A 55,887-nucleotide genomic window follows, 5' to 3' on the forward strand; every position below is an offset into this window, starting at 1 on the left:
GCCCCGGCCCCCGCGCCCGCGACGGCGGTGACCGCCACACCCGCGATGCCGCCACCGTCGACCGCGCCGCCGACGCTGACCGGCGCGGCGCTGACCGCGGGCATGGACGGCTACGCCTACCTGGTCGGCGGCCTGGGCGCGGATGCCCGCAGGGCGGCGACCGCCCGCACCCGGAAGAAGGCGCCGGAACCGGAGGGCGCCGACGCGCCGGCGGTCGCGGCCGCGCCCGAGGAACGGGCCGCGTCGCCGCGGCGCCGCCGGGCCAAACTCACCCAGCCGGGCCGCGGCTACGAATACATGGACCTCGAACCCGAGCCCGCCCCCTCGGCCAGCGGCGCGGGCGCCCTGGGCTTCGTCGGGACCGCCGCCAGGGACGGCTCCAGCGCGGCGGGGCTGGCGACGCTGCCGGCCGCGGGCGGCGGCGCGGGTGGGCCCAGCGTGCCGATGCTGCCCGGGACGTGGGAAGCCGGACCGGACTGACCTTGCCCAGCCTCAGCAGCCGCAGGCGTGGCCGCGCCAGGATCTCACGCCCTGCCACACCGCGATGCCTGCGATCCCAAGCCCGATCGCGGGGTCGATCCACCAACCGCCCGACCACGCCGCCGTGACCGCGAGGCCCACCAGCACCCCGGACGCCTGGGCGGCGCACAAATAGTTCTGGGTGCCCTCATCCTCGGTGGCCCCCGAGCCGAGTCGCGTGCCCAGCCGGTGGTTGGCCCACCCCAGCACCGGCATGAGCAACAGCGCGGCGGCCGTCAGCCCGATGCCGATCACCGAGGTTTCGGCGCGGTGCTCGCCGGCCAGGTCGCGGAGGGATTCGGCGGCGATGTAGGGGGCCGTCAGCCAAAACGACACCGCCACACCGCGCTGGGCGCGGCGCTCGGCCGTCTCGGAGAGGGTGCGGGAACCCGAAAAGCGCCACACCACCATCGCGCTGCCCAGCGCCTCGGCGCCGCCGCCCAGCGCCCATCCGGTGAGCGCGACGGATCCGACCGCCAGCCCCTGCCACAGCCCGACGACGCCCTCGGCGAGCACCACGGCCAGGCTGAGCCAGGCCAGCTGAAGCGCCAAGCGGGCGTTGCGCCGCCAGTCGACATCCCGGGTGACCGTCGTCGCGCACGGCGACGCGGCGATCGGCACCAGCGTTTCCATCCGGGTCATCGTAAGACAGGACCCTCCCGGGCCGGGACCCGCAACGGCCGAGAGACCGTATCGTTATTCTGTCTAACCAGCCTTGAACGGGACCACGGAAGGACCACGGAAGGACCACGGATGGCGCGCACCGACGACGACACCTGGGACCTGGCAACCAGCGTGGGAGCGACGGCCACGATGGTCGCGTCGGGGCGGGCCCGGGCCACCCGGGCGGGCCTGATCGACGATCCGTTCGCCGAGCCGCTGGTGCGCGCGGTGGGCGTGGACTTCTTCACCCGTTGGGCCGCCGGCGAACTCGATTCCCGGGACGTCGACGTGCCCGGCGCCGCGTGGGGCATGCAACGCATGACCGACATGCTCGCGGCGCGCACGCGCTACATCGACGCGTTCTTCGCCGAGGCCCAGCAGGCCGGCGTCGACCAGGTCGTCATCCTGGCCTCGGGCCTGGACGCGCGGGGCTACCGGCTGCGGTGGGCCGACGGCACCACGGTGTTCGAGATCGACCAGCCCGAGGTCATCGCGTTCAAGTCCACCACCATCGCCGAGCTCGGCGCCACGCCCACGGCCGAGCTGCGCAACGTGTCGGTCGACTTGCGCCACGACTGGCCGGCGGCGCTGCGGCGGGCCGGGTTCGACGCGAGCCGGCCGGCCGCGTGGGCCGCCGAGGGCCTGCTCGGCTTCCTGCCCGCCGACGCGCAGGACCGCCTGCTGGATCAGGTCACCGAGCTCAGCGCCGACGGCAGCAGGCTGGTGGCCGAGGTGTTTCACAACACTGGGGTCAGCGGGGACGCGCTGAACGCCGCGGGCGAAAGGTGGCGGGAGAACGGCCTCGACGTCGCGCTCGACGACCTGGGCTTCCCCGGCGAACGCAACGACGTGGCGGCCTACCTGGAAGAGCGCGGCTGGCATCCGGTGCGCACACCGCTCAATAAGTTGCTGGGCGACAACGGATTACCGCTGCAGTCCGGCGACCCTGACGCGCCCTTCGGACGGAACTACTACTGCACCGCGGTGCTGGGCAAGCCAGCTTAAGGAGGGGGCCAGAGTGCCAAACAGCAAGCCCGCCAAGCCACTTGACGGCTACCGGGTGCTCGACTTCACCCAGAACATCGCCGGGCCGCTGGCCGGGCAGGTGCTGGCCGACCTGGGCGCCGAGGTCATCAAGGTCGAGGCGCCCGGCGGCGAGGCCGCCCGGCAGATCACCGCGGTGCTGCCCGGGCGCCCGCCCCTGCCCACGCTGTTCTTGCCCCACAACCGCGGCAAGAAATCGGTCGCCGTGGACCTGACCGCCGACGAGAACAAGGAGCAGATACTGCGGCTCGCCGAGACCGCCGACGTTGTGCTGGAAGGGTTTCGGCCCGGGGTGATGGAGCGCATGGGGCTCGGCCCCGACGACCTGCGGGCCCGCAACCCCCGCCTCATCTACGCGCGGCTGTCGGCCTACGGCGGCAACGGGCCCCACGGCAGCAGGCCGGGCGTCGACCTGATGGTGGCCGCCGAGTCGGGCATGAGCACCGGGATGCCCACGCCGACCGGCAAGCCGCAGATCATCCCGTTCCAGCTCGTCGACGCGGCCAGCGGGCACGTGCTGGCCCAGGCGGTGCTGGCCGCGCTGCTGAACCGCGAGCGCCACGGGGTGGCCGACACGGTCCGGGTGGCCATGTACGACGTCGCGGTCAACCTGCAGGCCAGCCAGCTGACCATCCACCTGAACAAGCCGAGCGAGGCGCCCAAGCCCGACGCCGCGCCAAAACCCAAGAAGCGCAAAAGCGTCGGCTTCGCCACCCAACCGTCGGACGCGTTCAAGGCCGCCGACGGCTACCTGGTCATCAGCGCCTACGTGCCCAAGCACTGGGCGAAGCTGTGCCAGATCATCGGCCGCCCCGACCTGACGGACGACGAGCGCTTCGCCGACCAGCGCTCGCGCGCGCTGAACTACCACGAATTGACCGAGGAACTCGAGTCGGCGCTGGCCGCCAAGACCGCGGCCGAATGGGTCGAGCTGTTGCAGGAGGGCGGCCTGATGGCCTGCCTGGCCTACACCTGGAAACAGGTGGTCGGCACCGAGCTGTTCGCCGAGAACGAGCTCGCCCTGCAGGTCGGCGGCGGCGACGAGGCGATCACCGTCGTCCGGATGCCGGCGCGCTACTCGAGCTTCGACGCCGTGGCCGCCGGTCCCCCGCCCGCCCCCGGGCAGCACAACGACGAGTTCCTGGTCACGGAACCAGCTTGACCACCCGGTTGTTGCCGCGGTCGGCGACGTAGACGGTCCCGCCGCCCTTGGAATTGTCGCCGGAGGAGTCGACCGCCACCGCCAGCGGCGTGTTGAGACCGGTGAAGGGCAGCACCACCGGAACGTTCGACCCGGCGGGCAGCTTTTTGACCTGGCTGCTGTCGTGCTCGGTGATGAAGACGTCGCCCGCCGGGTTCACCGCGATGCCCCACGGCACCGAGACGCCTCCGAACGGCAGCTCGATCTGGGCGTTCGTCCCGACCTCCAGCTTCAGCACCCGGTTGTTGTCGGTGTCGGCGACGAAGACGTTGCCCGCGGGGTCCACCGCCACGCCGTCCGGGTTCTTCAGGCCGTTGAACGGCAGCACCGTCTGGGCGTTCGCGCCGGCGGCCAACTTCAGCACCCGGCCGTTGCCCCGGTCGGCGACATACACCGCGCCCTGGGCATCCACCGCCACGCCCTCGGGGTAGTTGAGGCCGTTGAACGGCAGCACCGTCTGGTTGTTCGAGCCCCTCGTCAACTTCACCACCCGGTTGTTGAAGTCGCTGACGTAGACCGTGCCGGCGTCGTCCACCGCCAGCCCCTGCGGCTGGTACAGCCCGTTGAACGGCAGCACCCGGGGGGCGCTCGTGCCGGCCGGCAACTCCACCACCCGCCCGTACATGCCCTGACTGGTCACGTAGACGTTGCCCGCCTTGTCCAGCGCCACCCCGCCCGGCGACAGGCGGAAGTCGATGCCGGTGAAGGGCAGCTCGCTCTGCCCGGCCTGTTCCTTCGGCTGGGTCCCGGATGACCCGTGCATCAGGACGACGACGAGCGCGATCACGGCCACGAGCGCGACCGCGAAGGCGCCGCCGACGATCCACCACTTGCGCCTCCGGTCCGCCGGGGGCCCGCCGCCCCAGTAGTCGGACCGCGAGGGCTGCGGATACGGCATCGGCACGGATTGGCTGCGCCACCCGCTGACCCCCCCGGGCGGCGAGATCGTGTTGCCGCCGGTGAAGCCGCCACCGGGCGGCGCCGGCCAGCCGCCGGTGGGCACCACGGGGCGAACCATGGTCTCGGCGTCGCCCATCGGCTCGCCGTGCTGCAGGATCGCGACGGCCTGGTGCTGCTCGGAGGCGGTCAGGGCGTCGTGGGCCGCGGCGGCCAGCTCGCCGGCGGTGCGGTAGCGCTCCTCCGGGTTCTTGGCCATGCCCCGGGCGATCACCTGATCGAGGGCCGCCGGAACCCGCCCGGGCATCATCTGGCTGGGCCGCGGGGGCGGCTCGAGCAGGTGCGCGGCGATCAGCCGTTCCATGCTGTCGGCCCGGAACGGCGGCGACCCCGTCAGGCACTCCCCCAACACGCAGGCGAGCGAATAGATGTCGGCGCGGTAGGTGACGTCGTCGCTGGTGAACCGCTCCGGGGCCATGTACTTGCAGGTGCCCATCGCGGTGCCGGTCTGGGTCAGCCCCGGGTCGGCGGCGGCGCGGGCGATCCCGAAGTCCACCAGATAGGCGAAGTCGCTGTTGGTGACGAGGATGTTTTCCGGCTTGACGTCGCGGTGCGTCACGCCGCTGGCGTGCGCCGCGTCCAGCGCCGCGGCGACCTGGCTGACGATGGCCACCGCCCGCGGCGGGCTCAGCGGCCCGGTGCGCCGCAACAGGGTGGCCAGGTCGTCGCCCTCGATCAGGCGCATGTCCAGGTAGAGGCGGCCGTCGATCTCGCCGTAGTCGTGGATCGGCACCACGTGCGGCTCGGTCAGCCGGCCCGCGGCGTCGGACTCGCGCTGCATGCGCGCGCGAAACATCGGGTCACCGGAGAACTGCTCGGAGATCAGCTTCAACGCCACCACGCGGCGCTTGCGGGTGTCTTCGGCCTCGTAGACCTCACCCATCCCGCCGCGGCCCAGCAGCCGCAGCAGCCGATAGGGCCCGAACTGCGACCCCATTCGCGTACCCGGCGCGCTCACCGCGGCGGCTCCCTTCTCACCAAGCTGCTAAAAGCAGGCTTTCGCGTGTTCACGAGATCGCATTCACCGCGTTCGCCAGTTTGGACTGGAACGAGCTCGGCAACGGTATCGACCCGTACTGCTCTAGTCCATCTTGCCCCGGACCGATGGCCGCCTGCATGAACGCCTTCACGGCCTGCGCGGTCGCCTTGTCCGGGTAGTGCGAGCAGACGATCTCGTAGGTCGCCAGCACTATCGGGTAGGCGCCGGCCTGGGTCGGCCGGTAGAACGACGACGTGTCCAGCACCAGGTCGTTGCCCTGCCCCTGGAACCGGGCGCCGGCGATGGTCTTGCCGACCGAGTCGGTCGTGATCGACACCGGATCCGGGCCCGCCGAGGTGATGATCTGCGCCATGTGCAGCTGCTTGCCCACCGCGAACGACCACTCGTTGTAGGTGATCGACCCGTCGGTGTTCTGCAGCGCCGCCGACGTGCCGTTGTTGCCGCTTTCGCCTTCGCCGACGCCGCCGTTGAACATCTCGCCGGTGCCTTTGCCCCAGGCGCCGTCGGACGCGCCGTCGAGATACTTCTGGAAGTTGGCCGTGGTCCCGGATTTGTCGCTGCGGAACACGACGTGGATGGGCGTCGAGGGGAAGCTGTTGCCCCCGTTGAGCGCCTTGATCGCCGGGTCGTCCCACTTGGTGATGGTGCCGTTGAAGATCTTCGCCGCGGTCGGCCCGTCCAGGTTCAGCGAGCCGACGCCGTTGACGTTGTAGGTGATGGCGATCGGGCCGAACACCGTGGGCAGGTCCCACGCCGGGGAACCGCACCGGGCGGCGGCCCGGTCGGGCTGACCCGTCGAGGGGTTCAGCGGGACGTCGGAGCCCGCCAGGTCGGTCTCGTTGTTGACGAACTGCTCGACGCCGGCGCCGGAGCCGTTGGCGTTGTAGTCCAGCGTGTGCCCCGGGCACGCCCGCACGTAGGCGTAGACGAACTGCTCGACGGCGTTCTGTTGCGCGGTCGACCCGCTGGCGTGCAGCCGGTTCTTGCCGCCGCAGTCCACCGGTATCGGTTTGGCGCTGGACCCCGACGAAGTGTTGGAGTTGCCACCGCATCCGGCCAACACCAGCGCGCTGACGGCGAGCAGGCTCAGCGCGGCGCCAGATCGGATTAACCTCACGCAACCCTCCCGTCGCGTCGGGACCGTGCACGGCGCACACAGTGACCTTTGGTAACAACCAAGTGAACCAATCGTGAATATACAAACCTTTGTGGACGAGCGTGGGATTAGCGACACCTTGTAGGTAGCTGAGGACATGTTTAACGAGCGGTGTCGCGCCGGTTACGCGCAGTAGCATCGGATTTTGATGGGCCGTGAACCGCACGATGCCGAGACCGGGGCCGCCCCGGTCGCCCCCGTGGCCATGGCCGCGGTGGACCTCACGCTGGGCTTCGGCGCCAAGACCGTGCTCGATCGGGTGAGCCTGGAGTTCCCCGCGCGCGCGGTCACGTCGTTGCTGGGGCCGACGGGCTCGGGTAAGACGACCTTTCTGCGGACGCTGAACCGGATGAACGACAAGGTGTCCGGCTTCCGGCACAGCGGCGACGTCCTGATGGGCGGGCGCAGCATCTTCTCCGGCCGTGACCTGATGGAGTTTCGCCGCAGCGTGGGCATGCTGTTCCAGCGCCCCAACCCGTTCCCGATGTCGATCATGGACAACGTCGTCGCCGGCGTGCGCGCCCACAAGATGGTGCCGCGCAAGGAGTTCAAGAACGTCGCCGAGGCCCGGCTGACGGAGGTCGGCCTGTGGGATGCGGTCAAGGATCGGCTCGGGGATTCGCCGTTCCGGCTCTCCGGCGGTCAGCAGCAGTTGTTGTGCCTGGCCCGCGCGCTTGCGGTCGGCCCGGAGGTGTTGCTGCTCGACGAGCCCACCTCCTCGCTGGACCCGACCACGACCGAAAAGATCGAGGGGCTCATCCGATCGCTCGCCGACCGCCTGACCGTGGTCATGGTCACCCACGATCTGGCCCAGGCCGCCCGCACCGGCGACCGGACCGCCTTCTTCTTCGAAGGCCGGCTGGTCGAGGAGGGGCCCACCGAACAGCTGTTCCTGTCGCCGAAGCATGAGGAAACCGCCCGCTACTTCGCGCCGTTCCGGCCGGACCGGACGGGGACCGAAAGGGTTGGGGCCACCGACGGCTAGCCGGGGGAAGGGCCCGCGCGGCGGGACGCACGAGGAAGCGAGGACGTGAAGGCTCGATTGGATGCGCTGCCGGCCCTGATGACGGCGTTGGCGACGGCCCTGGTGACGGCCCTGGTGACGGCCCTGGCGGTCGCCGCCTGCGGCTCGCACGCCGAGACCCCCGGCGGGGCGCCGGCCCCCGGGCCGGCCACGGGCAGCGTCGCCACCGCGCCGGCGACGGCAAGGGTGGAGCTGTCGGAGACCGGCAGCACCCTGCTCTACCCGCTGTTCAGCGAGTGGGGTCCCGCCTACCACGCCAAGTATCCGAACGTCACCCTCGTCACCCAGGGCAGCGGTTCGGGCGCCGGCATCTCCCAGGTCGCGGCCGGGGCGGTCCACATCGGCGCCTCCGACGCCTATCTGTCCGAGGGCGACGTGGCCGCCCACCGGGGGCTGATGAACATCGCGCTGGCCATCGCCGCCCAGCAGGTCAACTACAACCTGCCCGGCATCCATCAGCACCTCAAGCTGAACGGCAAGGTGCTGGCCGGGATGTACCAGGGCAGGATCAAAACCTGGAACGATCCGCAGCTGGCCGCCCTCAACCCCGGCTTGCACCTGCCGGACACCCCGGTGGTTCCGCTGCACCGCTCCGACGGGTCCGGCAGCACGTTTCAGTTCACCCAGTACCTGTCCAAGCAGGACCCCGACGGCTGGGGCCGCTCGCCGGGCTTCGGCACCACCGTCGACTTCCCGGCGGTGCCCGGCGCGCTGGGCGAGAACGGCGACGGCGCCATGGTGACCGGCTGCGCGGCGAACCCCGGCTGCGTCGCCTACACGAGCATCGGCTCGCTGGACGCGGCCGACGAGCGGGGACTCGGCCAGGCCAAGCTGGGCAACGCATCCGGTAAGTACCTGCTGCCCAAGGCCAAGAGCATTCAGGCCGCGGCCGACGGCTCCGCCGCGACGATGCCGGCAAGCCAGGCGATCTCGCTGATCGACGGCCCGGCCCCTGACGGGTACCCCCTCGTCAACTACGAGTACGCGATCGTCAACGGCAACCAGCCCGACGCTGCCACCGCCCAGACGCTGCAGGCGTTCCTGCACTGGGCGGTCACCGACGGCAACGACGACAAGTTCCTGGACAAGGTTCACTTCCAGCCGCTGCCGGATCCGGTGGTGAAGTTGTCGCTCGCCCAGATCGCCAAGATCACCGGGTGAGCCCAAACCGTCAGTAACGCAAGGGAATCGCAAAGGATCGCAAAGGATCGCAAAGGATCGCAAAGGATCGCAAAGGAAGGTGAGAGATCGTGAAAACGCGTTGGTGTAGGTTCTTGACCCTGGCGGCCACCGCGCCGCTGGTGTTGGCCCTGACCGTCAGCATGGGTGCCTGCGGCTCGAACTCCAACAACGGAGCGTCGAATCAGGGGGCGGGCGGCCCGGTCGCCACGACGCCGGCGTCCGCGCCGGTGACCTTGTCGGAGACCGGCAGCACCCTGCTGTACCCGCTGTTCAACCTGTGGGGCCCGGCCTATCACGACAAGTACCCGAACGTCACGATCACCCCCCAGGGCACCGGTTCGGGCACCGGCATCTCCCAGGCGGCGGCCGGGGCGGTCGACATCGGCGCCTCCGACGCCTACCTGTCCGAGGGCGACATGGCCCAGCACAAGGGCCTGATGAACATCGCGCTGGCCATCTCCGCGCAGCAGGTCAACTACAACCTGCCCGGCGTGACCGAGCACCTCAAGCTCAACGGCAAGGTGCTGGCCGCGATGTACCAGGGCACCGTCAAGACGTGGAACGACCCGCAGATCGCGGGCCTGAACCCCGGCGTGAACCTGCCCGCCACCCCGGTGGTCCCGCTGCACCGCTCCGACGGCTCCGGCGACACCTTCCTGTTCACCCAGTACCTGTCCAAGCAGGATCCCGACGGCTGGGGCCGCTCGCCCGCCTACGGCACCACCGTGGCCTTCCCGGCGGTGCCCGGCGCGCTGGGCGAGAACGGCAACGGCGGCATGGTGACCGGCTGCGCGGACACCCCCGGCTGCGTGGCCTACATCGGCATCAGCTTCCTCGACCAGGCCCAGCAGCGGGGGCTGGGCGAGGCGCAACTGGCCAACGCCTCCGGCAAGTACCTGCTGCCCGACGCCCAGAGCATCCAGGCCGAGGCGGCCGGATTCGCGTCGAATACGCCGGCGAACCAGGCGATCTCGCTGATCAACGGCCCGGCCCCCGACGGGTACCCGATCGTCAACTACGAGTACGCCATCGTCAACAGCGGCCAGAAGGACGGCGCCACCGCCCAGACGCTGCAGGCGTTCCTGCACTGGGCGGTCACCGACGGCAACAACGCCTCGTTCCTGGACAAGGTTCACTTCCAGCCCCTGCCGGCGTCGGTGGTCAAGCTGTCCGACGCCCAGATCGCAAAGATCAGCGGCCAGTAGGGATTTGGTGACCGCCTTCACGATGCCGCGCGCGCTCGACCGGATTCAGCAGATTCGCCGTGCGGGCCGCCCCGGCCTGGCCATCCGCTCGCTGGGCGCGGTGGGCGCGGTGATGCCGCTGCTCGCGCTCGTGTTCGTGCTGACGACGCTGCTGCTCGAGGCGCTGCCGGCGATCCGGGTCAACGGACTGCACTTCTTCACCGCCACCGACTGGAACCCGGGCAACACCTACGGCGACGCCGTCGTCACCCGCGGCGTCCGGCACCCGGTCGGCGCCTACTACGGGGCGCTGCCGCTGATCGTCGGGACCCTGGCGACCTCCGCGATCGCCCTGATCATCGCGGTGCCGGTGTCGATCGGCGCGGCGTTGGTGATCGTGGAGCGGCTGCCCAGGCGCCTGGCGTCGGCCATCGGGATGGTGCTCGAGTTGCTCGCCGGTATCCCCAGCGTCATCGTGGGCCTTTGGGGCGCAATGACATTCGGGCCGTTCATCGCCCACCACGTCGCGCCGCTGATCGCCCGCAACGCCCCGGACGTGCCGGTGCTCGGCTACTTCCGCGGCAACACCGGCAACGGGGAGGGCATGTTCGTGTCCGGCCTGGTGCTGGCGGTGATGGTCATCCCCATCATCGCCAGCACCACCCGGGACCTGATCCGTCAGGTGCCGGTGCTGCCCCGCGAGGGCGCGATCGCGCTGGGAATGACCGACTTCGAGTGCGCGCGCCGGGTCACGCTGCCGTGGGTGTCCAGCGGCATCATCGGAGCGGTCGTGCTCGGGCTCGGGCGCGCGCTGGGCGAGACGATGGCCGTCGCGATGGTCTCGGGCGCGGTGCTGGGTGCGATGCCCACCAACATCTACGCGACGATGACCACCATCGCCGCCACCGTGGTGTCGCAACTGGATTCGGCGATGACCGACTTCACCGACTTCGCGGTGAAGACCCTCGCCGAGGTGTCGCTGGTGCTGATGGTGATCACGTTGCTGACGAACGTGGCGGCGCGGGCCATGGTGCGCCGGGTGTCGGGCACCGCGCTGCCGGTGGGGCGGGGGGTGTGAGGTGAACGCGACCGTCCGGCGCAAGGTCGTCAACGCGCTGTTCTGGACCGCCTGCGTGTGCTGCCTGGCGGTGGTGGTCGTGCCGACGCTGTGGATGCTGCTCGAGGTCGTCTCCCGCGCGCTGCCGGTGTTCACCTGGCGCGTGGTGACCGAGAACACGCGCGGCAACGGCGGCGGCCTGCGCAACGCCATCATCGGCACCGTCGTCGTCGGCATCGGCGTCCTGGTGGTCGGCGGTTCGGTCAGCGTGCTGACCGGGATCTACCTGTCCGAATTCGCCCGCGGCAGAACGCGATCCATCCTGCGCGGCGCGTACGAGGTGTTGTCCGGCATCCCGTCCATCGTGCTCGGCTACGTCGGCTACCTGGCGCTCGTGGTGAAGTTCCACTGGGGCTTTTCGCTGGCGGCGGGGGTGCTGACGCTGTCGGCGATGAGCATCCCCTACATCGCCAAGGCCACCGAATCCGCGCTGTCCCAGGTGCCCACCTCCTACCGGGAGGGGGCCGAGGCGCTCGGGCTGCCGCTGGGGTGGACCCTGCGCAAGATCGTGCTCAAGTCGGCGATCCCCGGGATCGTCACCGGCCTGCTGGTGGCGCTCGCGCTGGCGGTCGGCGAGACGGCGCCGATGCTGTACACCGCGGGCTGGTCGAACTCCGCGCCGACCGGAAAGCTCACCGACTCACCGGTGGGCTACCTGACCTACCCGATCTGGACGTTCTACAACCTGCCGTCGAAGGCCGCGCGCGCCCTGTCCTACGACGCGGCGTTCTTGCTGATCGTCTTCGTGCTGCTGTTGATCATCCTCGGCCGGCTGATCACCTGGTTGGCCCGGCGGCACTCCGAATCCCGGTAGCCCACGCTGGTGTCGAGCGCGACCGCTCAGCGCAACAACGCCCGCGACATCACCACGCGCTGAATCTGGTTAGTGCCCTCGTAGATCTGGGTGATCTTGGCGTCGCGCATCATCCGCTCCACGGGGAAGTCGGTGGTGTAGCCCGCGCCGCCGAACAGTTGCACGGCGTCGGTGGTCACCTCCATCGCGACGTCGGACGCGAAGCACTTCGACGCCGCCGAGATGAAGCCGAGGTCGCCCTCGCCGCGCTCGGCGCGGGCGGCGGCCTGGTAGACCAGCATCCGCGCGGCTTCGACCTTCATCGCCATGTCGGCCAGCATGAACTGCACCGCCTGGAAGCTGCTGATCGACTCGCCGAACTGCTTGCGGTCCTTGGTGTAGGCGATCGCGGCGTCCAGCGCGCCCTGCGCGATGCCCACGGCCTGGGCCCCGATGGTGGGCCGGGTGTGGTCGAGGGTCGCCAGCGCGGTCTTGAAGCCGGTGCCCGGTTCGCCGATGATCCGGTCGCCCGGGATGCGGCAGTTCTCGAAGTACAGCTCGGTGGTCGGCGAGCCCTTGATGCCGAGCTTCTTCTCCTTGGGACCGACGGTGAACCCCTCGTCGTCGCGGTGCACCATGAACGACGAGATGCCGTTGGCGCCCTTGTCCGGGTCGGTCACCGCCATCACCGTGTACCAGCTCGACTGGCCGCCGTTGGTGATCCAGCACTTGGCGCCGTTGAGGATCCAGTCGTCCCCGTCGGCCTTGGCCCGGGTCCGCATGGAGGCCGCGTCGCTGCCGGCCTCGCGCTCGGACAGCGCATACGACGCCATCGCGCCGCCGGCGATCTGCGGCAGCACCTGCTTCTTCAGTTCGTCGGCGCCCCGCAGGATCAGCCCCATGGTGCCCAGCTTGTTCACCGCCGGGATCAGCGACGCCGACGCGTCGACCCGCGCGACCTCCTCGATGACGATGCACGCCGCCACCGAGTCCGCGCCCTGCCCGCCGTACTCCTCGGGCACGTGCACGGCGTTGAAGCCCGCCGCGTTCAGCGCGTCCAGGGCCTCCTGCGGGAACCGGGCGTTCTCGTCCACGTCGGCCGCGTGGGGGGCGATCTCCTTTTCCGCCAGCGCGCGGATCGCCGCCCTCAGCTCCCGGTGCTCCTCGGGCAGTTGGTACAGATCGAACGACGGGTTTCCGGCCCATCCGGCCATCGTGAGCCTCCTACGTCTCCTTGCTACTGACCGGTAACTTTACCCCGACGCTCCTGCAGCGCCGCGTCCTTGGCCCGCACGGTCTCGGCCAGCCCGTCCTGAAAGGCGGCCATCCGCGCGCGCAGCCGCGGGTCGGAGGACGCCAGGATGCGCACGGCCAGCAGGCCGGCGTTGCGGGCGCCGCCGATCGAGACCGTCGCCACCGGAACGCCGGCGGGCATCTGCACGATCGACAGCAGGGAGTCCAGGCCGTCCAGCCGCGCCAGCGGCACCGGCACCCCGATCACCGGCAGCGGTGTCGCGGCGGCGACCATCCCGGGCAGGTGCGCGGCGCCGCCGGCGCCGGCGATGATCACCTCCAGGCCGCGCTCCGCCGCGCCGCGAGCGTAGTCGAACATCGCCGCGGGGGTGCGGTGCGCGGACACCACCCGCACCTCGGCCGGGATGTCGAATTCCGCCAGCGCGTCGGCGGCGTCGGACATCACCGACCAGTCGCTGTCGCTGCCCATGATCACCGCGACGCGAGCCCCGCTACTAGCCATGTGGATCCCATCCGTCCGTCCACCGCCCGTGTGACAACCAGTGTGCCGCCCGCTCGGCGCGCTCACGCAGCCCCGCGGGGTTGGTGGCGTCCCGCTCGGTGCCGACGAAGTTGATGTGCCCGATCTTGCGGCCGGGCCGCTCGAGTTTGCCGTAGAGGTGCACGCGGGCGTCCGGCATCCGCCCCAACAGGTGGTGCAGCCGCTCGTCCATCGTCATGGCGGGCGTCTGCGGGGCGCCCAGCACGTTGGCCATCACGGTCAGCGGGGCGAGCGCGTCGGTGCTGCCGAGCGGATAGTCCAGCACCGCGCGCAGGTGCTGCTCGAACTGGCTGGTGCGCGCCCCGTCCATGGTCCAGTGCCCGGAGTTGTGCGGCCGCATCGCGAGCTCGTTGACCAACAGCGCTCCGTCGGCCGTTTCGAACAGCTCGACGGCCAGCACCCCGACCACGCCCAGCTCGGCGGCCAGCCGCAGCGCGAGCCGCTGGGCCGCCGAGGCGACGTCGTCGGGGAGCGCCGGAGCGGGGGCGATCACCTGCACGCAGATCCCGTCGGCCTGCACCGTCTCGACGATCGGCCACGCCGCGCCCTGCCCGAAGGGCGAGCGCGCCACCAGCGCCGACAGCTCGCGGCGCAGGTTGACCTCCTCCTCGGCCATCACCGGCACCCCGTCGGCCAGGAAGGAGGCCGCGATCTCGCGGGCGTGCGAGGGGTCGCGGGCCATCCGCACCCCGCGCCCGTCGTAACCGCCGCGGACCGCCTTCACGACCACCGGACCGCCCACCCGCGCGGCGAAGGCTTCCAGCTCCTCCGGAGTGCCGATGCCGGCGTAGCGGGGCACCGGCGCGCCCAGCTCCTCCAGCCGGCGTCGCATCACCAGCTTGTCCTGGGCGTGCAGCAGGGCCTGCGGCGGCGGCGCCACCTTCACGCCCTCGGCGACCAGCTTCTCGAGCAGGTCGGCGGGCACGTGCTCGTGGTCGAACGTCAGCACGTCGGCCCCGGCCGCCACCCGGCGCAGGTCCTCGAGGTCGGTGTGCGAGCCGATCACCACGTCCGGGGAGACCTGGGCGGCCGACTCGTCGGGCGCGCCGGCGAGCACCCGCAGCGTCTGGCCCAGCGCGATCGCGGCCTGGTGGGTCATCCTGGCGAGTTGGCCGCCGCCGACCATGGCGACCACTGGGCGTGTACTCGGCACGGCCATCATCGTGTCACGGTCCGCGGCCGTGGGGCGGTGCGGGCGCTACGGGCGCCATGACCGGGTGCGACGCCGATTCGCCGGGTAACTTTTTGCGTCGTTTTTGTGTCCGTCCGTACACTGACGGGTTGTGTCCTTCGCCGAAGCCACAATCGCGCGTTTGCCGCGGGTCGTTCAGCCGTATGCGCAGCGCCACCACGAACTGATCAAATTCGCCATCGTCGGCGGCACGACGTTCGTTATCGACTCCGCGATTTTCTACACGCTGAAGCTGACGATTCTCGAGCCCAAGCCGGTGACCGCCAAGGTCATCGCGGGCATCGTCGCGGTGATCGCGTCCTACGTGTTGAACCGGGAGTGGAGCTTCCGCGACCGCGGAGGCCGCGAGCGCCATCACGAGGCGCTGCTGTTCTTCGCGTTCAGCGGCGTGGGGGTGCTGCTGTCCATGGCGCCGCTGTGGATCTCGAGCTACGTCCTGCAGCTGCGCGTGCCGACGGTGTCGCTGACCGTGGAGAACATCGCCGACTTCATCTCGGCCTACATCATCGGCAACCTGTTGCAGATGGCCTTCCGGTTCTGGGCCTTCCGGCGCTGGGTGTTCCCCGACCAGTTCGCGCGCAACCCCGACAAGGCGCTGGAATCGGCGCTGACCGCGGGCGGCATCGCCGAAGTCTTCGAGGACGCCTTCGGGGACGACGCACAACCCAGCAACGTCACGCTGTTGCGCGCCTGGCGCAACAGGACCCGCCGCGCGGAGTTGAGCCGTGAGCGTCAGCTCGGCGACGCGTCGGGTCCGGCGGAGCCGAGGGTGTCGAAGACCTCGTGATACAGCAGCGCCTGCACCTCGCGCAGGCGCGGGATGTCGGGGAACGACAACGGATCTTGTGACGCCGACTCGATGACGAGCGTCCCCGTGCGAAACATCCTCTCCCACACCCGATCCCGGAATTCCACGCTGTTGATCCGCGCCAGCGGAATGTCGATGCCGCTGCGGGTCAGCACCCCGTGCCGGTACATCACCCGGCGGCTGGTGACGACGAAATGCGTGGTGAGCCAGTTCAAGAACGGCCACAGCGTGCGCCAGCCGACGATCACCAGCCAGATCGCCCAGATAACGCCGTGCAGAACGTTTTTGGCGACCTGCGACCAGTGCGTCGAGTTGAGGTAGCCCGAGCCGAATGCGGCCAGCGCGGTGACCAGCACGAGGACGACGACGGGCCCGATCAAACCCTTCCAGTGGGGATGGCGGTGCAGGACGACCTGCTCGCCCGCGGCCAGGGCATTATCCGGATAGCTCACCCGCCCGAAGTTACCGCAAATGCACCACGTCACCGGCCGAAACGACGACGGTTTCGGTCCCGGTCTCCACGCACAGCCTGCCGTGGTCGTCGATGGCGTTGGCGGTCCCGACGACCTCTTTGCCGCCGGGCAGCTCGGCGCGCACGCGGGTGCCGATGGTCAGGCTGCGCGCCCGGTAGTCGGCGGCCAGCGCCCAGTCGGCCCCGCGCGCCGCGCGCCAGGCCACGATCCGCCGGCCGAGCTCCCGCAGCACCGCGCCGACCAGCCCGCCGCGGTCGGGTGCCGCCACGCCGAGGTCGACCAGTGAGGTCGCGCCGTCGACGTCCTCGGGTGCGGCAAACACGTTGAGGCCCAAGCCGATTACCACGACCGGTCGTGACACCTCGGCGAGGATGCCCGCCAGCTTGCGCCCGTCGGCCAGCACGTCGTTGGGCCACTTGAGGCCCGCCCCGCGTCCGGTCACCTCGAGCAGCGGGTTGACCGCGTCGACGATCGCGACCCCGGCGGCCAGCGACAGCCAGCCCCAGCCCTCGGTGGGCACGTCGACGACGCTGACACCGGCGGACATCGTGATCTGGGCCCGTGGGGTGGCCGACCAGCCGCGACCGTGGCGTCCGCGCCCGGCCGTCTGGTGCTCGGCGATCAGCACCGCGCCGGCGATGTCTTCCCCCGCGGCGGCGCGCGCCAGCAGGTCGGCGTTGGTGGAGCCGGTCCGCTCGACGACGTCGAGCCGGCGCCAGCCCAGCCCGGTCCCGATCAACTCGGCGCGCAACCCCGCCGGGTCCAGGGGCGCCTGGAGCCCATCGGTGTCCATGATCGCCCAGCCTAAAACCCCGCCGCCGGGGCTGCCGATAACATCGGGTTCCATGACGAGCGTTACCGATCACACGGCCGAGCCGGCCGCCGAGCACACCGTGGACATCCACACCACCGCCGGAAAGCTGGCCGAACTGCACAAGCGGCGCGAGGAATCGCTGCACCCGGTCGGTGAGACCGCGGTCGAGAAGGTGCACGCCAAGGGGAAGCTGACGGCGCGCGAACGCGTCCTCGCCCTGCTGGACGAGGACTCGTTCGTGGAGCTCGACGCGCTGGCCAAGCACCGCAGCACCAACTTCGGGCTGGAAAACAACCGCCCGCTCGGCGACGGCGTGATCACCGGCTACGGCACCATCGACGGCCGCGACGTGTGCATCTTCAGCCAGGACGCCACGGTGTTCGGCGGCAGCCTCGGCGAGGTCTACGGCGAAAAGATCGTCAAGGTGCAGGAGCTGGCGGTCAAGACCGGCCGCCCGCTGATCGGCATCAACGACGGCGCGGGCGCGCGCATCCAGGAGGGCGTCGTCTCGCTGGGCCTCTACAGCCGCATCTTCCGCAACAACATCCTGGCCTCCGGCGTCATCCCGCAGATCTCGCTGATCATGGGTGCGGCCGCCGGCGGGCACGTGTACTCCCCCGCGCTGACCGACTTCGTGGTGATGGTCGACCAGACCAGCCAGATGTTCATCACCGGGCCCGACGTCATCAAGACGGTCACCGGCGAGGACGTCACCATGGAGGAGCTCGGCGGCGCCCACACCCACATGGCCAAGTCGGGCACCCTGCACTACGTCGCGTCCGGCGAGCAGGACGCCTTCGACTGGGTGCGCGACCTGCTGAGCTACCTGCCGCCCAACAACGCCACCGACGCGCCCCGCTACGCCGAGCCGCACCCACCGGGCGCCATCGAGGACAACCTCACCGACGAGGACCTCGAGCTGGACACCCTGATCCCGGACTCCCCCAACCAGCCCTACGACATGCACGAGGTGATCACCCGCATCCTCGACGACGACGAGTTCCTGGAAATCCAGGGCGGCTACGCGCAGAACATCGTCGTCGGGTTCGGCCGCATCGAGGGCAGGCCGGTGGGGATCGTGGCCAACCAGCCGACCCATTTCGCCGGCTGTCTGGACATCAACGCCTCGGAGAAGGCGGCCCGCTTCGTGCGGACCTGCGACTGCTTCAACATCCCGATCGTCATGCTGGTCGACGTTCCGGGCTTTTTGCCCGGCACCGGCCAGGAGTACAACGGCATCATCCGGCGCGGGGCCAAGCTGCTGTTCGCCTACGGCGAGGCGACCGTCCCGAAGATCACGGTCATCACCCGCAAGGCCTACGGCGGCGCCTACTGCGTCATGGGTTCCAAGGACATGGGCTGCGACGTCAACCTGGCCTGGCCGACGGCCCAGATCGCGGTGATGGGCGCCTCCGGTGCGGTCGGGTTCGTGTACCGGCAGAAGCTCAAGGAGGCGGCCGAGCGGGGCGAGGACGTCGAGGCGCTGCGGCTGCAGCTGCAGCAGGAGTACGAGGACACCCTCGTCAACCCCTATGTCGCCGCCGAGCGCGGGTACGTCGACGCCGTGATCCCGCCGTCGCACACCCGCGGCTACATCGGCACGGCGCTGCGCCTGCTGGAGCGCAAGATCGCCCACCTGCCGCCCAAGAAGCACGGGAACATTCCGCTGTGAGTCGAGTGAGTGACGGGAACGAGACGAACGAATCGGACCCTGTGAGTCGAGTGAGTGACGGGAACGAGAGCAACGGGTCGGGCCCTGTGAGCGACGAGACCGCCGCGGCCGGCCAGCCGCACGAGCCACACATCCACATCCTCAAGGGACACCCAACCGACGACGAGGTGGCCGCGCTGGTCGCCGTGCTGGGCTGCGCCGGTCGCGCCGCCGCGGAGCCGGCCCAGCCGGAGCGCACCCGGTGGGGGCTGCCGGTGGACCGGCTGCGCTACGCGATGTCCAACTACCAGCGCCTCACCATGCAGCAGATGACGCACATGAAGCAGTGACCCGCCTGGTGCTGGGGTCGGCTTCCCCGGGCCGCCTCAAGGTGCTGCGCCAGGCCGGCGTCGAGCCGGTGGTCGTGGTGTCCGGCGTCGACGAGGAGCGGATCACCGCGGGCCTGGGCCCGCAGGCCGAACCTGCCGAGGTGGTGTGCGCGCTGGCGGCGGCCAAGGCCGACGCCGTCACCGGCATGCTGGAATCCCGGATCGCCACGGATTGCGTTGTGCTGGGCTGTGATTCGATACTGCACATCGACGGACGGCTGTGCGGGAAGCCGCAATCCGCCGAAGCCGCCCTGGACCAGTGGCGGCTGCTCGGCGGCCGGTCCGGCCGGCTGCACACCGGGCACAGCCTGCTGCGCCTGCGCGACGGCACCGTCACCCACCGCGAGGTCCAATCAAGCTGCACCACAGTGCATTTCGCCACGCCCAGCGATGCGGACCTGCGGGCGTACGTCGCCAGCGGCGAGCCGCTGAAGGTAGCCGGGGGCTTCACGCTCGACGGGCTCGGCGGCTGGTTCGTCGACGGGATCGACGGCGATCCGTCCAACGTGATCGGCGTGAGCCTGCCGCTGCTGCGTTCGCTGTTGGCGCGGGCGGGGCTGTCGGTGGCCGCGCTGTGGGCGGCCAGCCCCGAGCCTTCGGTGTGAAGCCACGGCGTCGATCCGGCGATTTTTCCCGCCCAGGGTGCCCGGCCGAAGCCCTGAGGTCACCGCCGAAACCCAGGCCGCACACCCGATGCGGGTCGCAGCACCGCCAACCACTGACAAACCGCGCCTGCGCGCCAACGGTAGGCTCCAGTTGTGTCGTTACCCCCGGACCCAAGCCCCACCCTGACGGAGTACGCCCACCCCGAACGACTGGTCACCGCCGAATGGCTGTCCGCCAACATGGGCGCCCCCGGCCTGGCGATCGTCGAGTCCGACGAGGACGTCTTGCTCTACGACGTCGGCCACATCCCCGGTGCGGTCAAGATCGACTGGCACACCGACCTCAACGACCCGCGGGTCCGCGACTACATCGACGGCCAGCAGTTCGCCGAGTTGATGGACCGCAAGGGCATCGCCCGCGACGACACCGTCGTGATCTACGGCGACAAGAGCAACTGGTGGGCGGCGTATGCGCTGTGGGTGTTCACGCTGTTCGGCCACCCCGACGTGCGCCTGCTCAACGGCGGCCGCGACCTGTGGCTGGCCGAGCGCCGCGAGACCACCCTGGACGTGCCGACCAAGACGTCGACCGGGTACCCCGTCGTGCAGCGCAACGACGCGCCCATCCGCGCCTACAAGGACGACGTGCTGGCCGTCCTCGGCAGCCAGCCGCTCATCGACGTGCGCTCGCCCGAGGAGTACACGGGCAAACGCACGCACATGCCCGACTACCCCGAGGAGGGCGCGCTGCGCGCGGGGCACATCCCCAGCGCGCGCTCGATCCCGTGGGGCAAGGCGGTCGACGAGAGCGGCCGATTCCGCGGCCGCGCCGAGCTGGAACAGCTGTACGGGTTCATCGAGCCGGACGACAAGACCGTCGTGTATTGCCGCATCGGCGAGCGGTCCAGCCACACCTGGTTCGTGCTCACCCACCTGCTCGGCAAGCCCGGGGTCCGCAACTACGACGGCTCGTGGACCGAATGGGGCAACACCGTGCGCGTGCCCATCGTGGCCGGCGAAGAACCAGGGGCCGTCCCCGCCCGATGAGCCTGCCCGCGCCCCTTGCCGAGGTGGTGTCCGACTTCGCCGAAGTCCAGGGCCAGGACAAGCTCGCGCTGCTGCTGGAATTCGCGAATGAGCTGCCGGCACTTCCCGCGCACCTGGCCGAGTCCGCCATGGAGCCGGTGCCCGAATGCCAATCGCCGCTGTTCCTGCACGTCGACGCCAGCGACCCGAACCGGGTGCGGCTGCACTTCAGTGCGCCCGCCGAGGCGCCGACCACCCGCGGCTTCGCCTCGATCCTGGCCGCCGGCCTCGACGAGCAGCCCGCCGCCGACATCCTGGCGGTGCCCGAGGATTTCTACACCGATCTGGGCCTGGCGGCTCTGATCAGCCCGCTGCGGCTGCGCGGCATGTCGGCGATGTTGGCCCGCATCAAGCGCCGATTGCGCGAGGCGGCCTGAATGGGGAACCGAGTGACCGGTCCCACGGCGCGGCGCCTAAACTTCCCCGGACAAGACTTGTAAGAAATCTCTTAGAGACCAGAGACGCACATGCCAAACAGGAGGCGCAGTGGCTAGTCACGCCAGCTCGAGGATCGCCAAGGTGCTCGTCGCCAATCGCGGTGAGATCGCAGTCCGGGTGATCCGCGCGGCCCGCGACGCGGGCCTGGCCAGCGTGGCGGTGTATGCCGAGCCCGACGCCGACGCGCCCCACGTGCGCCTGGCCGACGAGGCGTTCGCGCTGGGCGGCCAGACCTCCGCGGAGTCCTACCTGGACTTCGCCAAGCTGCTCGACGCGGCCGAGAAGTCCGGCGCCAACGCCATCCACCCCGGCTACGGCTTCCTGAGCGAGAACGCCGACTTCGCGCAGGCGGTCATGGACGCCGGCCTGATCTGGATCGGGCCGAGCCCGCAGTCCATCCGCGACCTCGGCGACAAGGTCACCGCCCGCCACATCGCCGCTCGCGCACAGGCCCCGCTGGTGCCGGGCACCCCCGACCCGGTCAAGGACGCCGACGAGGTGGTGGCCTTCGCCAAGGAGTACGGCGTGCCGATCGCGATCAAGGCCGCCTTCGGCGGCGGCGGGCGCGGCATGAAGGTCGCGCGCACCATCGAAGAGATTCCGGAGCTCTACGAGTCGGCGGTCCGCGAGGCCGTGGCGGCGTTCGGCCGTGGCGAATGCTTCGTCGAGCGCTACCTGGACAAGCCCCGCCACGTCGAGGCGCAGGTGATCGCCGACCAGCACGGCAACGTCGTCGTCGCCGGCACCCGCGACTGCTCGCTGCAGCGCCGCTTCCAGAAGCTCGTGGAGGAGGCGCCGGCGCCGTTTCTGACCGACGCGCAGCGCAAGGAGATCCACGAGTCGGCCAAGCGGATCTGCAAGGAGGCCCACTACTACGGCGCGGGTACCGTCGAGTACCTGGTCGGGCAGGACGGCCTGATCTCGTTCCTGGAGGTCAACACCCGCCTGCAGGTCGAACACCCCGTCACCGAGGAATCCGCGGGCATCGACCTGGTGTTGCAGCAGTTCAAGATCGCCAACGGCGAGAAGCTGGAGCTCACCGAGGACCCCACGCCGCGCGGCCACGCCATCGAGTTCCGCATCAACGGCGAGGACGCGGGGCGGGGCTTTCTGCCCGCGCCCGGGCCGGTTACCAAGTTCCACCCGCCCACCGGTCCCGGTGTCCGGCTGGACTCCGGCGTCGAGACCGGCTCGGTGATCGGCGGTCAGTTCGACTCCATGCTGGCCAAGCTGATCGTGCACGGCGCCGACCGCACCGAGGCGCTGGCGCGCGCCCGGCGCGCCCTGGCCGAGTTCGAGGTCGAGGGCCTGGCCACCGTGATCCCGTTCCACCGCGCCGTGGTGTCCGACCCGGCGTTCATCGGCGACGATGACGGCTTCTCGGTGCACACCCGCTGGATCGAGACCGAGTGGGACAACACCATCGAACCGTTCACCGGCGGCGAGCCCCTCGACGACGAAGCGGAGGCCCGGCCGCGGCAGAAGGTGGTCGTCGAGGTCGGCGGCCGCCGGCTCGAGGTGTCGCTGCCCGGTGATTTGGCGCTGGCAAACGGCGCCGGCGGCGGCGATGCCGGGGTGATTCGCAAGAAGCCCAAGCCGCGCAAGCGCGGATCGCACGGCGGCGCGGCAACTTCCGGCGACGCGGTGACCGCGCCCATGCAGGGCACCGTCGTCAAGGTCGCGGTCGAGGAGGGCCAGGGAGTCTCCGCCGGCGACCTGGTGGTCGTCCTCGAGGCGATGAAGATGGAGAACCCGGTCACCGCGCACAAGGACGGCACCATCACCGGGCTGGCGGTCGAGCCGGGCGCGGCCATCACCCAGGGCACCGTTCTCGCCGAGATCAAATAGCCGGGCAATCGGTTGTCGGTCCCGCCCACCGCGGGTAGGGTTCAGTTCAGGTTGAGTTCACAGCCGCCCGGATAACGTCGGAGACGTGCTGAAAGGCGACGGCGAACTCCCCGTTCGATCGGCACCGCTCGTCACCCGATGTCATCCACAGCACGACCCTCCCGACGATGGAGACAAGCATGTCTGTGGCTCAATCTTGGCAACAAAGCCGCACCGCGCAGTTCACTGCGCGCTGGGGCCCGAAGGGCTCGGTGATCACCGTCCACGGCGAGCTCGACGCCGCCAACGCCGATCAGCTCGACGACTACGTGCAACGCACCATCCGGCGCTCCCGGCGGGTGATCCTGGACCTGCGCGACCTGGAATTCATTGGCACGGCCGGCTTTTCGGCCCTGCACCGAATCAACGTCGCGTGCTCGGCGGCCCAGGCCAACTGGGCCATGGTGCCCAGCCCGGCGGTGTCGCGGTTGCTGGGGATCTGCGATCCCGACGGCACCCTGCCGGTGACGACGCCGCGCGCGGAGCCGCTGCTGAGGTCGGCCCGGGCCGGCGGCGACGAGTCGCGACCGCTACTGCAGCTGGTCCCGCAGCCGCGCGAGCGACTTCGCCAGCAGCCGGGAGACGTGCATCTGTGAGATGCCGACCCGCTCGGCGATCTGGGTCTGGGTCATCGATTCAAAGAACCTGAGCACCAACACCATTCGCTCGCGCTCGGGCAGCGCCTCCAGCAAGGGGCGCAACGCCTCGCGGTCCTCGATGCGATCGAGGCCGGCGTCCACGTCGCCCAGGGTGTCGGAGATCGCGCGGGCATCGTCGTCGTCGCTGCCGCCACCGGTGTCGATGGACAGCGTGTTGTAGGAGCTGCCGGCCACCAAGCCCTCGACGACCTCGTCGCGCTCCATGCCGAGTTCGGCGGCGAGTTCGGTGGCGGTGGGCGCCCGCCCGAGCCGCTGCGACAGGTCCGCCGTCGCGGCGCCCAGCCGCAGGTGCAGTTCCTTCAGGCGCCGCGGAACCTTGACCGACCAGCTGTTGTCGCGGAAGTGACGGCGGACCTCGCCCATGATCGTGGGCACCGCGAACGACACGAAGTCCGAACCGGTTTCGACGTCGAAGCGGACCACCGCGTTGACGAGTCCGACCCGCGCCACCTGGACCAGGTCGTCGCGCGGTTCGCCGCGGCCCTCGAAGCGGCGGGCGATGTGATCGGCCAGCGGCAGGCACCGCTCCACGATCTTGTCCCGTTGGCGATGGAATTCCATCGAGTCGGCGGCCACGGTCGCCAACTCACGAAACATGTCCGGGACATCGGCGTATTCGTTCGGGCGTGACGTCGAACTGCCGGAAGCTCGGGAGCTCACCTGCTAGAGGCCGCCCGTCGCGCCGTCAGCGTGATACCGAAGACACTGCCGGTTGCATTGGGCTCGCGACCGTCATGGAACGTCTGGACGTCGTCGGCCAGCGAGGTCAGCACATGCCAGCTGAAGCTGCCGGGCGCCACCACGTCGTGGGTCTCGCACGCAGCGGAGGCCTCCACGACCAGTTCGTCGTCGTGCGGGTCGACCACGACGACCAGGGTCGCGTCCGGGGTGGCCGAGCGGATCAACCGGGTGCACACCTCGTCGACCGCGAGCCGCAGGTCGGCGACCGCGTCGAAATCCAGGTCCTCGAAGGTGCCGATGGCGCCCACCAGCGTGCGCAGCATCGCGAGGTTCTCGAGGCGCGCGGCTACGTGCAGTTCCACGGCCCGGTGGCCGCGCTGACGCCGGTTGGCGCGCAATCCCGCATCGGTCATTTGGTCTCCCGGCAACGTCCGATTGACAGTACTACTGCTCCGCGGGCCGCCATCGACCGTGGGTTCCAGTCGGTTGGTCACGCTGGCCGCCGGGTATGGCTCCCGAAGTGGGTGGGCCTCTCACGCTGATTCGCTAGCGAAACATATAAGACTCTCATCATGGTCTAAAGCTGATACCCACTTGACGCGGCGAATAACCCAGGAAGACGGGGCCGTCGAGACCTAGACTTGACGTCATGAAGCAAACCATGTTGCGGGCGGTTGTGCTGCTGGCACCGTGGGCCATCGGACTGCTGGTGGCGGCCTGGGTCGTGCCCGGTGTGTCGGTGTCGGCGTCGGGGTTCGTCGTCGCCGTGGTGTTGTTCTCCGTGGCGCAGGCGACCCTGGCACTGTTCATCCTGAGATTGCCCCGTGCCTACGCGTCGCTGCTGCTCGGTGCCGCCGGCCTGGTGTTGACCCTCGTGGCGCTGGCTCTGGCCTCGAAATTGACCCATGGGCTGTCCATCCACGGCGTTGAGTCCTGGCTCGCAGCAACGATCGTGGTGTGGCTCGTGACGACGGTGGGGGCGATCGCGCTACCCGAGGCGCTGGTGCGCGAGCCGGCCGACGCGAACTGACGGAGCCGCTGGTCAGCGGGCAAAGTTGCGAGTTCCGCAGGCTCGGGCGAGTGGGTAGGATTTTGTTGTCCCGTCCGACGAGACAGGGAGGGTGATGGGCGACAGACATCGCGATCCGACGGATCATTACCGGACCACGCAGCCGCACGCCGGCTTCTCGATGAAGGACAACCTCTACTGGCCGGGGTTCATCCTGATGGCCGTCTCGGTGGCCGGGATGATCAGCACGACGGCCGCCGCCGCCTACGGGCACTACGAGTGGCTCGCCACGACCGTCCTGGTCGCGGTGCTCGGCATCATCGCCGCGGCCCTGTGGTTCGTGATGGAGAATCGCCGCGTGAGCGCCATCGACGCGCGGTGGGGCGCCGATGGCGCTCACGCGGACGCCGACAACGCGGCGCGCGAGCACGCCGCCAGCAAAGAGCCGACCACGCGTTAGAGCGCATTAGAGCGCGTTAGCACACCCCTGACGACTCACAGGGCCAACGCCGAGCCGGCGATGGGCGCCGCGGCGAGGCCGAGCGTCACCACCATCAGCGTCAACAGGAACCAGCCCGCGCCGTGCCACCCCCACCAGGTGCCGTGCGCCTTCCACACGCGGTAGGTGCGAAGAAACGACCAGAGGCCGCCGGCCAGCAGGATTAGCGGCCCGCCGAAGGCCAGCATCGTCCGCTGGGGCGCGCCGCAGGCCACCGTGTCGACGCCGGTGCCCGGGCAGGTGCTGACCCACAACGCGGCCAGAATCACGAACCCGACGCCCGCCGCGGCGGCGAGGACGGCGAACCGGATCGCGGCGTGCACCTCGCCGTCCTCCTGCCCCAAGCGGTCCCCCGGTGACCGCTGATCCGCTTTCTGCATCCCTTGCCCCCTGCGTCCTGGGTGTGCCTGCCCTTTATGCATCGTTTTTCGCGCCCGATTAGTTACCGCTTGGCTACCACGTAGCGCGCATGGGGACAGATACCCGGCGGTAAACCCCGGTAAACGCCATCAGGACCTGGCCACCGCGGTCACGGCGGCGCGCACGGCGGAGATCGCCGCGTCGATCTCCGCGCGCGAAACGGTCAGCGCGGGGCGGAAGCGCACCCCGTCCTCCCCCGACGGCATCACGATCACGCCGCTCCGCCACAGCCCGCGGATCACCTCGTCGCGGTCGGCGGACGTGGGCAGGCTGAACGCGCACATCAGGCCGCGCCCGCGCGGGTCGAGGACGAGCCCGGGAAGGTCACAGGCGAGTTCGTCGAGCCGGGCACGCAGGTAGCGGCCGGCTTGGGCGGCGCGGCCGAACAGCCCGTCGGCCTCGATCACCTCGAGGATGCGGCGGGCGCGCACCATGTCGGCGAGGTTGCCGCCCCAGGTCGAGTTGATGCGGGAGCTGACCGCGAAGACGTTGTCGGCGATCTCGTCGACCCGCCGTCCCGCCATCACGCCGCACACGTGGGTCTTCTTGCCGAACGCCACCAGGTCGGGCGCCACGCCCAATTGCTGGTAGGCCCAAGGGGTTCCGGTCAGGCCGCAGCCGGTCTGCACCTCGTCGAAGATCAGCAGCGCGTCGTTCTCGTCGCACAGCTCGCGCATCGCGGCGAAGAACTCGGGTCGGAAGTGCCGGTCCCCGCCCTCGCCCTGGACCGGTTCGGCGATGAAGCACGCGATGTCGTGCGGGTGGGCCTCGAACGCCGCGCGGGCCTGTCGCAGCGACTCGGCCTCCAGCGCGGCCGTGCCCGCCGCGCCCAGGCCGGGCCGCAGGTACGGGGCGTCGATGCGCGGCCAGTCGAACTTCGGGAAGCGGGCCACGGCGACGGGCTTGGTGTTGGTCAGGGACAGCGTGTAGCCGCTGCGCCCGTGGAATGCGCCGCGCAGGTGCAGCACGCGGGTGCCGAGCGCCGGGTCGATACCGCGTCTTTCGTTGTGCCGGCTCTTCCAGTCGAACGCGGCCTTGAGCGCGTTCTCCACCGCCAGCGCCCCGCCGTCGACGAAGAACAGGTGCGGCAACGCCGGGTCGCCCAGCACCCGCGCGAACGTTGCGACGAAGCGGGCCATCGCGACCGTGTACACGTCGGAGTTGCTGGGCTTGTTCAGCGCCGCGTCGAGGAGTTCCGCCCGGAACTCCTCGTCGCCGGCCAGCGCCGGGTGGTTCATGCCCAGCGCCGACGAGCCGAAGAACGTGAACATGTCGAGGTAGCGCCGGCCGTCGCGCGCGTCCACCAGGTGCGAGCCGGACGAGCGCGTCAGGTCGAGCACCATGTCGAACCCGTCGGCCAGCACACTGCGGGAGAGCACGTCACGAACGCGGTTCGGGTCGCGCGCGGGGTCCCGGTCGGGTTCCGCGTTCGGGTCGACCAGGACGAGCGGGTTCGCGGCGGCGCTCATACCGCCAGAATAGCTGCTTTTTACGGTGTTACTGGCTATCGACAGGAAAAATTATGGTATGTATTGCCTGTCGCTGTAGAAAGTATTGAGGATGATGGTACTGCGGGTCTGCACGTTGGCCGTGGTGCGGATGCGCAGCAGCAGGTCCTCGAGCGCCCGCGCCGACTTCACCCGCACCAGCAGGACGTAGCTTTCCTCGCCGGCCACCGAGTGACACGCCTCGATCTCCTCGATGTGTTCCAGCCGGGCGGGAGCATCATCGGGCTGAGAGGGATCCAGAGGGGTGATGGCCACGAACGCCGAGAGCAGGTGCCCGACCGCCTCGGGGTTGATCCGCGCGCAATACCCCGCCACGACACCGCGGGACTCCAGCCGGCGCACCCGTGACTGCACCGCCGACACCGACAGGCCGGCGTCGGCGGCCAGCTCCGCCAGGGTGGCGCGCCCGTCGGCGACCAGCGCGCGCACCAGGATGCGGTCGACGTCGTCGAGCGACTCACTCATGGCCGGAGACTATCGCAGCCCGCCACGCCGGAGGTCGCGCCGTGAAACGGGCTGAGGCGCCGCGGCCCTGGCGGCTGCGCGCGCGTTTCGCCGCGGGACTGTCGGCCATGTACGCCGCCGAGGTGCCCGCGTACGCCACGCTGGTCGAGGTCAGCGAGCGGGTCAACGCCGACCACGTGGCGCGCCATCCGGACGCCGAACGTTACGACTCGCCGCGGCGCGTGACCGCCGAGCGGCACGCCGCCATCCGGGTGGGCGGCCCGGCCGAATTGGCCGCCGTGGCCGACCTGTTCGCCGCCTTCGGCATGTTTCCGGTGGGCTACTACGACCTGCGACGCGCCGCCTCGCCGGTTCCGGTGTCGACGGCGTATCGGCCCGTCGATCCAAAAGAACTGGCGCGCAACCCGTTCCGGGGTTCACGTCCATGCTGGCCACCCGCGACCGGGGCTACTTCCCGGCCGACCTGCGCGCCCGCGTGCAGACGTTGCTCGGGCGCCGGCAGCTGTGCGATCCCGCGCTGCCGACATCGCCGGTGTCCGCGTGCGGTTCGGCGAGGTCGAGGCGCGCAGTGGCTGGCCGGGGCCATCGCCCGCGACATCCATGACCCGTACGCGCTCTACGAGGAGGCATCGAAATGAGTTCCGATCGGCTGCGGGCCAAGGCGCGCGAGGCGTGTGCGGCGATCGGCGCCGGGACACGCCTCGGCGAGCCGGGCGAACCGGGGCTGCCGGCCGGCACCCCGATCACCGGCGAGGTGCTGTTCACCGTCGCGCCCGCCACCGCCGATGACGCCGACCTGGCGGTCGCCGGTGCGGCGCAGGCCTTTTCGGTGTGGCGCGGCACGCCGGCCCCGGTGCGCGGGGCCCTGGTGGCCCGGCTCGGCGAGCTGCTCGCCCGGCACAAGGCCGAGCTGGCGACGCTGGTGACCGTCGAGGTGGGAAAGATCGAATCCGAGGCGCTGGGCGAGGTGCAGGAGATGATCGACGTCTGCCAATTCGCCGTGGGCCTGTCGCGCCAGCTCTACGGCCGGACCATCGCCTCGGAGCGCCCGGGGCATCGCCTGCTGGAGACCTGGCATCCGCTCGGCGTGGTCGGCGTGATCACCGCGTTCAACTTCCCCGTCGCGGTGTGGGCGTGGAACGCCGCGGTGGCGCTGGTGTGCGGGGACACCGTGGTGTGGAAGCCCTCGGAGCTGACGCCGCTGACGGCGCTGGCCTGCCAGGCGCTGATCAGCCGGGCCGCCGCCGACGTCGGCGCGCCCGCGGCGGTGAGCGGCCTGGTGCTGGGCGACCGCGACCTCGGCGAGCGGCTGGTGGACGACGGCCGGGTGGCGTTGGTCTCGGCGACCGGCTCGGTGCGCATGGGCCGGGCCGTCGGCCCCCGCGTCGCCGCCCGCTTCGGCCGGGTGCTGCTGGAGTTGGGCGGCAACAACGCGGCCATCGTGACGCCGTCGGCCGACCTTGAGCTGGCCGTGCGCGCGATCGTGTTCGCCGCCGCGGGCACCGCCGGGCAGCGCTGCACCACCCTGCGGCGGCTGATCGTGCACCGCTCGGTGGCCGACGCGGTGGCGCAGCGGGTGGCGACCGCCCTGCGGCGGCTGCCGATCGGCGACCCCACGGCGCCGGACACGTTGGTCGGTCCCCTCATCCACGAGACCGCCTACCGCGACATGGTGGGCGCCCTGGAGCAGGCGCGCGCCGACGGCGGCGACGTCATCGGTGGCGAGCGCCGGCACGTCCCGGACCGCCCCGGCGCCTACTACGTCGAACCCGCCCTGGTGCGCATGCCCGCGCAGACCGCCGTCGTGGCCACCGAGACGTTCGCGCCGATCCTCTACGTGCTGGCCTACGACGACCTGGACGATGCGATCGCGCTGAACAACGGGGTGCCGCAGGGGCTTTCCTCGGCCATCTTCACCACCGACCTGCGGGAGGCCGAGCGTTTCCTGGACGCGTCCGACTGCGGGATCGCCAACGTCAACATCGGCACGTCCGGCGCGGAGATCGGCGGGGCGTTCGGCGGGGAGAAGCAGACCGGCGGCGGCCGGGAGTCGGGCTCGGACGCGTGGAAGGCCTACATGCGCCGCGCCACCAACACCGTCAACTACTCCGACGCGTTGCCGCTGGCTCAGGGCGTTCACTTCGGCTGACCGCGATTTCGCCAAAAGCCCCGTTGCGGATACCATTCAGCCGCTTGCCGGGTTGGCTCACGGCCGGTCAGACTTACCGGGAGCGTCGAGGAAGGGTGAATGGATCTCTCGATACGCAGCACGGTGCCCGAAGTGCTCGACGACGCCGCCCTCGATTTAGCTGATTACCAGCGCTGCTTGGCCGAACTGGCCGTGGTCAACCGCCTCACTTTCGCCCACCGCCCGACGCTGCGCTGGCTGGCGCGGGCCACGAGGGCGCTGCCGGCCGGCGCGACGTTCTCGGTGCTGGACGTCGGCTACGGTGACGGCGATTTGCTGCGCGCCATTGCCCGGTGGGCGGACCGGCGCGGGCTGAAGGCGCGGTTGACGGGCATCGACTCCAATCCCCGAAGCGCCGCCGCCGCACGCGGTGCCACGCCCCCGGAAATGTCCATCGACTACCGAACGGGCGACGTTTTTTCCTACCAGCCCGACCGGCCGGCGGATTTCATCGTCAGCTCGCAGGTCGCGCATCACCTGGGCGACAACGACGTCGTCGAGTTGCTGACCTGGCTCGACACCAACTCCGTGTACGGCTGGCACATCGCGGACCTGCATCGCCACTCGCTGGCGTACTACGGCTTTCCCGTCCTGGCCCGCTTGATGGGCTGGCACCACATCATCCGCTCCGACGGGATGATCTCGATCGCCCGGGGATTCCGCCGCCAGGACTGGCAGGGCTTCCTGGAAAAGGCGGACCTGCAGGCGGAGATTTCGTGGTACGCGTTCCGGTTCTGCGTGCGCCACACCAAGGCGAGCTGAGACGCCTCGGCAGCCGGTCGTCATGGGGTATGCGGGCCCGTGAGTACTATCTGACACATGGCAACAGCCAGGAGGCGGTTATCCCCTGAGGACCGCCGAGCGGAGCTGCTCGCTCTGGGGGCGGAGGTTTTCGGGAAGCGGCCGTATGACGACGTCCGCATCGACGAGATCGCCGAAAGGGCCGGGGTGTCCCGCGCCCTGATGTATCACTACTTCCCGGACAAGCGGGCATTCTTCGCCGCGGTCGTCCAGGACGAGGCCGATCGGCTGCACGAGGCCACCAACCAGCTGCGTCCAGCGGGTCTGACGATGTTCGAAGAGCTCAAGCTGGGTGTGCTGGCCTACATGGCCTACCAGCAGCAGCATCCGGAGTCGGCGTGGGCGGCGTACGTGGGCCTCGGCCGGTCCGACCCGGTGCTGCTCGGGGTCAGCGACGACGCCAAGAACCGGCAGATGGAACACATCATGAGCCGGATCGAGGAATTGGTGGCCCAGTCCCCGGACCGGAAGTTGAAGCCCGAAGTGGAGCGGCACCTGCGCGTGATCCTGCACGGCTGGCTGGCGCTCACCTTCGAGATCTGCCGGCAGCGGATCATGGACCCGACCTCCGACGCCGACAAGCTCGCCGACGCGTGTGCGCACGCGCTGCTGGACGCCATCGTCCGCATCCCGGACATTCCGCCCGACCTCGCCGAGGCGATGGCCACCGCGCAACTGTGAGTGCCTGTCGGTGTCTGTTGGCACCATGGTTGGGTGAGCACCCCTGACCCACTGGCCCGGTTCGGCCTAACCCGGTTCGGCGCCGTCACCCGGGAGTGGTTCCTCGGCACCTTCGCGGCACCGACCGCCGCGCAGGCGCAAGCCTGGGAGGCCATCGCCGGCGGCGACAACACGCTGGTGATCGCCCCGACCGGGTCCGGCAAGACGCTCGCCGCGTTCCTATGGGCCCTGGACCGCCTCGCCGCCGCGCCCGAAAGGCCGGCCGGCACGCGCGTGCTGTACGTCTCGCCGCTCAAGGCGCTGGCGGTCGACGTCGAACGCAACTTGCGCACCCCGCTGGCGGGGCTCACCAGGATCGCCGAGCGCCACGGCCTGCCGCCGCCCGACATCAGCGTCGGGGTCCGCTCCGGCGACACGCCGCCCGCGACGCGCCGCCAGCTCATCGCCCACCCCCCCGACGTGCTGATCACCACCCCCGAGTCGCTGTTCTTGATGCTCACCTCCGCCGCCCGCGAGACGCTGGCCTGCGTGCAAACCGTCATCGTCGACGAGATCCACGCGATCGCCGGCGGCAAGCGCGGCGCGCACCTGGCCCTGTCGCTGGAGCGGCTGGACGACCTGCGGCAGGGCCCGCCCGCCCAGCGCATCGGGTTGTCGGCGACGGTGCGCCCGCCCGAGGAGCTGGCGCGGTTCTTGTCCGGCGCCGGCCCGACCGCTCGGACAACCGTGGTGGCCCCGCCGTCGGGCAAGACCCTCGAGCTCGCGGTGGCCGTGCCGGTGCCCGACATGGCCAATTTGGCCAACAACACCATCTGGCCCGACGTCGAGGCGCGGCTGGTCGACCTGATCGAATCGCACAGCTCGACGATCGTGTTCGCCAATTCGCGGCGGCTGGCCGAGCGGCTCACCGCGCGGCTCAACGAGATCCACGCCGAGCGCTGCGGGCTCACGCTCGCCACCGAGGCCAACTCCGAGGTGGCGGGCGGGGCCCCCGCACACCTGATGGGCAGCGGGCAGACCTACGGCGCCGAGCCGATCCTGGCGCGCGCCCACCACGGGTCGGTCAGCAAGGAACAACGCGCCCTGGTCGAGGAGGACCTCAAACGGGGGCTGCTCAAGGCGGTGGTGGCCACCTCCAGCCTGGAGCTGGGCATCGACATGGGGGCCGTCGACCTGGTGATCCAGGTGGAGGCGCCGCCGTCGGTGGCCAGCGGCCTGCAGCGCATCGGGCGGGCGGGCCACCAGGTGGGCGAGGTCTCGCGGGGGGTGCTGTTCCCCAAGCACCGCACCGACTTGATCGGGTGCGCGGTGACCGTGCAGCGCATGCTCACCGGCCAGATCGAGACGATGCGGGTGCCCGCCAACCCGCTCGACATCCTGGCGCAGCACACCGTGGCGGCCGCCGCGCTCGAGCCGCTGGACGCCGACCAGTGGTTCGACACCGTGCGGCGCGCCGCCCCGTTCGCGACGCTGCCGCGCAGCGTCTACGAGGCGACCCTGGACCTGTTGTCCGGCAAGTACCCGTCCACCGAATTCGCCGAGCTGCGCCCGCGATTGGTCTACGACCGCGACGCCGGCACGCTGACCGCGCGGCCCGGCGCGCAGCGGCTGGCCGTCACGTCCGGCGGCGCCATCCCCGACCGCGGGCTGTTCACCGTGTACCTGGCCACCGATGCCGAGAGGCCTTCGCGAGTCGGCGAACTCGATGAGGAGATGGTGTACGAGTCGCGCCCCGGCGACGTTATCTCGCTGGGCGCCACCAGCTGGCGCATCGTCGAGATCACCCACGACCGGGTGCTGGTGATCCCCGCGCCGGGCCAGCCCGCCCGGCTGCCGTTCTGGCGCGGCGACGACGTCGGCCGGCCGGCCGAGCTCGGCGCGGCGCTCGGCGCGTTCACCGGCGAGCTGGCGGCGCTGAACCGCCAGGAATTCGACAAGCGTTGCGCCACTTTGGGTTTCGACGCGTATGCTACCGACAACCTGTGGGGGCTGCTGGACGAGCAGCGAAGCGCCGCCGGGGTGGTGCCGACCGACACCACGCTGCTGGTCGAGCGGTTCCGCGACGAGCTGGGCGACTGGCGGGTGATCCTGCACTCGCCGCACGGGCTGCGGGTGCACGGGCCGCTGGCGCTGGCGGTCGGCCGCCGGCTGCGCGAGCGCTACGGCATCGACGAGAAGCCGACCGCCTCCGACGACGGGATCGTGGTGCGGTTGCCCGACACCGGGCTCTCCGGCGGGGACGGCGCCCCGCCCGGGGCCGAACTGTTCGTCTTCGACGCGGACGAGATCGACCCCATCGTCACCGCCGAGGTGGGCGGCTCGGCGCTGTTCGCGTCGCGGTTCCGCGAGTGCGCGGCGCGCGCGCTGCTCCTGCCCCGGCGGCACCCGGGCCGCCGCTCGCCGCTGTGGCACCAGCGCCAGCGGGCGGCCCAGCTGCTCGACGTGGCGCGCAAGTACCCCGACTTCCCCGTCGTGCTGGAGACCATCCGCGAATGCCTGCAGGACGTCTACGACGTGCCGGCGCTGGTCGGGCTGATGGCCGGCATCGCCCAGCGCCGGGTGCGGGTGGTGGAGGCCGAGACCGCGCGGCCCTCGCCGTTCGCGGCGTCGCTGCTGTTCGGTTACGTCGGGGCGTTCATGTACGAGGGCGACACCCCGCTGGCCGAGCGCCGCGCCGCGGCGCTGTCGCTGGACAGCACGCTGCTGGCCGAGCTGCTCGGCCGGGTGGAGCTGCGCGAGCTGCTCGACCCGGACGTCATCGCCGCGACCGGCCGCCAGCTGCAGCACCTGACCGGCGACCGGGCCGCGCGCGACGCCGAGGGGGCGGCGGACCTGCTGCGGCTGCTGGGCCCGCTGACCGAGGACGAGGTCGCCGCCCGCGCCGGTGGCGCCGGCGTCGGGGGCTGGCTGGAGGGTCTGCGCGCCGCCCGGCGCGCGCTGACCGTGTCGTTCGCCGGCCGCACCTGGTGGGTGGCCGCCGAGGACATCGGGCTGTTGCGCGACGGGGTCGGCGCCGCGGTTCCGCTGGGCGTGCCGGCCGCCTTCACCGAGTCGGTGGCCGACCCGCTGGGCGAGCTGCTGGGCCGCTACGCGCGTACGCACACCCCGTTCACCACGGCCGAGGCCGCCGGCCGGTTCGGCCTTGGATTGCGGGTGACGGCCGACGTGTTGGGCCGGCTCGCCGCGGACGGGCGGCTCGTGCGCGGCGACTTCGTCGTCGCGCCCGGGGCCGCCCCGGAAGGCGGCGCAGCCGGGGCCGAGCAGTGGTGCGACACCGAGGTGCTGCGCATCCTGCGGCGACGTTCGCTGGCGGCGCTACGCGCGCAGGTGGAGCCGGTGAGCACCGCCGCCTACGGGCGGTTCCTGCCGGCCTGGCATCGCGTCGACCCCGCCGGCCGGTCAACCCAGGGGGGCCTGGACGGACTCATGTCCGTGATCGACCAGCTCGCCGGCGTGCGGATGCCGGCGTCGGCGATCGAACCGCTGGTGCTGGCGCCGCGGGTCCGCGACTACTCCCCCGCACTGCTCGATGAGCTGCTCGCCACCGGCGAGGTCACCTGGTCGGGGGCCGGGCCGATCTCGAGCAGCGACGGCTGGATCGCGCTGCACACCAGCGAGTCGGCGCCCCTGACCCTCGCCGGCCCCGCCGCGCTGGACCTCACCGACGCCCACCGCGCGATCCTGGACATGCTCGCCGGCGGGGGCGCGTACTTCTTCCGCCAGCTCGCCCAGAACGGCGCATCCGCCATGCAGACCGACGCGGCGCTCAAAGACGCGCTGTGGGAACTGGTTTGGGCCGGCTGGATCACCGGTGACACCTTCGCGCCGGTGCGCGCCGTGCTGGGTGGCTCGGGCGCCCGCAAGCGTGCGCGGCCCTCCCAGCCGGCGCACCGGACGCGCCGGCCGCCGCGGCTGAGCCGCTACAGCGTCGCGCACGCCCAGCACCGCAGCACCGACCCGGCCGTGGCGGGGCGGTGGTCCGCGCTGCCGGCGCCGGAGCCGGATTCCACCGTGCGGGCGCACTACCAGGCGGAGCTGCTGCTGAACCGCCACGGCGTGCTGACCCGGGGCGCCGTCGCCGCCGAGGGCGTGCCGGGCGGCTTCGCCACCCTGTACAAGGTGCTGAGCGCGTTCGAGGAGGCCGGGCGGTGCCAGCGCGGCTATTTCGTCGAGTCGCTGGGCGGCGCCCAGTTCGCCGTCGCCTCCACCGTCGACCTGCTGCGCAGCTACAGCGACGGGATCGACCCGGAGCGACCCGAGTACCGGGCCGTCGCGCTGGCCGCCGCCGACCCGGCCAACCCCTACGGCGCCGCCCTGCCCTGGCCGGCCCCCGGCAACGGCACCGAGACCCCCGGCGCGCGCCCCGGCCGCAAGGCGGGCGCGCTCGTCGTGCTGGTGGACGGCGGGCTGGCCTGGTTTCTGGAGCGCGGCGGGCGCTCGCTGCTGACGTTCACCGACGATCCCGCGGCCGACCACGCCGCGGCCGGGGCGCTGGCCGAACTGGTCGCCGCCCGCCGGGTCGCTTCGATCCTGGTCGAACGCGTCGACGGGACCCCGGCGCTGCAGCCCGGCGCGCCGCAGGCGGCGGTGGCCGCGCTCGCCGAAGCCGGATTCGCCCGCACCCCACGCGGAATGCGGTTGCGGTGAGAAATGCCCGAAGGTGACACCGTCTGGCACACCGCGGCCATGTTGCGGCAGCACCTGGCCGGGCGCACGCTGACGCGTTGCGACGTCCGGGTGCCGCGGTTCGCGACGGTCGACCTGACCGGGGAGGTGGTCGACGACGTGGTCAGCCGCGGCAAGCACCTGTTCATCCGGGCCGGGCGGGCCAGCATTCACTCGCACCTGAAGATGGAGGGCAGCTGGCGGGTCGGCGAGCGGCCGGTGCGGGTGGACCATAGAGCACGAATCGTGCTGGAGGCCAACGGTATTCGCGCCGTCGGTGTCGACCTGGGGGTGCTGGAGATTCTCGAGCGCGACCGGGACGGCGAGGCCGTCGCGCACCTGGGTCCCGACCTGCTGGGCAGCGACTGGGACCCGGCGCGCGCCGCCGCCAACCTGACCGCGCGCCCGGACCGGCCGATCGGCGAGGCGCTGCTGGACCAACGGGTGCTGGCCGGGATCGGCAACGTCTACTGCAACGAGATATGTTTCGTCAGCGGCCATCTGCCCACCGCGCCGGTCGGCGCGGTCACCGACCCCCGCCGGCTGGTATCGCGCGCCCGGGACATGCTGTGGACCAACAGGTTTCGGTGGAACCGCTGCACCACCGGAGATACCCGGCATGGCAAGCAGCTGTGGGTCTACGGCCGGGCCGGTCAGCCCTGCCGTCGGTGCGGCACGCGCATCCGCCACGACGGCGGTGGTGAGCGGGTCACCTACTGGTGCCCGTCTTGCCAGCGGTGAAGCAACTTTCGCGCACCGGCGACCGGCATGCGATGATCTCGGGGTGATCCACCGCGCCCTGTTGATCGGCCTGCTCGTGGCCCCGTCGCTGCTCGGCCTCGCCGCAGCGCCGGCCGCGCACGCCGACGCGATGGACAACGCGTTTTTGAGCGCGATGAAGGCCAGGGGCATCGACTTCTCGTCGCCGCAGGCCGCGCTCACCGCCGCACACCAGGTCTGCCGGGAACTGGCCCTGGGGAAACAGAAGCCGGAGATCGCGAACGAGGTGATGGCCAACAGCGGGCTGGACGGCTATCACGCGGGATACTTCGTCGGCGCGGCCGTCGCCGCGTACTGCCCCACGTATCGCTAGTCGCGGGCGTGGGCGAGGAAAAACTGGGCGATCACCTCCGAGGCGTCCACCGCGCGCGAGGTGCGACCGATAATCGCCTGCGGCAGATACTGTTTGCCTCCCGGCCAGGTGTGCCCACCGTTGTCGATCTGGTAGAAGACCACCGCGGTGGGCGCGGCGCACGCCGTGGAATCGAAGCGGTGCACGACGGTGCCGTCCCCGACGTTGGCCAGCACCTGCGACGACGGATCACCCTGGCACCCATCGGCCAACCGCCACGTGTCCACCATGCTCTTCGCCGCGATCGCGTGGCTGACCCCGCCGCGACCGCGCACCTTCCCGCCGTTGAACGGCACCAGCGGGTCGGCGGTCCCGTGCGCCGCGAGGACGGCCACCGGGCGTGACGGGTGGCAGGACACGCCGACGCCCAGCGTCCCGGCCACCGGCGCGATCGCGGCGAAGACGTCGGCGCGGTCGCACGCCAGCCGGTTGGACATGAAGCCCCCGTTCGACATGCCCGTGGCGAAGACGTGCCCGGGTGCGATGTGGTAGTCGGTTTGCAACTTGCCCGCCAGCGCGACCAGGAACCCGACGTCGTCGACGTGGTGGCGATCGGCCGGCGACGCCCCCCGCCCGTCGGCCCAGCTCTTGTCGTAACCGTCGGGATAGGCCACCAGCAGGTCGTGGGCGTCGGCCACGGTGTCGAAATCGGTCAGGCCCCGCTGCCCCTTTCCGGTGCCGCCGCCCCCGTGCAGGCTCAGCACCAGGCCGACGGGATCGCCCGGCGGCAGGTGCAGAGCGTAGGTGCGGTCCATGCCGCCGGAGCGCAACGTGCCCACAACATCCCGGGCGCCCGCCGCCGCCACGTGACGCACACCACAGCCGACCAAGCACATCGCCAGCACGGCGAGCGACAACCAGCGCATATACGGCATGCCGTCAAGCTACCCAGCGCGGCCGCGATTCGACGGAGGCGGGCCGGTCAGGCGCGTCGGCGGGGGCGAACACCGATTTAACGTCGCGGTGCTCGTAAATATTTGCGGTTCTTGAAACGTCCGCGACCATGACACGATGCCCAGCCGTAACCTGCTCGCAACCTTTCTGGGCGAGTCTGCACGCATGGCGAACACCCGAACCCGCAGGCTCCGCCCGCTGTTGTCGGTGTTGGCCGCCGGATTCGTCCCGGCGGCCGCGCTGCTTGGCCTCCTGGCGCCGGCCCCGACCGCCCACGCCGACGGCAACGATGACGCCTTCATCAGGGTGTTGCACTCGCACGGCATCGCCCACGAGACCCCCGCTTCCGCGATCGCGGCCGGCCACCTGGTCTGCCGCCAGCTCGACCTGGGTAAGACCCAGGACCAGATCGCGATGGACGTGATGAACAGCAGCACCCTGGACGGCGACCACTCCGGGTTCTTCGTCGCCGTTTCCGAGCGCGCCTACTGCCCGCAGTACGCGGACATTCCCTCCTGACGGGCCCGACGGCCTCGATCTCCCTGCGGCAGTTGCCGCGATCGCATTCGGCGAATGGTTGCGTTGTGCGAAGCTGGGGGCCGACTGCGCCGTGAGGGAGGATGCGACATGGCAAGCGTCCGCGCCGCGCTCCTCGCAGCGCTCCTGGCGGGGCCGGCCGCCGCGGTGGCTCCCCTGGCGGCGACGCCCCCCGCCGCGCACGCCGACGCGGCCGACGACGCCTTCCTGGCGGCGCTGCACGCGAAGGGCATCTATTTCGGATCGCCCCAGCAGGCCATCATTTCCGGCCACGAGGTCTGCGACGAACTCGATATCGGCAAGACCCCGAACCAGGTCGCCCAGTCCGTGATGAGCAACACCGATCTGGACGGCTTCCACGCGGGGTATTTCGTCGGCGCGAGCATCCGGGCGTACTGCCCGAGGCACGCGTCTTAACGAAACCGCAACGCCGCGCTTGCGCTGGCGCGACTTCGGGGCGCCTACGATTTCGGGATGGCATCGAAAATCCTTGTCGGCGCCGTCGTTGCGGTCGGCGCGGCGGTGGCGATGGCAGCACCGGTCGGCGCCGATCCCAGCGTCTTCGGCGAAATCCACTGCAGCTGCTCGCAGACGGTTTCCAGCGATGGGTCCTCCGTCGCCGACCAGATCGATCGGGGACTCGAGGCCGGGCTCTCCGGGGCGCCGGCCGTCCAATCGCCGCAGTGACTTTCGGCCTCAGCCGGCGGCGCCCCGCCCGACGGCCTGGACCGACGCGTGTTCGTGCAGCGCCCGCTCCGCCTCGGGGTGAACGGGTTTGAGGTCGAAGACGACCTCCCTGACGGTGCCGGTGAACGCGTAGGGGGCGCGCGCCTCGTAGGCGCGGTCGACGACCAGGCCGTTGTCGCGCCCGACGTCCATCCCGGCGTACGAGGTGAAGGCCAGCGGAACGGTGTTGGCCATCTCACCCGCGCCGATCCGACGGTCGTTGGCCCACAGCGTGACCCGCCCGCCCGAGCCCGGCACCGGCCGGTCCGATTCGAACAGCATCCGCACCGTGACGTCCCCGGTCGGGATCGGCTCGGTGGACGCCTGCCGGTAGGTGTCCACGCCGAGATAGGAGTACGTGTGGTGCAGCCGCCCGCCGTCGTCGACCCACAGCGCGAAGCCGCCGATGAAATCGCCGTTGGCGACGATGACGCCCTGCGCTCCGCCGTCGGGAACGACCAGGCGCGCCTCGATCGCGTACGAGCGGCCGAAGATGCGTGGAACCATGCCGCGCTGGATGTTTTGCACGCCGCCTTTGAAGGCGAACCGCGTGGTGGTGGGCAGCGGCGGCAGGCTGCCGAACATCACCGCGATCCCGCCCAGCAGCGGCAGCACACGGTTTCGTTCGGCCTCCTCCCACCACAGCCGCTTGAGCTCGGCCAGCTTGTCGGGCCGCTGGGCGGCTAAGTCGCGGGCCTGGGAGAAGTCGTCGGGCAGGTAGTACAGCTCCCACACGTCGTCGTCGGGGTCGTAGTTGCCGGGCGCGAATCGCTGCAGCGTCTCCGGCGAAAGGTCCCACGGCGCCTTGTCCAACCGGGCGCAGGCCCACCATCCGTCCCGGTAAAGGGCGCGGCTGCCGAAGTTTTCGAAGTACTGCACCGTGTGGCGCTCTTCGGCGTCCGCCGCGTCGAAGGTGTGGGCGAAGCTGGTTCCGTCCATCGGCTCCTGATCGATGCCGTCGACCGCGACCGGCTGCGGCAAACCGATGGCCTCCAAAACGGTTGGGGCGATGTCGATGCAGTGCGCGAACTGGCTGCGGACCTTGCCGTCGGGCCGGATGCGGCTGGGCCAGGCGACCACCATCGGGTCGCGCGTGCCGCCGAGGTGGCTGGCCATCTGTTTGCCCCACTGGAACGGGGTGTTGTTGGCGTGCGCCCACGCGCTCGCGAAATGCGGCGCGGTGAACTCGTCCCCGAGCGCGGCGACCCCGCCGTACTCCTCGATGAGCTGCAGCTGACGTTCGGCGTCGAGAACGAGACCGTTCAAAAACGTCATCTCGTTGAACGAGCCGGTCACCGTGCCCTCCATGCTGGCGCCGTTGTCGCCCCAGATGTAGAAGACGAGCGTGTTGTCGGATTCGCCGAGCTCCTCGATCGCGTCGAGCAGCCGGCCGACGTTGAAGTCGGCGTTCTCGGAAAACCCCGCGAACACCTCCATCTGGCGGGCGTAGAGCTTCTTTTCGTTGTCCGACAAGCTGTCCCAGGCCGGAAACAGGTCGGGGCGCTCGGTCAGCTCGGCGTCGGGCGGGATGATCCCGAGACGCTTCTGGCGTTCGAACGTCTCGCGCCGGTAGACGTCCCAGCCCTCGTCGAACCTGCCGCGGTACTTGTCGGCCCATTCGCTGAACACGTGGTGCGGCGCGTGGGTGGCGCCGGTCGAGTAGTACATCATCCACGGCTTCTCGGCGTCCTGGGCGCGCACGCCGTGCAGCCACTCGACGGCCTTGTCGGTGAGGTCGTCGGGGAAGTAGTAGGGTTTGCCGTCCCCGCCCTGCGGCACGCCGATAACCGAGTTGTCCTGGGTGATGATGGGGTCGTACTGGCCCGCGGCGCCGCTCAGGAATCCCCAGAAGTGGTCGAATCCCCAACCCAGGGGCCAGTTGTCGAACGGCCCCGCCGCGCCCTGAACGTTGTCGGGTGTCAGGTGCCACTTGCCGAAACCGCCGGTCACATAGCCGTTGTCGCGCAGGATGCGCGGCAGCGAGGCGCAGCTGCGCGGCCTGACCGTCGAGTAGCCGGGGAACGGTCCGGGGAACTCGCACACCGATCCGAAGCCAACCCGGTGGTGGTTGCGCCCGGTCAGCAGCGCCGCACGGGTGGGCGAGCACACCGCGGTGACGTGGAAGCGGTTGTAGGCCAGGCCGTTTCGCGCGACGCGGGTCAGCGTAGGGGTCGCGATGGCGCCGCCGAAGGTGTCCGGCCCGCCGAACCCGGCGTCGTCGATGAGCACGATCAGCACGTTCGGGGCGCCGTCGGGCGCCTTCGGGCCGGGCACGATGGTCCAGTCACCGACCGAGTCGGCCATGGTGCGACCGACGGTGCCGCCGAAGGCGCGCGGCGGCAGCGGCAGCCGGGTGCGGTCGGGGTTGAACTTTCCCATCGCCTCTTGTAGCGCCGCGCCCAGACTTCGCAGCGTTGAACGGCTCAGCTCCGCAACGGATTTCATCGGCGACCCGGCCAGCGCCTGCTCGACGGCGAGCCGGCCCGCGGGCGGCGTCACCGCGATGATCAGGCCGCTGCCCGCGGACAGCGCCTGGCCGATTTTGTCGGCCAGGCCGCTCTTGATCCGGTGGTTGGCGAACGTGCCCGCCAGCGCCCCGGCCGCCGCGCCCACCGCCGCCGAGGCCAGCAGCGCCGGTGAGAACAGGCCCACGGCCAGCCCCGCCCCGGCCCCCCACGCGGCGCCCCGGCGGCCCAGGCGATTGCCGGTGTCGACCAGGACCGGATTCCCCTCGGCGTCCTTGGCGACGAGCACCGCGCCGCGTACCGCGACGCGCTTGGCCTTGGTTTGCTCGGTCAGGGTTTCGAAGTCTCGACGGGCCGAATCGAGATCCTGGTAGCCGGCGACGATGACCAGCTCGCGTTCTTCGCTCATGACCTTCGGAGACTACGGGTGCGCGCTCCGTCCGCCGGGGGCGAAACGCCGTTGATGTAGTGAGCGCCCGGCACTCCGCCGGCGGCGCTTTACGCCGAATCGGTTTCCGGGTCCGCGCCGTAGGCGCTATAAACGCCGAGCAGGTCGCGCGCCGAGACGATGCCGACCAGCGCGCCATCCCGCTCCACCAGGATGTGGCGCACGTAGCGGTCCATCATCCGCGCCGCCACTTGATCGATCGTCGCCTCGGCGTCGCACCACACCAGTTGGGTGCTGGCCACGTCATGCGCCCACACGGTGGCGGGGTCCTTACCGGATGCCACCACGCGAACGACGTCGCGCTCGCTCACCAGCGCGGCGGGCCGCTCGTCGTCGCCGACCACGACGGCCCCGACATCGATGGCGATCATCGCGCTGGCGGCGTCGGCGATGGTCGCGTCGGCGACGACGCGCGCCACCGGCTCACCGATGACGGTGGACACCGGAAGCGAACCGGGGGATGGATAAGAAGAACCAGTCACGCCGCAATGTTCACGAATCCCCGACCCCATTCCTAGTGACCTCGGTCCTTCGATCGGGTGGCACAGGTAACCAAAGCCGGATCGGTCATGTGACCCCCGGCCCTAGCCGACCTGACCTGGTCGGGCCACGCTGGCGGCAGGCCTTTTTCCCGAAGGGGTCCGGTTATGGGCAGTAGAGGACGTGCGGCGTTGTTCGCTCTGGGCGTCGCCGCACTGGCCGCCGGCGGGATCGCTTGGCTGACCGGCTCGCCCCGACTGGCCGATGCGTGCTGGATGGCGGGCACGTTCTCCGCGATCATCCCGGCGTCGCTGTGGGTGGTGGCTGCGCTGCGCCGCGGCCGGATCGGGGTCGACCTCATCGCGGTGCTGTCGCTGGTCGGCACGCTGCTGGTCGGCGAGTACCTCGCGGGTGCGTTGATCGCCGTGATGCTGTCCGGGGGGCGTGCGCTGGAAGCGGCGGCCGAGCGTCGCGCGTCGCACGATCTGCGCGCGCTGCTCGAACATGCCCCGCGGTTCGCTCGCCGCCGCGACGGGTCGGCGGTGAGCACGATCGGGCTGGACGAGGTGGCGGTCGACGACCTGCTGGTCGTGGGACCCGGCGAGGTGGTACCGGTCGACGGACGCATCGCCAGCACGGCGGCCGTGCTCGACGAGTCGGTCCTGACCGGCGAGTCGCTGGGGGTGGAACGCGCTCGCGGCGAACCGGTGCGCAGCGGCGTGGTCAATGCGGGCGGCGCATTCGAAATGCGCGCCACCGCCACGGCCGACGACAGCGCCTACGCGCAGATCGTGCGGATGGCCGCGGACGCCCGGGCCGAAAACGCGCCTGTGGTGCGGCTGGCCGACCGGTACGCCGCATGGTTCCTGCCGCTGGCGCTGCTGGTGGCCGGTGGTGCTTGGCTGGCCACCGGATCGGCGACGCGCGCCGTGGCGGTGCTGGTGGTGGCGACACCCTGTCCGCTGTTGCTTGCCGCCCCGGTGGCGATCGTGTCCGGCCTGTCGCGCGCCTCGCGTCGGGGCGTGGTGGTCCGCGGCGGCGCGGCGCTGGAGAACCTCGGGCGCGCAAGGACTTTGGTGATGGACAAGACCGGCACGTTGACCATCGGGCAGCCCGTCGTGATCGACGTCGTGACCGCGCCCGGCTGCGACGCCACCGAGGTGCTGCGGCTGGCCGCTTCGGTGGACCAGTATTCCCCGCATGTGCTCGCGCAGGCGATCGTCACCGAAGCCCTCGCGCGCGGCCTGCGGCTGTCGCTACCCACCGACGTGACCGAGCAACCCGGGCGGGGCGTGACCGCCACCGTGGCTGATCGCCGGGTCGAAGTGGGCAAGCTGACCGGCGGCGTGGCCGCGGACTGGGCCCGCTCGGCGGTGAACCGCGCCCTCCTGGACTCCGCCGCCATCGCCTGGGTCTGCATCGACGCGCGACCGGCCGGCGCCGTGCTGCTGCGCGACCCGCTGCGTCGCCACGCGCCACGCACCATGCGCCGGTTGCGCGCCGCCGGGCTACAACGATTGGTGATGCTCACCGGAGACCGCACCGAGCCCGCCCGCGAGGTCGCCGCCGTGCTGGGGCTGGACGAGGTGTACGCGGAACAGAGCCCGGCCGACAAGGTCGCCGCCGTGCGCGCCGAACAAGACCGCGCCGTCACGGTGATGGTCGGCGACGGGGTGAACGATGCGCCCGCGCTGGCCGCGGCCGGCGTCGGCGTGGCGATGGGTGCGCGCGGCGCCACCGCGTCGTCGGAAGCCGCCGACATCGTGTTGACCACCGACCGGCTGGACCGGCTCGCGGACGCGATGGATATCGCCCGGTGGTCGCGCCGCATCGCCGTGCAGAGCGCGGTGGTCGGCATGGGCCTGTCCCTGGCCGCGATGGCCGTCGCGGCGATCGGATGGCTGCCGCCGGCCGCCGGAGCGCTGCTGCAGGAAGCCATCGACGTTGCCGTGATCCTCAACGCGCTGCGCGCGCTGCGCGGCAATCCGTCCCTCGAGATCGATCTGCCGGCACAAACCGAACGGATGCTGCGCCGCTTCGACGCCGAACACGACGAACTGCGCGAGACCATCGCGATGCTGCGGGACGCCGCTGACAGCCTGGTTGTCGCCCCGAACCAGTCTGCGCTGCAAGCGATAACACGCGCGCACCACCTGCTCGTCGAGCGCATCCTTCCCCACGAACGCGCCGAGGAAAGCCAACTCTATCCCGCGCTGGCTTGTCCGCTGGGCACCGGTGAGGCCACCGCCACGATGAGCCGCACCCACGCCGAAATACAACGTCTGTCGGACCGCATCGGCGCCCACCTGGCCCTGGCGCAGAGCCGCGGCTGTATCGCCCCGGACCAGGTCGACGACCTGCTCGCCTGCCTGTACGGCCTGTACGCGCTGCTGCGCCTGCACTTTCTGCAGGAAGAGGAAAACTATTTCACGTTGGGCACCGACGAGCCCGACCGCTCATCCCGCTGACGGCGGGCGGGTCATGAAGGTCCCCTTGAGCTCCAGGCCGTATTCGATGTCGTCGTAGTCCCGGCCCTCGCGCTTACCCTTGCGCGCCCCGGTCGACGGCGGGATCATCATCGGCGGCATCGGGGACGAGGGCATCCCGGATTCCCCCGCCGGCAGCGGGGATACCGCCGACGCGAGTTGCACCGGCGGCTGCGGAGCGGTCAGCATCCCGACCGCGGCGGGCGGCATGATCAGCCTGCCCATCGAAACACCCACGCCCGCCGCGGCCGTGGGCGCCGCCGTAGAACCGACGGCCCTGATCGCGTTGGCCAGGTCGGCGCCGGCCGCCGACAGCGCCGCCTCGCCCTCCGACAAACCCTGGCCCACACTGCTGCCCACGTTCTGCAGCGCCTGCGCCGCATTGGCCTGCGCCAGATAGCTGAGCAGGGTGATGGGGAATCCGCCGGCGATGAACTGGTTCGCGTATTTGTTGGCCAACCCGAACCAGCCCACCTGCGGGTCGAAGCCGCCGGGGGTGCCCAGGATCGACTCCAGGAAATCCCCGATCGGGGTCGAGGCCGCGGGCGCGGCGGCGGTTTGCGCGGCGGCCGCGGCCGGGTTGGCGATCGCGGGCGGCGACACGAACTGCGGCAGCCGCGTGGCCTGCGCCGACGTCGCCGCGTAGCGATACATCGCCGCCGAATTGTTGACCCACATGCCCTCGTACTGGCTGTCGGTCTCGGCGATCGCCACGCTGTTGGTCCCGAGCCAATTGGTGGCCACCAGCCGTGCCAGCCGGGTGCGGTTGGCGGTGACCTGTACCGGGAAAACGACTGTCCGGCAAGCTAATTCGAATGCCATCGCGACGGCCCGCATCGACGAGGCGAGCCGCTCGCACTGCTGTGCGGTGGTGCGCAGCCAGGTGATGTAGGGGTCGACGGCCGAGATCATGGCCATCGAGGACGGGCCCTGCCAGTCCTCGGCCAGCGACGAGAGCACCGTGGCGTAGTCGGGCAGCGCGTCCTCCACCTCGACACCCAGCCTCGCCCAGACCGCCGAGGCCTCGATCAACGACCCGGCGCCCGGCCCCGAGTGGATCAGCGCCGCGGTGATCTCGGGGGGCAGCGTCCCAAAATCCATGACTCAGGCGGTTCTCATGGCGGCCGTCATCCCGCCGAGGGGGGCGGGTGGATCACCGATCCCTTGACCTGCTTGCCGATTTCGAGGTCCTCGGACTTGGGCTGCTTCCTCTTGCGCCAGCCGCTGCCCGCCGAGATGGGCGGCGGCATCAGCGGCGGGAGCATGCCGAACCCGGCCTCCCCGGCGTCGATCGGCGAGGCCGCCGACGCCAGCTGCACGGGGGTCTGCGCTGCGGGCAACAACCCCACCACCGCCGGCGGCGCGGTGAGCTTGCCCATCGACACCCCGACGCCCAGCGACGCCGTCGGCGCCGATCCGGCGCTCCTGATCGCATCGGCCAGGCCGATCTCGGAAGCCCCCAGCGCCGACTCCCCCTCGGCGAGACCCTGACCCACGTCGCTGCCCACGCTCTGCAGCGCCTGGGCGGACGTGCTCTGCGCCACGTAGCTGAGCATGTTGATGGGAAACCCCGACGAGATGAACTGGTTCGCATAGGTATTCGCCAGCCCGAACCAACCCGTGTTGGGGTCGAAGCCGAAGGGGGTGCCCACGATCGACTCCAGGAAATCCCCGATCGGGGTCGAGGCCGCCGGCGCGGCGGCGGCCGGCGCGGCGGTGGCCTGGGCGGCCGTCCCCGCGGGGCCGGCGATCGGGGGCGGCGAGGAGAACCCCGGCAGCTCGGTGGCCTGGTCGGAGGCCGCCTGATAGCGGGTCAGGGCCGCGGAGTTCGTCGCCCACATGCCCTGGTATTCGTCCTCGGCCGCCGCGATCGCCGGAAGGTTGCTGCCGAACCGGTTGGTGGCCACCAGTTGGGCCAGGCGCGTCCTGTTGGCGGTCACCGTCGCAAGCGGAACGACCGCCGAGCGCGCGGCGTTGAACGCCGCCGCGGCGGCCTGCGCCGAGGAAGCCATCAGCTGCGACTGCTGGGCGGTGTCGCGCAGCCACGCGATGTAGGGCTGGACGGCCTGCAGCATCGCCGTCGACGACGGGCCGCTCCACGACTCCGTCAGCGCGGACACCACCGAGGTGTAGGTGCTGACCGTGTTCTCCAACTCGGTGCCCAGGCGCTGCCAGGCGGCGGACGCTTCGACCAGCGAGGCGGCGCCCGGCCCGGAGTGCATGAGCGCGGAGGTCACCTCGGGGGGCAGCGCTAGTACATCCATGGCATTTCACATTCCCCTGTACGGGGAGCGAACCCGGAAATCGCGTTGACGGCGCCGCGATAACTGCTCAAACATTGCGCCTCGACGCCCCACGTGCCGGATCCTTCCCCCGTTGGTAACGGATGAGACGAACGATATACCTGTGGCGCCGGCGGGCGAAGCGGTACGCAGGCTTCGTTGAGCAGCGAGAACGCTCACACGGTGACCGAGGCGCCGCGCCCCACCGTGATGATTCGCTCGGCGAAGCCGCGGCGCTGCATCTCGCCGACGAAGTCGGCCAATGGCGAGGCGAAGACCCCGTAGTCGTTGAAATGGATCGGGATCACCTCCGGCAGCGCGAGCGCCGCCACCAATTCCGCGCCCTGGCGGCCGTCCATGGTCACCGTCAGCCCGAACGGCAGCCGGCGCCCGGCCGGCAGGCGGGTTCCGCCGAGGTGCAGCATCCCGACGTCGATCGCGTCGAAACGGGCGGGAATCTCGTTGAGTTCGTCCACGAGCAGGGTGTCGCCGGACACGTACAGTCGGCGGACCGACTCGTCGGCGTCGACGAATTCCAGCATGGTGCCCATGACCGGCGGCAGCAGCCGCCGTGCCCACACCGGCGCGTGGCGCCCCGGGAGCGACGTGATGTGAATCGTGTTGGCGCCCTTGATGATCGTGTGGCGCTGCCAGGTCGACAACGCGACCGCCTGGTCGAAGCCGCGGTGGCGCAGCCGCTTGGCCGCGTGTGGGGTGGTCACGACCGGAAGCGCGTGGTCGAGCCCCCGCTGGGCCACCCTGTCCCAGTGATCGCCGTGCAGGTGCGACAGCACGATGGCGTCGATCGGCGGCAGTTCCTCGATGCTCAGCGCCGGTTCCTCGAGTCGCCGGGATGCCAGCCCGTAGCCCAGGTACGCGTGCTGCCCGCGGTGCAGGAAATTCGGATCGGTCAACAGCGTCAGCCCGCCGGCAGCGATCAACGTGGTGGCATTGCCGACGAACGTGACGGTGATGTCCATCGCCACGGGCTACCCAGTCGCCGGGTGTTCACGCGCTCAGAATGGCGGCGGATCCTCATCGCCGGTGGGTGGGGCGGGGCCGAAGTAGTCGCCGGTCTCCGATTTTCGGGTCGGGTGGGCTTGGCGGGCTTGGCGGGCTTGGCGGGCTTGGCGGTTGTGGCGGCGTTCGGTGGCCACCCGGTGGGCGCGCTCCTGGGCGCGGGTGCGCCGGCGCCGGGGCATCATGGCGGTGCGCTGGGGGCAGGGCTCGGTGCGCGGCGGCCCTTTGGGTGGCTGGCCGGTGGGCACACACACGCTGGGGAACAGCAGCGCGCTGCCGGGGGTGGTGACGTAGGTGTTCCCGTCGGGCAGCGTCCAGATCACGGTGCCATCGGGCAGTTGCTGATCACGCCACCAACAAAAGGTTTTCAGCAAATGATGCACCTTGCATAGACATTTGAGGTTGCTCGCGTGAGTGGCCCCGCCTCGGCTGTAGGGGATCGTATGGTCGACCTCGCAGCGCGTGGCCGGGCGGTCACAACCCGGCGCCCGACAGGTCAAGTCCCGGCACCGCACGAAGTCGGTCAACCGTCGCGACGGCACGTAGCCCTTCTCCGGGGCCGCGTCGCTGGGGTGCAACAGCGGCACCAGCTTGGCCGATTTGGCGAGCTCGGCGACGAGTTCGGGCGGGATCAGCCCATCGGCGCCGATTTCGGAGCCCGGGGTGGTGCCGTGGCCCTGGACGGTGGCGTGCTCCCCGATGACGTGGATGACCACCGGCCCGGCCGCCGGCTTGGCGCCGGCGGCGCAATCCGACCGTGCGCAGCGACAGCCCAGCCGATCCGCCCCGGCGGCCAGCGCCCCCAGCGCATCGGCGCGGCGCTGCTCGCGGGTGCGCGGATCGTGGCCGCACACGGTGGCCGCCAACGCATCCAACCGCTGATCCAGCGCGTGCGCGTCAACGCTGAACAGGGTGCCGTTGATCTGCGAGATCCCAGATTCGGCCAGATCGCCGATCCAGATCTCGCGATCGCGCTGATGCTTGGCGCGGCGCCGCACCGCATCCCGATCCACTCGGGCGACGATCTTGTCCACCTGCCCGGCCAGCCGGCCCCGCGTCATCGACGGCCAGCGCGCCACATTGGCCGCCAACGCGGTGTCCACCTTGCCCAGCACGTCGCGGTCGGTGACCAGATCGGTGCGATACACCAGGGTTTGAAACACCCGGTAATCGATATCGCCGGCCTTGAACACCTCAGCGACCTTCGGCAGGCGCTCACGCATCGCCCGCGCATAGCGCAACCGGCTGGCGGCCAGGCCCTGGCTGATCCGCAACACCGCCGCGACCTCGGCGGCCACCGCCTCCATCGTGTCGATCGCCCAGTCCTCGGTGTCCGAGCAGCGCGACAGCCGATAGCAAAACAACTCCCCGATCAACGCCAGCTGCGCGGCGGCCTGCCGATTCTCCGCCCGCGACGCCGCAGCGATCCGGTTCAGCAGGGCCGTGGACTGCGCCGTCGTCGACGGATAACGCCGCTCGAACAACTCATCAAAGCGCGCGATCACCGCAGCCCGCGACCCCGGACCCGACTCATCGAACATACGTTCGAGTATAGCGACGCGGACTGACACGCTGTGGCCGCCGGCCCAAGTTGTGGATAAACGGCTGCAGCGCTACGGACCCGTCCGGCCGCTGACGAACTCGCGGCGCGCACCGGTCAGCGGGTCGTCGAACGAGATGCGCTGCGCCAGCAGCCGCAGCGGCGTGCTGAAGTCGTCGGCCGTCACGTCAATCACATAGGGATACAACGGGTCTCCGACGATCGGCACCCCGAGCGAGGCCATGTGCAGGCGCAGCTGGTGGGTGCGTCCGGTGCGCGGCGTCAGGCGGTACAACCCGTCCGGGGAGACGAGCTCCACCAGCGTCTCCGCGTTGGGCGCACCCGGCTCGGTGACAGCCTGTAAACTTCCGCGCCGCTTGATGATTCGGCTGCGCACCACGCGCGGCAGCGCCAGCGAAGGATCGACGGCCGCCCGCGCCAGGTAGGTCTTGGCGACCAGGCCGCGGGCGAACAGCGTCTGGTACGCGCCGCGCACCTCGCGCCGAACCGTGAACACCAGCACGCCCGCCGTCAGGCGGTCGAGCCGATGCGCCGGGCTCAGCTCGGGCAGGCCCAGCTCCCGCCGCAGCCGCACCAGCGCGGTCTGCGCGACGTGGCGCCCCCGCGGCATGGTGGCCAAAAAATGCGGCTTGTCGACCACCACGATGTCGTCGTCACGATGCAGAATCGGCATCTCGAACGGCACCGGAACCTCTTCGCGCAGCTCGCGATACAGGTACACAAACGAACCCGCCGACAGCACCGTCGTCTCATCGACCGCCACCCCGTCGGCGTCGACGACCTCGCGGTCGGCCACCCCGAACCGCGCCGTCAGCTCGGCCAGCACCGGGCCGCCGCGCAGCCGCACCCGCGCGGGGCCGAGCCCGTCGCGCACGGGAAGCGGGGCGGGCCTCAACTGGGCCTCAACTGAGCGGAACCGGCTCGAGGATCTCGGCGCGCGCCTCGGGCGCGCTGGCCCGCAATTCGTCCGCCGACACGTCGTCGGGCTGGGCCTGCGACAGGACCTCGGCCTCCACCCGCGCGGTGTAGTTGGCGACCTCGCGGTCGACGTCGGCGGCGCTCCAGCCGAGCACCGGCGCCACCACCTCGGCGACCTCGCGGGCGCAGTCGACGCCGCGGTGCGAGTACTCGATCGAGATGCGCATCCGGCGGGCCAGGATGTCCTCCAGGTGCAGGGCCCCCTCGGCGGCGGCCGCGTACAGCGCCTCCACCCGCAGGTAGCCCGGGGCCTCCTTGATGGGGCTGAGCAGGTCCGGCGCGTCGGCCGCCAGGGCCAGTACGTCGTCGATCAGCGAACCGTAGCGGTCCAGCAGGTGGCGCACCCGGTACGGGTGCAGACCCTGCAGCGTCGCGACGTGCTCGACCTGGTTGACCAGCGCGAAGTACCCGTCGGCGCCCAGCAGGCTCACCTTCTCGGTGATCGACGGCGCCACCCGGGCCGGGATGAACTGCGCGGCGGCGTCGATCGCGTCGGCGGCCATCACCCGGTAGGTCGTGTACTTGCCGCCGGCGATCGCCACCAGCCCGGGCGCGGGCACCGCCACCGCGTGCTCGCGCGACAGCTTGGACGTCTCCTCGCTCTCGCCCGCCAGCAGCGGCCGCAGCCCCGCGTACACGCCGTCGATGTCGGCGTGGGTGAGCGGCGTGGCCAGCACCGTGTTGACGGTCCCGAGGATGTAGTCGATGTCGGCCTTGGTGGCCGCGGGGTGGGCAAGGTCGAGGTTCCAGTCGGTGTCGGTGGTGCCGATGATCCAGTGGCTGCCCCACGGTATGACGAACATCACCGACTTCTCGGTGCGCAGGATGATCGCGACGTCGCTGACGATGCGGTCCCGCGGCACCACGACGTGCACGCCCTTGGAGGCGCGCACCTGGAACCGCCCGCGCTGCTTGGACAGCGCCTGGATCTCGTCGGTCCACACCCCGGTCGCGTTGACCACGACGTGGCCGCGGACCTCGGTGATCGCGCCGTCCTCGGAGTCGCGCACCCGCACGCCGGTCACCCGATCGCCCTCGCGCAGCAGCGCGACCACCTGGGTGGAGGAGCGCACCACCGCCCCGTAGTGCGCGGCCGTGCGCGCGACCGTCATGGTGTGGCGCGCGTCGTCGACGACGGTGTCGTAGTAGCGAATCCCCCCGATCAGGGACGTCCGCTTCAGCCCCGGGCTCAGCCGCAGGGCGCCGGCGCGGGTCAGATGCTTTTGCGCCGGAACGGATTTCGCGCCACCCAGGCGGTCGTAGAGGAAAATGCCCGCGGCGACGTACGGACGTTCCCAGCAGCGCTTGGTCAGCGGGAACAAGAACGGCATCGGCTTCACCAGGTGCGGCGCCAGCTTGGTCAGCGAGAGCTCGCGTTCGTAGAGCGCCTCGCGGACCAGACCGAACTCCAGCTGCTCGAGGTAGCGCAGCCCGCCGTGGAACATCTTCGACGAGCGGCTCGACGTCCCCGACGCCAGATCGCGGGCCTCGACCATCGCCACCTTGAGCCCGCGGGTGGCGGCGTCCAGCGCGCATCCGGCGCCCACCACGCCGCCGCCGATGACCACCACGTCGAACTGCTCGGCGCCGAGCCGCTCCCAGGCCGCCGCGCGCGTGGCGGGCCCGAGCGTGGAGGCGGGCGGCGACGAATCGGGCACGACGACAGACTCCCATCGGTTACTCGTCGGTAGCGTTTGCTGCACCCAGGCTAGCCGTTTTCGTTCGGGTTTCAGTCCAGATCGTCGTGGGCCATCAACCGGCGCGCGGCCTCGGTGATGGAGCCCGACAGCGACGGGTAGACGGCCAGCGTCTGCGCCAGCTCGTTGACCGTGATGCGGTTCTGCACGGCCACCGCGATCGGCAGGATCAGCTCGGAGGCGATCGGCGCCACCACCACGCCGCCGATCACCACGCCGGTGGACCTGCGGCAGAACACCTTGACGAAGCCCTGCCGCAGCCCCGACATCTTCGCCCGCGCGTTGGTCCGCAGCGGCAGCATGATGGTGCGGGCGGGCACCGAACCGTCGTCGATCATCGACTGCGGCACCCCGACGGCCGCGATCTCGGGCCGGGTGAACACCGTCGCCGCCACGGTGCGCAGCCGGATCGGGCTGACGCCCTCCCCCAGCGCGTGATACATCGCGATGCGGCCCTGCATGGCGGCCACGGACGCCAACAGCAGCAGCCCGGTGCAGTCGCCCGCGGCGTAGATGCCGGGCACCGAGGTGCGCGACACCCGGTCTACCCGCAGGTAGTTGCCGGCGCCCAGCTCGATGCCCACCCGTTCCAGGCCCAACCCGCTCGTGTTGGGCACCGACCCGATCGTCATCAGCGCGTGGCTGCCCTCGACGGTGCGCCCGTCGGTCATCGTGACCAAAACCCCGGCTTCGGTGCGGGTGACCGACTCCGCCCGGGCGTTCTTGACCAGGTTGACGCCCCGTTCGGCGAACGATTCCTCGAGCACCCGCGCGGCGTCGGCGTCCTCGTAGGGCAGCACCCGGTCCCGGCTGGCCGCCACGGTCACCTGCACACCCAGCTCGGTGTAGGCGTGCACGAATTCGGCGCCCGTGACGCCCGAGCCGACGACGACGAGGTGCTCGGGCAGCGCCGCGAGGTCGTAGAGCTGCCGCCAGGTCAGGATGCGCTCGCCGTCGGGCCGGGCCGACGGCAGGACGCGCGGGCTGGCGCCGGTGGCGATGAGCACGACGTCGGCCTCGTACTCGCTGGTGGTGCCGTCGGAATGGGTGGCCTTGACGCGGTGGCGGGCCAGCCCGGGCGTGGGGTCGACGAGCTCGCCCCGGCCCGCGACCACGCGCACCCCCATGCTGTGCAGCTGGGCGGCGATGTCGGCGGACTGCTCGGCGGCGAGCCTCTTGACCCGGGCGTGGATTTGCGGCAACGAGATCTTGGCGTCGTCGATGTCGATGTCGAAGCCCAGCCGCGGCGCCCGGCGCAGCTCGGTGCGCAGCCCGGTGGAGGCGATGAACGTCTTGGACGGCACGCAGTCGTCGAGCACGGCCGCCCCGCCGACGCCCTCGGCGTCGATGACGGTGACGTCGGGAGCGTCGGGCCGCTCCGAGCCTAAGGTCGCGGCGACCAGCGCGGCTTCGTAACCCGCCGGCCCCCCGCCGAGGATTACGATGCGGGTCACCACGCTGCCTAACCTAACCGCGACGAGCGGGGCCCGCGAAACGCTCGGGTGAATAGCGCGCGGCGATGCGGCGTTTAAGCTTTCCCCGTGCCGCTCTACGCCGCGTACGGATCGAACATGGATCCCGAGCAGATGCTCAAGCGCGCACCGCACTCGCCGATGGCGGGTACGGGCTGGCTGCACGGGTGGCGGCTGACGTTCGGCGGCGAGGACATCGGCTGGGAGGGCGCGCTGGCCACGATCGTCGAGGACCCGGGTTCGAAGGTGTTCGTCGTGCTCTACGACATGACGCCGGCCGACGAGTACAACCTCGACCGCTGGGAGGGCTCCGAGTTCGGGGTGCACAAGAAGATCCGCTGCCGGGTGGAGCGCATCTCGTCGGACACCACCACCGACCCGGTGCTGGCGTGGCTGTACGTGCTCGACGCCTGGGAGGGCGGCCTGCCGTCGGCCCGCTACCTCGGCGTGATGGCCGACGCGGCCGAAATCGCCGGCGCGCCAGAGGATTACGTGCACGACCTGCGCACGCGCCCGGCCCGCAACATCGGTCCGGGGACCGGCGCGTAGGAGATCGGAGGCCACGGCGTGTCGTTCGTTTTCGCGGTGCCGGAAGTGGTCGAGTCGGCGGCGGCGGATCTGGCGGGCATCGGCTCGACGATCGCCGCGGCGACGTCGGCGGCGGCGGCCCCGACCACCGGGGTGGTCGCCGCGGCCGCGGATGAGGTGTCCCAAGCCGTCGCGGCGCTCTTCGGCGCGCACGCGGCCGAATATCAGGCGATCAGCGCCGGGGCGGCGGCGTTTCACCGCCAGTTCGTGCAGGCCATGACCGCGGGCGCGGGTTCCTACGCCCTCGCCGAGGCCGCCAACGCCTCGCCGCTGCAGGCCGTCGGCCAGGAGGTGCTCAACGCGGTCAACGCGCCCACCCTCGCGCTGTTCGGGCGGCCGCTGATCGGCAACGGCGCCAACGGGACAACGGTCTCCGGGGTGGGGCAGCCCGGCGGCCCCGGCGGCTTTTTGTACGGCGACGGCGGCAACGGCGGCGCTAGCACCCTGGCCGGCCTGCCCGGCGGCGCCGGCGGGCCCGGAGGGCTGTTCGGCAACGGCGGCGCCGGCGGGGTCGGCGGAACCGGCGGGACGGGGGGCGCCGGCGGGGCCGGCGGGCTGCTGTTCGGC

At 70.8% G+C, this 55,887-nt stretch carries 52 protein-coding genes and 2 pseudogenes; 31 read left to right on the forward strand and 23 right to left on the reverse strand.

The genetic code is table 11. The features are described 5' to 3' along the window. Positions 1-480 (forward strand): PPW family C-terminal domain-containing PPE protein (locus tag BST11_RS18655; RefSeq protein ID WP_483406804.1); only part of this gene is annotated, 480 nt, incomplete at its 5' end. A gap of 12 nt (positions 481-492) precedes the next feature. Here BST11_RS18655 and BST11_RS18660 read toward each other — a convergent pair. Next, positions 493-1,152, reverse strand: coding sequence for a cation diffusion facilitator family transporter (locus tag BST11_RS18660; RefSeq protein WP_244897703.1), 660 nt, complete (start codon positions 1,150-1,152; stop codon positions 493-495). A gap of 120 nt (positions 1,153-1,272) precedes the next feature. On the opposite strand from BST11_RS18660, the gene BST11_RS18665 reads away from it, so the two are divergent. Then, positions 1,273-2,187 (forward strand): class I SAM-dependent methyltransferase, encoded by a 915-nt coding sequence (locus tag BST11_RS18665; RefSeq protein WP_083139377.1) that lies wholly within the window; start codon positions 1,273-1,275, stop codon positions 2,185-2,187. A 13-nt stretch (positions 2,188-2,200) separates the two neighbouring features. After that, complete coding sequence (locus BST11_RS18670) at positions 2,201-3,388, forward strand: CoA transferase (RefSeq protein ID WP_083139378.1); 1,188 nt, start codon at positions 2,201-2,203, stop codon at positions 3,386-3,388. On the opposite strand, the gene BST11_RS18675 is transcribed toward BST11_RS18670, so the two are convergent. Then, the gene (locus tag BST11_RS18675) at positions 3,372-5,342 is read right to left on the reverse strand and encodes a serine/threonine-protein kinase PknD (protein WP_372509632.1); all 1,971 of its coding nucleotides are present in this window, start codon (positions 5,340-5,342) and stop codon (positions 3,372-3,374) included. The genes BST11_RS18670 and BST11_RS18675 overlap by 17 nt on opposite strands. A 49-nt stretch (positions 5,343-5,391) precedes the next feature. Then, on the reverse strand, positions 5,392-6,501 hold the full coding sequence (gene pstS / locus BST11_RS18680; RefSeq protein WP_083139380.1) for a phosphate ABC transporter substrate-binding protein PstS: 1,110 nt from the start codon (positions 6,499-6,501) through the stop codon (positions 5,392-5,394). Between the two features lie 187 nt (positions 6,502-6,688). Between pstS (BST11_RS18680) and BST11_RS18685 the strand changes: the two genes are divergently transcribed. The 5 genes from BST11_RS18685 (at position 6,689) to pstA (ending at position 11,861) form a co-directional block, all read left to right on the forward strand. Next, complete coding sequence (locus tag BST11_RS18685) at positions 6,689-7,525, forward strand: ATP-binding cassette domain-containing protein (protein ID WP_142276431.1); 837 nt, start codon at positions 6,689-6,691, stop codon at positions 7,523-7,525. A gap of 78 nt (positions 7,526-7,603) precedes the next feature. Next, the gene (gene pstS / locus BST11_RS18690; protein ID WP_083139381.1) at positions 7,604-8,725 is read left to right on the forward strand and encodes a phosphate ABC transporter substrate-binding protein PstS; all 1,122 of its coding nucleotides are present in this window, start codon (positions 7,604-7,606) and stop codon (positions 8,723-8,725) included. Positions 8,726-8,814: 89 nt separating this feature from the next. Beyond that, positions 8,815-9,951, forward strand: coding sequence for a phosphate ABC transporter substrate-binding protein PstS (gene pstS / locus BST11_RS18695; RefSeq protein WP_372509631.1), 1,137 nt, complete (start codon positions 8,815-8,817; stop codon positions 9,949-9,951). Positions 9,952-9,973: 22 nt separating this feature from the next. Further along, positions 9,974-11,008 (forward strand): phosphate ABC transporter permease subunit PstC, encoded by a 1,035-nt coding sequence (pstC, locus tag BST11_RS18700; protein WP_083139422.1) that lies wholly within the window; start codon positions 9,974-9,976, stop codon positions 11,006-11,008. 1 nt (position 11,009) lies between these two features. Next, complete coding sequence (gene pstA, locus BST11_RS18705) at positions 11,010-11,861, forward strand: phosphate ABC transporter permease PstA (protein ID WP_083139382.1); 852 nt, start codon at positions 11,010-11,012, stop codon at positions 11,859-11,861. 26 nt (positions 11,862-11,887) lie between these two features. Here pstA and BST11_RS18710 read toward each other — a convergent pair whose 3' ends face one another. From BST11_RS18710 to BST11_RS18720, 3 genes are read right to left on the reverse strand one after another with little or no spacing between them, the layout of a single operon-like run. Then, entirely contained in the window at positions 11,888-13,054 is a 1,167-nt protein-coding gene (locus BST11_RS18710) for an acyl-CoA dehydrogenase (protein ID WP_083139383.1), read from the reverse strand. Between the two features lie 23 nt (positions 13,055-13,077). After that, the gene (gene purE, locus BST11_RS18715; protein WP_083139384.1) at positions 13,078-13,596 is read right to left on the reverse strand and encodes a 5-(carboxyamino)imidazole ribonucleotide mutase; all 519 of its coding nucleotides are present in this window, start codon (positions 13,594-13,596) and stop codon (positions 13,078-13,080) included. Next, positions 13,589-14,797 carry a 5-(carboxyamino)imidazole ribonucleotide synthase gene (locus BST11_RS18720; protein ID WP_083139385.1) on the reverse strand — a complete coding sequence of 403 codons (1,209 nt, stop codon included), beginning with the start codon at positions 14,795-14,797 and terminating at the stop codon, positions 13,589-13,591. The genes purE and BST11_RS18720 overlap by 8 nt, the downstream gene beginning before the upstream one ends. A gap of 121 nt (positions 14,798-14,918) precedes the next feature. Here BST11_RS18720 and BST11_RS18725 point away from each other — a divergent pair, with 121 nt between their 5' ends. Then, entirely contained in the window at positions 14,919-15,614 is a 696-nt protein-coding gene (locus BST11_RS18725) for a GtrA family protein (protein ID WP_083139386.1), read from the forward strand. Here BST11_RS18725 and BST11_RS18730 read toward each other — a convergent pair. Further along, positions 15,560-16,087 (reverse strand): PH domain-containing protein, encoded by a 528-nt coding sequence (locus BST11_RS18730; RefSeq protein ID WP_083139387.1) that lies wholly within the window; start codon positions 16,085-16,087, stop codon positions 15,560-15,562. The genes BST11_RS18725 and BST11_RS18730 overlap by 55 nt on opposite strands. A 10-nt stretch (positions 16,088-16,097) precedes the next feature. Next, the gene (locus BST11_RS18735; RefSeq protein WP_083139423.1) at positions 16,098-16,904 is read right to left on the reverse strand and encodes a biotin--[acetyl-CoA-carboxylase] ligase; all 807 of its coding nucleotides are present in this window, start codon (positions 16,902-16,904) and stop codon (positions 16,098-16,100) included. A 49-nt stretch (positions 16,905-16,953) separates the two neighbouring features. On the opposite strand from BST11_RS18735, the gene BST11_RS18740 reads away from it, so the two are divergent. The 7 genes from BST11_RS18740 (at position 16,954) to BST11_RS18770 (ending at position 23,574) form a co-directional block, all read left to right on the forward strand. Next, positions 16,954-18,594, forward strand: a complete 1,641-nt coding sequence (locus tag BST11_RS18740; protein ID WP_083139388.1) for an acyl-CoA carboxylase subunit beta — start codon at positions 16,954-16,956, stop codon at positions 18,592-18,594. A gap of 86 nt (positions 18,595-18,680) precedes the next feature. Next, a complete protein-coding gene (locus BST11_RS18745) occupies positions 18,681-18,923 on the forward strand; it encodes an acyl-CoA carboxylase subunit epsilon (protein WP_240492021.1) in 243 nt (80 codons plus the stop codon). Beyond that, positions 18,920-19,567, forward strand: coding sequence for a Maf family protein (locus BST11_RS18750; protein WP_083139390.1), 648 nt, complete (start codon positions 18,920-18,922; stop codon positions 19,565-19,567). Before BST11_RS18745 ends, BST11_RS18750 begins: the two co-directional genes overlap by 4 nt. Positions 19,568-19,720: 153 nt before the next feature. After that, the gene (locus tag BST11_RS18755; RefSeq protein ID WP_083139391.1) at positions 19,721-20,614 is read left to right on the forward strand and encodes a sulfurtransferase; all 894 of its coding nucleotides are present in this window, start codon (positions 19,721-19,723) and stop codon (positions 20,612-20,614) included. Further along, on the forward strand, positions 20,611-21,030 hold the full coding sequence (locus tag BST11_RS18760) for a SufE family protein (protein WP_083139392.1): 420 nt from the start codon (positions 20,611-20,613) through the stop codon (positions 21,028-21,030). Before BST11_RS18755 ends, BST11_RS18760 begins: the two co-directional genes overlap by 4 nt. A gap of 109 nt (positions 21,031-21,139) precedes the next feature. Then, positions 21,140-22,939 (forward strand): acetyl/propionyl/methylcrotonyl-CoA carboxylase subunit alpha, encoded by a 1,800-nt coding sequence (locus tag BST11_RS18765; protein ID WP_083139393.1) that lies wholly within the window; start codon positions 21,140-21,142, stop codon positions 22,937-22,939. A 167-nt stretch (positions 22,940-23,106) separates the two neighbouring features. Beyond that, entirely contained in the window at positions 23,107-23,574 is a 468-nt protein-coding gene (locus BST11_RS18770) for an STAS domain-containing protein (protein WP_083139394.1), read from the forward strand. Here BST11_RS18770 and BST11_RS18775 read toward each other — a convergent pair. Both BST11_RS18775 and BST11_RS18780 read right to left on the reverse strand, forming a co-directional pair. Then, positions 23,509-24,297, reverse strand: coding sequence for an RNA polymerase sigma factor SigF (locus BST11_RS18775; protein ID WP_083139395.1), 789 nt, complete (start codon positions 24,295-24,297; stop codon positions 23,509-23,511). The genes BST11_RS18770 and BST11_RS18775 overlap by 66 nt on opposite strands. Beyond that, entirely contained in the window at positions 24,294-24,731 is a 438-nt protein-coding gene (locus BST11_RS18780) for an ATP-binding protein (RefSeq protein ID WP_068214715.1), read from the reverse strand. The genes BST11_RS18775 and BST11_RS18780 overlap by 4 nt, the downstream gene beginning before the upstream one ends. Before the next feature lie 236 nt (positions 24,732-24,967). Between BST11_RS18780 and BST11_RS18785 the strand changes: the two genes are divergently transcribed. Beyond that, positions 24,968-25,348 carry a phage holin family protein gene (locus BST11_RS18785; RefSeq protein WP_083139396.1) on the forward strand — a complete coding sequence of 127 codons (381 nt, stop codon included), beginning with the start codon at positions 24,968-24,970 and terminating at the stop codon, positions 25,346-25,348. 94 nt (positions 25,349-25,442) lie between these two features. Further along, entirely contained in the window at positions 25,443-25,787 is a 345-nt protein-coding gene (gene usfY / locus BST11_RS18790; RefSeq protein WP_083139397.1) for a protein UsfY, read from the forward strand. Between the two features lie 35 nt (positions 25,788-25,822). Here usfY and BST11_RS18795 read toward each other — a convergent pair whose 3' ends face one another. From BST11_RS18795 to BST11_RS18805, 3 genes are all read right to left on the reverse strand, one after another. Next, the gene (locus BST11_RS18795) at positions 25,823-26,206 is read right to left on the reverse strand and encodes a hypothetical protein (protein WP_067318980.1); all 384 of its coding nucleotides are present in this window, start codon (positions 26,204-26,206) and stop codon (positions 25,823-25,825) included. Positions 26,207-26,335: 129 nt separating this feature from the next. Next, positions 26,336-27,715 carry an L-lysine 6-transaminase gene (gene lat / locus BST11_RS18800; protein ID WP_083139398.1) on the reverse strand — a complete coding sequence of 460 codons (1,380 nt, stop codon included), beginning with the start codon at positions 27,713-27,715 and terminating at the stop codon, positions 26,336-26,338. A gap of 51 nt (positions 27,716-27,766) precedes the next feature. Beyond that, the gene (locus BST11_RS18805; protein ID WP_083139399.1) at positions 27,767-28,219 is read right to left on the reverse strand and encodes an Lrp/AsnC family transcriptional regulator; all 453 of its coding nucleotides are present in this window, start codon (positions 28,217-28,219) and stop codon (positions 27,767-27,769) included. A 107-nt stretch (positions 28,220-28,326) separates the two neighbouring features. On the opposite strand from BST11_RS18805, the pseudogene BST11_RS18810 reads away from it, so the two are divergent. The 7 genes and pseudogenes from BST11_RS18810 to BST11_RS18840 all read left to right on the forward strand — a co-directional run. Beyond that, positions 28,327-28,739, forward strand: a pseudogene (locus BST11_RS18810) (2-oxoadipate dioxygenase/decarboxylase family protein); the annotation flags it as partial. Positions 28,740-28,853: 114 nt separating this feature from the next. Then, positions 28,854-30,368: an L-piperidine-6-carboxylate dehydrogenase gene (amaB, locus tag BST11_RS18815; RefSeq protein ID WP_083139400.1), complete on the forward strand. Its 1,515-nt coding sequence runs from the start codon at positions 28,854-28,856 to the stop codon at positions 30,366-30,368. 99 nt (positions 30,369-30,467) lie between these two features. Further along, complete coding sequence (locus BST11_RS18820) at positions 30,468-31,169, forward strand: methyltransferase domain-containing protein (protein WP_083139401.1); 702 nt, start codon at positions 30,468-30,470, stop codon at positions 31,167-31,169. Positions 31,170-31,226: 57 nt separating this feature from the next. Continuing rightward, positions 31,227-31,889 carry a TetR/AcrR family transcriptional regulator gene (locus tag BST11_RS18825; RefSeq protein WP_083139402.1) on the forward strand — a complete coding sequence of 221 codons (663 nt, stop codon included), beginning with the start codon at positions 31,227-31,229 and terminating at the stop codon, positions 31,887-31,889. Between the two features lie 51 nt (positions 31,890-31,940). Beyond that, positions 31,941-36,536, forward strand: coding sequence for an ATP-dependent helicase (locus tag BST11_RS18830; RefSeq protein WP_244897707.1), 4,596 nt, complete (start codon positions 31,941-31,943; stop codon positions 36,534-36,536). 3 nt (positions 36,537-36,539) lie between these two features. Further along, a complete protein-coding gene (nei2, locus tag BST11_RS18835; RefSeq protein ID WP_083139404.1) occupies positions 36,540-37,295 on the forward strand; it encodes an endonuclease VIII Nei2 in 756 nt (251 codons plus the stop codon). A 43-nt stretch (positions 37,296-37,338) separates the two neighbouring features. Continuing rightward, a complete protein-coding gene (locus BST11_RS18840) occupies positions 37,339-37,647 on the forward strand; it encodes a DUF732 domain-containing protein (protein ID WP_244897705.1) in 309 nt (102 codons plus the stop codon). On the opposite strand, the gene BST11_RS18845 is transcribed toward BST11_RS18840, so the two are convergent. Further along, complete coding sequence (locus BST11_RS18845; protein WP_083139406.1) at positions 37,644-38,561, reverse strand: CE1 family esterase; 918 nt, start codon at positions 38,559-38,561, stop codon at positions 37,644-37,646. The two genes, BST11_RS18840 and BST11_RS18845, sit on opposite strands and share 4 nt — an antisense overlap. Before the next feature lie 184 nt (positions 38,562-38,745). Here BST11_RS18845 and BST11_RS18850 point away from each other — a divergent pair, with 184 nt between their 5' ends. From BST11_RS18850 to BST11_RS18860, 3 genes are all read left to right on the forward strand, one after another. Next, a complete protein-coding gene (locus BST11_RS18850; protein WP_067318965.1) occupies positions 38,746-39,099 on the forward strand; it encodes a DUF732 domain-containing protein in 354 nt (117 codons plus the stop codon). Between the two features lie 108 nt (positions 39,100-39,207). After that, a complete protein-coding gene (locus BST11_RS18855) occupies positions 39,208-39,534 on the forward strand; it encodes a DUF732 domain-containing protein (protein ID WP_083139407.1) in 327 nt (108 codons plus the stop codon). A gap of 57 nt (positions 39,535-39,591) precedes the next feature. Further along, complete coding sequence (locus BST11_RS18860; RefSeq protein ID WP_083139408.1) at positions 39,592-39,804, forward strand: hypothetical protein; 213 nt, start codon at positions 39,592-39,594, stop codon at positions 39,802-39,804. 9 nt (positions 39,805-39,813) lie between these two features. Here the strand turns inward: BST11_RS18860 and BST11_RS18865 are convergent, their stop codons facing one another. Together BST11_RS18865 and BST11_RS18870 are read right to left on the reverse strand one after the other, a co-directional pair. After that, the gene (locus BST11_RS18865) at positions 39,814-42,717 is read right to left on the reverse strand and encodes an arylsulfatase (protein WP_083139409.1); all 2,904 of its coding nucleotides are present in this window, start codon (positions 42,715-42,717) and stop codon (positions 39,814-39,816) included. A gap of 89 nt (positions 42,718-42,806) precedes the next feature. Next, positions 42,807-43,238 carry a CBS domain-containing protein gene (locus tag BST11_RS18870; RefSeq protein WP_244897706.1) on the reverse strand — a complete coding sequence of 144 codons (432 nt, stop codon included), beginning with the start codon at positions 43,236-43,238 and terminating at the stop codon, positions 42,807-42,809. A gap of 165 nt (positions 43,239-43,403) precedes the next feature. On the opposite strand from BST11_RS18870, the gene BST11_RS18875 reads away from it, so the two are divergent. Next, entirely contained in the window at positions 43,404-45,704 is a 2,301-nt protein-coding gene (locus tag BST11_RS18875) for a heavy metal translocating P-type ATPase (RefSeq protein ID WP_083139411.1), read from the forward strand. On the opposite strand, the gene BST11_RS18880 is transcribed toward BST11_RS18875, so the two are convergent. The 7 genes and pseudogenes from BST11_RS18880 to BST11_RS18910 all read right to left on the reverse strand — a co-directional run. After that, positions 45,693-46,823: a PPE family protein gene (locus BST11_RS18880; protein WP_083139412.1), complete on the reverse strand. Its 1,131-nt coding sequence runs from the start codon at positions 46,821-46,823 to the stop codon at positions 45,693-45,695. The two genes, BST11_RS18875 and BST11_RS18880, sit on opposite strands and share 12 nt — an antisense overlap. 26 nt (positions 46,824-46,849) lie before the next feature. Further along, complete coding sequence (locus BST11_RS18885) at positions 46,850-47,986, reverse strand: PPE family protein (protein ID WP_083139413.1); 1,137 nt, start codon at positions 47,984-47,986, stop codon at positions 46,850-46,852. 194 nt (positions 47,987-48,180) lie between these two features. Continuing rightward, positions 48,181-48,984 (reverse strand): MBL fold metallo-hydrolase, encoded by an 804-nt coding sequence (locus BST11_RS18890; RefSeq protein WP_083139424.1) that lies wholly within the window; start codon positions 48,982-48,984, stop codon positions 48,181-48,183. Positions 48,985-49,020: 36 nt separating this feature from the next. After that, positions 49,021-50,565 carry an HNH endonuclease signature motif containing protein gene (locus BST11_RS18895; protein WP_083139414.1) on the reverse strand — a complete coding sequence of 515 codons (1,545 nt, stop codon included), beginning with the start codon at positions 50,563-50,565 and terminating at the stop codon, positions 49,021-49,023. A 72-nt stretch (positions 50,566-50,637) separates the two neighbouring features. Beyond that, on the reverse strand, positions 50,638-51,480 hold the full coding sequence (locus BST11_RS18900) for a pseudouridine synthase (RefSeq protein ID WP_083139415.1): 843 nt from the start codon (positions 51,478-51,480) through the stop codon (positions 50,638-50,640). A 7-nt stretch (positions 51,481-51,487) separates the two neighbouring features. After that, complete coding sequence (locus tag BST11_RS18905; protein ID WP_083139416.1) at positions 51,488-53,221, reverse strand: glycerol-3-phosphate dehydrogenase/oxidase; 1,734 nt, start codon at positions 53,219-53,221, stop codon at positions 51,488-51,490. An 18-nt stretch (positions 53,222-53,239) separates the two neighbouring features. After that, a pseudogene (locus tag BST11_RS18910) lies at positions 53,240-54,717 on the reverse strand (NAD(P)H-quinone dehydrogenase); the annotation flags it as partial. Between the two features lie 84 nt (positions 54,718-54,801). Here BST11_RS18910 and BST11_RS18915 point away from each other — a divergent pair. Then, positions 54,802-55,281 carry a gamma-glutamylcyclotransferase family protein gene (locus tag BST11_RS18915; RefSeq protein ID WP_068214287.1) on the forward strand — a complete coding sequence of 160 codons (480 nt, stop codon included), beginning with the start codon at positions 54,802-54,804 and terminating at the stop codon, positions 55,279-55,281. Positions 55,282-55,299: 18 nt separating this feature from the next. Further along, a partial coding sequence (locus BST11_RS18920; protein ID WP_142276432.1) for a PE family protein occupies positions 55,300-55,887 on the forward strand: 588 nt, incomplete at its 3' end.

Source organism: Mycobacterium alsense, assembly GCF_002086635.1.
Lineage (GTDB): Bacteria > Actinomycetota > Actinomycetes > Mycobacteriales > Mycobacteriaceae > Mycobacterium > Mycobacterium alsense.

Bases quoted from the DNA above. Each gene is read 5' to 3' on its own strand.
- BST11_RS18875 (WP_083139411.1), top strand. From the start codon at position 43,404: ATGGGCAGTAGAGGACGTGCGGCGTTGTTCGCTCTGGGCGTCGCCGCA.
- BST11_RS18885 (WP_083139413.1), bottom strand. From the start codon at position 47,986: ATGGATGTACTAGCGCTGCCCCCCGAGGTGACCTCCGCGCTCATGCAC.
- BST11_RS18795 (WP_067318980.1), bottom strand. From the start codon at position 26,206: ATGCAGAAAGCGGATCAGCGGTCACCGGGGGACCGCTTGGGGCAGGAG.
- BST11_RS18720 (WP_083139385.1), bottom strand. From the start codon at position 14,797: ATGATGGCCGTGCCGAGTACACGCCCAGTGGTCGCCATGGTCGGCGGC.
- BST11_RS18685 (WP_142276431.1), top strand. From the start codon at position 6,689: ATGGGCCGTGAACCGCACGATGCCGAGACCGGGGCCGCCCCGGTCGCC.
- amaB (WP_083139400.1), top strand. From the start codon at position 28,854: ATGAGTTCCGATCGGCTGCGGGCCAAGGCGCGCGAGGCGTGTGCGGCG.
- lat (WP_083139398.1), bottom strand. From the start codon at position 27,715: ATGAGCGCCGCCGCGAACCCGCTCGTCCTGGTCGACCCGAACGCGGAA.
- usfY (WP_083139397.1), top strand. From the start codon at position 25,443: ATGGGCGACAGACATCGCGATCCGACGGATCATTACCGGACCACGCAG.
- BST11_RS18845 (WP_083139406.1), bottom strand. From the start codon at position 38,561: ATGCCGTATATGCGCTGGTTGTCGCTCGCCGTGCTGGCGATGTGCTTG.
- pstS (WP_083139381.1), top strand. From the start codon at position 7,604: ATGACGGCGTTGGCGACGGCCCTGGTGACGGCCCTGGTGACGGCCCTG.
- BST11_RS18820 (WP_083139401.1), top strand. From the start codon at position 30,468: ATGGATCTCTCGATACGCAGCACGGTGCCCGAAGTGCTCGACGACGCC.
- purE (WP_083139384.1), bottom strand. From the start codon at position 13,596: ATGGCTAGTAGCGGGGCTCGCGTCGCGGTGATCATGGGCAGCGACAGC.
- BST11_RS18860 (WP_083139408.1), top strand. From the start codon at position 39,592: ATGGCATCGAAAATCCTTGTCGGCGCCGTCGTTGCGGTCGGCGCGGCG.
- BST11_RS18785 (WP_083139396.1), top strand. From the start codon at position 24,968: ATGAAGCAAACCATGTTGCGGGCGGTTGTGCTGCTGGCACCGTGGGCC.
- BST11_RS18760 (WP_083139392.1), top strand. From the start codon at position 20,611: ATGAGCCTGCCCGCGCCCCTTGCCGAGGTGGTGTCCGACTTCGCCGAA.
- BST11_RS18665 (WP_083139377.1), top strand. From the start codon at position 1,273: ATGGCGCGCACCGACGACGACACCTGGGACCTGGCAACCAGCGTGGGA.
- BST11_RS18880 (WP_083139412.1), bottom strand. From the start codon at position 46,823: ATGGATTTTGGGACGCTGCCCCCCGAGATCACCGCGGCGCTGATCCAC.
- BST11_RS18825 (WP_083139402.1), top strand. From the start codon at position 31,227: ATGGCAACAGCCAGGAGGCGGTTATCCCCTGAGGACCGCCGAGCGGAG.
- BST11_RS18850 (WP_067318965.1), top strand. From the start codon at position 38,746: ATGGCGAACACCCGAACCCGCAGGCTCCGCCCGCTGTTGTCGGTGTTG.
- BST11_RS18740 (WP_083139388.1), top strand. From the start codon at position 16,954: ATGACGAGCGTTACCGATCACACGGCCGAGCCGGCCGCCGAGCACACC.
- BST11_RS18770 (WP_083139394.1), top strand. From the start codon at position 23,107: ATGGAGACAAGCATGTCTGTGGCTCAATCTTGGCAACAAAGCCGCACC.
- BST11_RS18895 (WP_083139414.1), bottom strand. From the start codon at position 50,565: ATGTTCGATGAGTCGGGTCCGGGGTCGCGGGCTGCGGTGATCGCGCGC.
- nei2 (WP_083139404.1), top strand. From the start codon at position 36,540: ATGCCCGAAGGTGACACCGTCTGGCACACCGCGGCCATGTTGCGGCAG.
- BST11_RS18780 (WP_068214715.1), bottom strand. From the start codon at position 24,731: ATGACCGATGCGGGATTGCGCGCCAACCGGCGTCAGCGCGGCCACCGG.
- BST11_RS18805 (WP_083139399.1), bottom strand. From the start codon at position 28,219: ATGAGTGAGTCGCTCGACGACGTCGACCGCATCCTGGTGCGCGCGCTG.
- BST11_RS18890 (WP_083139424.1), bottom strand. From the start codon at position 48,984: ATGGACATCACCGTCACGTTCGTCGGCAATGCCACCACGTTGATCGCT.
- BST11_RS18865 (WP_083139409.1), bottom strand. From the start codon at position 42,717: ATGAGCGAAGAACGCGAGCTGGTCATCGTCGCCGGCTACCAGGATCTC.
- BST11_RS18855 (WP_083139407.1), top strand. From the start codon at position 39,208: ATGGCAAGCGTCCGCGCCGCGCTCCTCGCAGCGCTCCTGGCGGGGCCG.
- pstC (WP_083139422.1), top strand. From the start codon at position 9,974: ATGCCGCGCGCGCTCGACCGGATTCAGCAGATTCGCCGTGCGGGCCGC.
- BST11_RS18660 (WP_244897703.1), bottom strand. From the start codon at position 1,152: ATGGAAACGCTGGTGCCGATCGCCGCGTCGCCGTGCGCGACGACGGTC.
- BST11_RS18710 (WP_083139383.1), bottom strand. From the start codon at position 13,054: ATGGCCGGATGGGCCGGAAACCCGTCGTTCGATCTGTACCAACTGCCC.